Source organism: Hymenobacter sp. DG25A (genome assembly GCF_001280305.1).
GTDB lineage: Bacteria > Bacteroidota > Bacteroidia > Cytophagales > Hymenobacteraceae > Hymenobacter.
Genome location: NZ_CP012623.1, coordinates 3,049,501 through 3,107,171, shown reverse-complemented (window position 1 = coordinate 3,107,171; position 57,671 = coordinate 3,049,501). Strand labels below are relative to the sequence as shown.

Here is a 57,671-nt window from a genome sequence, read left to right as displayed (position 1 = left end):
CCAGCAAGGCCACGGCTTCGTCTACCAAAGCCCGCTTGCGGTTCAGGTTTTCGTCGGCGCTGGAGCCGTTGCCGCCAGCGGCGGCCTCGGGGCGCTTGGTATTGATGTGCTCCTTCAGGCGCTCAAAGAAGTGGTTGTGCGCCGCCCGGAAGCGCGTCCAGAGCTCATTGGCCTGCTTGCGGGGCAGGGAGCCATCCACTTCTTTCCAGTCCAGCTGCAGCTGCTTGAGCTTGCGGGTGGTTTCCTCAAACTCCGTGGAATTCTTGATGGCTTCCGACTTATGAATCAGCTCTTTGTATTTGTCGTAGACGCGGTTGGTCATGGCCTTTTTCTCGGCCTGAAACTGCTTGCGCTTGGCAAAGAAACCCTCTACGGCATCATGAAAGCGGGTATCCAGCTCCTCAATGAGCTGTTTCTCAACGGGCCCGGTCTTAATCCAGGCCTGACGCAGCTCCTTGATGGTGTCGGCGGCGCCCTGCCAGTCTACGGTATCGTGCAGGGCCTCTGCTTCCTTGATCAGGTTAATCTTGGTGGCCAGGTTTTTCTCGCGGTTGCGGGCCACCATAACCTTGATGTTCTCCTCCGCGTCGGTGAGGCGGCGGTGCAGGCTGGCAAAGTCGCCCAGGCCGTCGTAGGCAGCTACCTGCTCTTTCAGGTGTAGGGCTTTCATCAGGAAGGAGCCCTTATTTTCAGCCTCCTCCATCTTCTGGAGCAGGTCGTCTACTTTGGTGCGGAAGGCTTCGAAACGTTGGGCGAAGTACGTCAAAGACGCCTCCTCCGATTCTTTCACCTGTCCCACCTGCCGGGCGGGCAGGTCCATGAACGGGTGCAGCCACACCTGGTCGCCCTGGATGTAGCCATAACGGCGGGCTTCGGCCAGCAGGTGGTCAGTTGGTTCCATACTTAGAATAGCGAGAGCGGCAATAGATGGCCGAACGGGGTAGGTTAAACAAATTATTACAAGTGTACGGCTTGCGGCGCAATTTCGGTATACCCAGGCTCGGTAGTATAGCCATGGGAAAGCCGCCCTGCGCTGCCTACCTTTGGCTGCCCGAAAGCCCGTATGGCCGCAACAACTGCCATACGCAACTTCTTCCGGCTACGGTTCCCCCACCAACTCGGTTATTCTCAGCTTCTCAACTCCTGTGGGTAAGCTGGTGCGGCGGGTGTACCTTCGCCGGGCTTGCGCCGCCAGAGGGCGGTAACCGGGCCTTCTCCACGTCACGATTTTTTAATTCTTTCTCTGCATGAGCGACCAGACCATTATTTTTTCCATGGCCGGCGTGAGTAAAATCTACCCGCCGCAGAAACAGGTTCTTAAAAATATTTACCTCTCGTTTTTCTACGGAGCCAAAATCGGCGTACTCGGTCTGAACGGCTCGGGTAAATCTTCGCTGTTGAAAATTATTGCCGGCGTCGACAAGCAGATTCAGGGCGAAGTAGTCTGGTCGCCGGGCTACTCGGTGGGCTATCTGGAGCAGGAGCCCCAGCTCGATGCCAACAAAACCGTACTGGAAGTAGTGCAGGAAGGCGCCGCCGAAACGGTAGCCCTGCTGAAGGAGTTTGACGAAATCAACGAAGCCTTTGGGGCCGAAGACGCGGACTTTGACAAGCTGCTGGAGCGCCAGGGCGCCGTGCAGGAGCGCCTGGACCACCTGGACGCATGGAACCTGGACAGCCGGCTGGAGCGCGCCATGGATGCCCTGCGCACCCCCGACCCCGAGGCCATGATTGGCAACCTTTCCGGGGGCGAGAAGCGCCGCGTGGCCCTCTGCCGCCTGCTGCTGCAGGAGCCCGACGTGCTGCTGCTGGACGAACCTACCAACCACCTGGACGCCGAGTCGGTGCTGTGGCTGGAGCAGCACCTGCAGCAATACAAAGGCACCGTTATAGCCGTGACCCACGACCGCTACTTCCTGGATAACGTAGCCGGCTGGATTCTGGAGCTGGACCGCGGCGAGGGTATTCCGTGGAAAGGCAACTACTCTTCCTGGCTGGAGCAGAAGTCTAACCGCTTAGCCCAGGAAGAGAAAACCGAGAGCAAGCGCCAGAAAACGCTGCAGCGCGAGCTGGAGTGGGTGCGCATGGCCCCCAAGGCCCGCCAGGCCAAGAGTAAGGCCCGCCTGGCCGGCTACGATAAAATGATAAACGAAGACGCCAAGGAGAAGGAGCAGAAGCTGGAGTTGTTCATCCCGGACGGCCCGCGTCTGGGTTCCCAGGTTATCGAAGCGCACGGCATCACCAAAGCCTTCGGCGACAAGCTCCTGTTTGAAAACCTTTCCTTCAACCTGCCCCAAGGTGGCATTGTGGGCATCATTGGGCCCAACGGCGCGGGTAAAACCACGTTGTTCCGCCTTATCACGCACCAGATAGAGCCCGATGCCGGCACGTTTGTGGTAGGCCCCACGGTGCAAACCGCCTACGTAGACCAGCAGCACGATACCCTGGACCCCAATAAATCGGTGTTCGAAACCATTTCCGGCGGCACCGAAACTATGATGCTGGCCGGGCGCCCCGTGAATGCCCGCGCCTACGTGAGCAACTTCAACTTCCGCGGCGGCGACCAGGAAAAGAAAGTGGGTATGCTTTCCGGGGGCGAGCGGAACCGCGTGCACCTGGCTACTACCCTTAAGCAAGGCGCCAACCTGCTGCTACTCGACGAACCCACCAACGACCTGGACGTGAATGCCATCCGGGCCCTGGAAGATGCCCTGGAGAACTTTGCTGGCTGCGCCGTTATCATCAGTCACGACCGGTGGTTCCTCGACCGTCTGGCCACGCACATTCTGGCTTTTGAAGGCGACTCGCAGGTGGTATGGTTTGAAGGCAACTTCTCCGACTACGAAGAAGCCAAGAAGAAGCGCCTGGGCGACGTGGAGCCGAAGCGCGTGCGCTATAAAAAACTCACGTAAGACAGAATTTTCCTAAAAAACCGGCCCCACCTCCTCAATAGCAGGAGCGTGGGGCCGGTTTTGTGTTTTCCGGCCTTCGGCAGAAAAGCCACTTCCTTTCCAAAGCCGCCGCCCGGACAGGAGGCCAAGCCCTGGGTTAACCTTCCGCAACGAAACCCGGGTGCGGGCGGTATAGCTGGGCAACAACGCTCCTGTATTTCCGCGCATGTCTCCTGCTCCCGACCTGTTTGCCTCCTTAGCCGCGCACGATTCCGTGGTTTATTTCTCCTATCGTCCTGCCGATAAGCAGGTGCTGTATGTAAGTGCTGCCTACGAGCAGGAACTGGGCGGCCATATTGATAAAGTAAACGAGGAACTGCCCGGCTGGCTGGCCGTGCTGCACCCCGATGACCGCCCCTACCTGGCAGAGTGCATAGATTTTGCCGCCACCGGCCGGCTGGTGGAGGACATGAACATACGGCTGATTAACCCCGACGGCACCCTACGCTGGCTGTGTATGTCGGCTATTGGCTATGTGCCCGAGGGCAGTGCCGCCGCCGATGGCCTCCTGATTGGCGGTCACGTGCGCGACACTACCCGCTCGCGCAATGTGCTGGAGGTAGCCCGCCGCTACCAGAGCAAGAAAAACTCCATGCTCGAAATTCTGTCGCATGATCTGGCCAGCCCACTGGTGCTGGCGCAACAGATGGCCGATTATATTGCCGAGAGAGTAGAATCCCTCCACGATGCTCGCCTCAATGCCATGATTAGCGAGATGCGCACGGCCTGCCAGGAAGGCGTAACGCTGATCCGGGACTTTGTAGATCAGGAGTTTCTGGATTCCAGCAACGTGGATGTGCACCTGGAGCGCATGGATTTGGTGGAGCGAATGGGCATCCTGCTGGAAAACTATCAGCATCGGGAGCACGCTGCGGGCCATCATTTCTACTTCGAGACGTCACACCCCAGCATCTACGCTGATATTGATGAAAACAAGTTTATGCAGGTGATGAACAACCTGCTGGGCAATGCGCTGAAGTTTACGCCCGATGGCGGGCACCTGAGCGTGACCGTGATTCAGGAACCAGCCCACGTGCTGATTACGGTAGTCGATACGGGCATTGGCATTCCGGCGGAGCTACAGCCCGGCCTGTTCGAGCGCTTCACCCGGGCCCGCCGCCCAGGGCTGCGGGGAGAAAAAACCACCGGCCTGGGCATGTCCATCATCAAGACCATTGTGGAACTGCACCAGGGAAATATCTGGCTGGAAAGCGCCGAAAATCAGGGAACTACTTTCTTTATTGAGCTGCCCACTCCTAAAATGTATTTTAAAGTGAGCCCGGCTTTTGGGAAGAATGCTTGGCTCTAAGAGGGCTACAAAATTTCCCTACAGCCTAAGCCCATCATTGCCGGGCCTGCGCCAGTGAGGCGTGGGCCTTTTTGGCGCCTACCCGGTGCAGAACCTTGATTTCGCCGCCTTTGGCTTCTTTATACGAGTGGAAGAAATGCTCAATTTTATGCATCATCTCATTGGGTAAGTCGCTGATTCTGTGAATTATTTTGTGCAGGCGGGACGTGGCGGCTACGGCCAGCAGCCGGTCGTTGCGCTGGGTGGTGCCATCTTCTTCCTGCTGCTCAATTTCCAGTGCTCCAATCAGCCGGGCCTCCACTACGCAGCCCGGGAACGTAGGCGCATCCAGCAGCAAAACATCCAGCGGGTCGCCCTCGGCCGCTTTAGTGGAGGGCACAAAACCGAAATCGTAGGGGAAGCTATGGCCTTCCGGCAGCACGCCCTTCAGCTTAAAAGCCCCCAAGTCAGGATCAAAAGCTACTTTATTACGGCTGCCCTTGGGGGTTTCTACCACCACATGAATGCGGGTGCGGGAATTAGCAACGTACGCGGGCAGCTGGTGCAAAGCAGAGAACATAAGCAGAGAATAGCGTGGGCTGCTTCTACGACCTAATACCGGAACAATGTTATGGTTCAGGTGCCAGGAGCCCACACGCGGCCATGTCCGGGGCGGCAGTAAGTGCCTGCTCACCCTTCATTTTTCCAATAATTTTTTGCGGGCCATCAAACCAGTTTAGCCCGGCCGGGTGTATTTTTATCTTGGTCACCCGTGCTTTACTTTTCCTGGGAGGCCTTGCTATGCAGTTAACTCCTATTCTTGATACGCCGGGTATTTCTATTGGGTATGATGCCCAAAATCAGTGGTTGTATGCAGACTGGAAAGGGGAACACACGCAGGATTCCTCGCAGACGGGCTGCATGCTGATGCTGGACAGCCTCCGGGCATTTCCCTGTCACAAAATTCTGAACGATAACTCCAACATCACGCGTACCACAGTGCAGCTCACGTTGTGGGGCGCCTGGTGGCTGGAAGAAATGCAGCGGGCCGGCCTGCAATACGTGGCCTGGGTTTACCCGCGCGACTTTGAGGCTCGCCTGGCTACCGAAGAAACGGTGCAAAGAATAATGCGGCCCGTGGTGGGCACCTTTGATGATGTGGCTACGGCCTACATGTGGCTGCAGCGGCAACCGGTCATCAGCTAGTAGGCTGCCACCACAGCGCCGTACCCGGCAATAGCGCCGTGGTCGTGCTGCTTTCCAGCAGCAGACCCACCACCATAGCCGGTGCCGACTCCGCCTGGTCGCCGGCAAACTGTACTTCCTCAACCGTGGCCGCGATGGGCAACTGGTCCTCCGGCGCATCCCCGATAAATACTTCCAACGCACTGTGCAGGGGCAATTGCTGCAACACGGCGCTGGGTTTTGCAGGCAGGACCAGCAGACCCAGACCGGGTACATGAATACTGCGCGCCACCCGGAATAATATCTCAAATGCCATAAAAAAAGCCGGGTCTGCGTACCGTAGGAAAGTTCCCTTGTACGCAGACTCGGCCTTCCGGATGGTATGCTTTGGGTTGCTGACAAAGCCGATTTTAAGCCCTTGCACCCCGGCTATGAACCGAGTGCCCGGAAAATCTTGTCCGTAACCCAGCCAGCCTTTCCATCAGGCGGGGCCGGCGGCATGATGAGCCTAGTAACGCTGACGGCGCATTTTGCGCAGACGCTTGGCATTGGAGCGCAGGCGTTTCTTCTTCTCTGATTTAGAAACCCAGCTGCTGTTACCGGCAGCTACACTAGTAGTAGAAAGCGACGCAACCGAAACAGTGGCGGCATGGGTGTCGCCTGCCGACAGCAGGACAATCAGGGCACCTCCCAACAACGAGTAGAAAGCAGATTTCATAGTGAAGAAGAATTTATATGAATAAAAACAGATTTTTTTGATGCGTCAAAGTAAAGGCTATTTCTGGTATAATGCAAAAAAATGTTAATTATGATATAATAATTCGATTAAACGGCAAAAACCCACTAAAAAGCCCGCCTGCGCTACCACTTCCCTTTAAGAAAGTAGGAGCGCAGGCGGGCCTGCTTATTCCCTGAAAAAGGGAAGAAATTATTTAGCCAATCTGGCGGGGAGCCTTCTTTTTGGGCTCGTCGTCGGAGCTGTCTTCAATGGCTTCTGCCACGCGCTGCGTCAGCAGCACGGCACCCACCGCTAGCACCGAAATACCGATAATTAGCTGGGTAGTAGTGAACCGGTGGCTGGCTTTGCGCAGCAGCGCGCCACCATGCTTCAATAGGTCTTCGATATGATCATTGTTGCCCGTAAATACATGGTAGGCACTCTCAAAAGTGCGGGCAATGTCTTCGGGCAGAATTTTTTCCAGGTTTTGATCCAGCTCAGTGCTCATGGTGTTTGGAATGAAGAGAGGTAGATAGACGATATGGGGGTTAGGCATGCTGCGGAAAGCCGCGAGGCTGTGTACGCAAAACCCCGCGTAAAGGCTGCCCGGGAATAAAAAAAGGCCTGTCCGCGAGGAACAGGCCTTTTTAGGAAATAGGGAGAGAGAGTCTATTCGTAAACTTTCACTACAAACACGTAGTCCTGCAGCTTGCGCACCTGCTGTGCCCGCGAGGCGCCGGCCAGCTGGTTGGTGCGCGGCATGTTGTAGGTAGGCCCGGAACTGGCCGCCGAAAGTGAGTCGACCAGCCGCATCAGATAAGAGGACTTGGTAGCAAAGGCGGCACTCTGCACATCCATCTGCTTGCCGCTGATGATGCCAATCAGGTTGCCCCGGTCATCCAGCACCGGGCCGCCGCTGTTGCCCGGGTTTACCGGAATAGAAATCTGATAGAAGCCCGTGTCGCCTTCAAAGCCGGAGCGGGCACTCAGCGAGCCTTCGCCAAACACCACATCCTCGCGGGGGTAGCCCAGCGTGTACACCCGCTCGCCCAGGTCAGCAGAGCCGCGCTTGAAGGAGTAGGGCAGGCGCCCGAAGGATTTGAATTTCTTGTCGTTAATGCGCAGAATGGCCAGGTCGTGGGCTGCATCGGAGAATACCGGCTCGGCGCGGTAGCGCTGCCGGTCGCGGCCCTCAATCATCAGCGAGTCAGCACCCTGAATTACGTGGTAGCTGGTTACCAGGTAGCCATCGGCGGTGAGGGCAAAGCCCGTACCGCCAAACTTGCCGGGGTTCAGCTCCTCCGGCGACTTGGTGCCGTCTATCTGCGTAATAGCCCGGTTAATGGCGCGCTGGTTGCGCTTGATGCGGTCCATTTCCCGGCGCAGCACTGTGTAGCCGTAGGTAGAAGGCCGCTGGGCCGCCCGCCACCATTCAATTCCGAGTAAAGTGGCAAACACCGCCAGCACGGCCACCGAGGCTGCCACGGCAATAGTGGCGCGGTGCCCACTCCAGAAATCACGCAGCTTGCGCTCTACCGGCGAGATATACACTTTGGGCATGGCAGGGATGCCGGTTTCCCGTACTTCGGCGGCCGCGGCCTGCTCGGCATCCAGCTCTGCCTGCACGGCCTGCAGCTTGCGGCGGGTAGCCTGGCGGTGGCCATAGGCCCGCATGGTGCCCGTCAGCTCCTCAAAATCGGCGTAGCGGCGCGCAAATACCGGGTCGGCCGCCAGGCGGCTTTCCAGCTCGGCGCGGGTGGGCGCGTCCAGTTCGCCTTGCTGGTAGGCTTCAAATAGCTCGTAATAGTCAGCTTCCGTCTTCATAGCAGTGCGGCAGGTGGGTGAGGCCCGCGGTGAGCTCCGGCAACGGTATCAGTACAGTTCTTCCTCTTGATAGTGAGTGAAAAATAGCTTCTTTAACCGCACCAGGCACTTGTATTTTTGATTTTTGGCGTTATCTGCATTCGTGTAGCCAAATTCAGCGGTTAGTTGCTGCATCGACTTATCCAACAGATAAAAGCCTTCTAAAAGCGAGCGGCAGGGCTCACCGATGCGCTCCAGTGCCTCCGCCATAGTGGTGAGGCGCCGGTCGCGCTCCTCGGCCAGGGCCAAATCGGCCTCGGCTCCGGTTTCGAGATAGGGCTCGTGGTCTTCGAGACGCACGCCGAAGCGGCTTTTCTCGGCCAATCGTTTCAGCCACAACCGGCGGCACACCGCGTAGAGGTAGGTCTTGATCTGGCAGCTGAGCTCCAAAGAGCCTTCGCGTACCTTCTCATAGAATACCATCACGCCTTCCTGATACACATCCTTGGCTTCATCCTCGGTGCCGCTGTTCTGCTGCACAAAGTGAAGGACCATCGGAAGGTGCAGGCGGTAGAGGTGTGCCAGCGCCCGGTCGTCGCCGCGGCGAATAGCTGCCACGAACTCTTCATCGGTATAGGAAGGTTGACCCTTACCCATTCGCTTTGCTTCTTAATACGTTGCGCACCCTGTGGTAACCCATGAAAAAAACTTTTTTACAAAGTGGGTTACCTTTCTTCCCGGCAGGTATGAAGGGCGTTTTTCAGACTTTTAATTTTCAAACCTAACACCAAAATGAAGAATCTGCTCAAAGTTTCTGCTGTTGCCGTTCTGTTCGCTGCTGGCCTGACCTCTTGCGAGTCTAAAACCACTGAGACCACCGAAACCACCAACGTAGAAGCTACTGCTCCTGCTACCACTGACTCTACCGTTACTACGGAGTCGACCACGGTTACTACCGACACGACGGCTGCTGCTGCTCCTGCCGCTACCACCACGACTACCACGACCGAAGAGACCAAGTAATTGCAGCGTTAGAGGCTGGCAGCGTAAGCCGCTAACTTCTGACTCTCCCGGCCCGAATGCCCGCAAGGGTGTTCGGGCCGTTTTTTTTATCCTTTTGGCGAAGATATTCCTGCTGTACCGCAGCCAGGCCTATAAAGTTTTAGGCGAAGCCCGGGCCGGCCGGCCGGTGTGGGTTTATAGTTTCTCTTCCAGCCACATAAAGCCGGCGGCTGCTACAAAAAGAATAAAAAACCACCAGCGGGGCCAAGCCACTTCCCGGGCATAAGCGTCGGGGCTGCTACCCGGCTGCAGGGTAGGCTGCATTGCCAGCCGCTGCTGCCACGCCAGCCGCTGCGGACCTTGCCAAACGGAGTCGTGGTACACATATACCCAGTGCGGCGGTTGCCGGGCCAGCTGCACCTGATGCCACCCCGCCGTGGCGGGCCAATATGTGGCTGTGCTCCATTCGGGCAGGCGTGGGTCCTGCTCCAACGCCAGCGGGGCTGTAGTCCCACTCGGCGCGCGGACCACCGGCGGCGCGGCCGGGAAGCCCGTAGCAGAAAGCTGCAGCGTAAGCGGCTGGTTGGGGCGGGGCCAGTACGGCTGTGATTTCCAGGAGGCTGCTGCGGGCTGCGGGCGGGCTGCCGCCGTTAAGAGCAAGCTCCAGTAAGCATCATAAATGGCGGGGGTGTTTTGCAGCAGCCAGCTGAAGGTTTCCGGCACGGTAGATACCACCACCTGTCCCAGGCCTACCCGGTGGCGCGCCGCTACCGCCCGTTGTTGCTGATCAGAAACCAAAACATAAGAGCTGGCCGGAAGCTGCAGCGTGGCCGTAACCGTTGCCGTGGGCCTGCCAGCCGGCATGGCCGGCCAGCGCAGCCCACGAGGCTCGGTAGCCGCTACCGGCCGCAATGTAAAGCCTGCCCGACCGGGCATGGCAGTCGGTAGCTGCTGACCTTCCGCCAGCACTATCAATCCTAGACCCTGCTGCTGCACAGCCGCCCGCAGGCTGCTCACTTCCGCCGCCGAAAGCGTGGGCAGAATGCCTGCATCGGCCACCACTATATCGTAGCGAGAGAGAAGCGGGTTGTTGAGCGAAGCCAGGGCGTGGGCCGTCTGATTCACCACCTCCGTCTGCACGATATTCCGGCTCACGCCCACCCGCAGGCCCACAGCGTGCCGGCGCGCGGCCAGGTGGTTTTTAAGGAACTTGAATTCGAATGAAGGGGCGCTACTGAGCAGCAGCACCCGTAGCGGCTGCGCGGGAAGCACCTCCACCGGTAGGGGCTCTACGGCTATTATGTTCTGATTTTGCCGCAGCACCAGCTCAAATACGGCCGGCCCGGTGGTGCGGGGAATCGCCTGGAGCCGGAAGGCCGCGTTGCCCGGGCTCAAGCGCACAGAGTCCTGGGGCACCCCCGCCACCCGCAGAATAACCCAAGAGGCGCCCGCCGATTTAGCCAGACGGCCTTCCACCCAAAAAAGCTGGCCCGCGGTCAGCTGATGAGGCCAGCCAGCGTTCTGAATGCCGGGAAGCACAGCTGGCGGATGAATAACCAGCCGGTTGACTGGCAGTGCATCGGCTTCGGCGGGCGGCAGGCCGTTTCCCAGAATATGCAGGCGGTGCAAGGGCGGCTGTCTCTCAAACAGGGCTGCTACCTGCCGCACGGCAGGCGTGTCGCCCGCTACTTTCCCGTACCGATAGACCGGAGTGGCTGGCCCTAGCTTTTGGAGCAGCTGCCGGAGAGAATCGGGCTGGTAGCCGGGGGTGAGCAGGATGGCCGTGCCTGCCGCCTGCCGAATGGTGTGAGTAGGCGGCTGCGCCATAGCCCAGAGGCCCGCACAAGCCAGCCAGCCGGCCACGATGCGCCCCGCCAGCCAGTGCCGGTTAGGGCGGCGGATGGCTGCTACCGTCATGCCAAGGGCCAGGAGCACACAAAAGGCGGGGAGCACAACCGTAGGGAGATAGAAAGTCATACGGCTAGCGAAGCTCCTGGAAATAACGTTGGGAAAGCCGGTCGGGGCCCGGCTGCCGGACGGGCGCCGGAGGGGGAGTGGGCAGCAGGCGGAGCAGGGCGCGCTCTATCACCAGCAGGCAGCTGCGGCAGGGCGGCTGTTTGGCCCGGAGCCGGCCCGTGAGGCTGCGCAGCTCCCGCAAGGCCCCTAGATAAGTGCCGGGCTTATTTAAGGCCTCCTGGGCCAGGGCCTGCCCGGCCTGCTCCAGCACCAGTGCATCGGTAGCGGCAGGAGTGGCGCCCTGCTGCAGGCGCTGCACAACGGACAGGGCCGCCCGCGCGGTTTTCCGGGGCGAGGCCGGGGCCGGAACGGCCCGCCGTATGGCAGTTCCCGAAGCATTGCCCAACTCCCCGGTCAGGCGCAGGGTGGCCTCGGGGAAAACCGGTGGCTCAAAGCCCGATTTTTTCACGTAGGCCCGGGTTTGCTGCTGCACTTGCTTTAGCAGGCGCAGGGCTTTGTATTCGAAGGGCAGAGCGGCGGCAGGCTGGCCTGTGCGCAGCCGCAGTTCGGCCTCCCACATCTGACTGAGTACAATACTTAGCTTGGCTTTCACCGCGGGTTCCAGAAAATCTGCCGTTTCCGCGTCATCGTGGGCATGCACGTAGGGTTCCATCAACCGAGTCGCATCGGCTTCTGACGTCACTGTTGCGGCTTTTTCATCGTGATGCTCGTGCTCATCGGGCCCCTCATGCTTTTCCGCTACGATGGCAGAGTCCGACAGCACCGCAGCGTCGCCAATGCTTTCGGAGAATTCCTCGCCCATAAACTGGCCGTAGCGCAGCCGCAATACTTTCTGGTCGTAGCCGATAGTGTTGGAGCGCTCCAGCAGCGCAGCTTCAGAAAGGCCGCGCTTTTCGGCCAGCAGCTTTTCGGTATCAATAATGATTTGGCGCTGGCTGCGGAAATAAGCTGGTACCACATTTACGCCCAGAGCCATGTCGGTGCCGGAATCGTCCACGGTGGTGTCTTCCCACTGCACCAGGTAGCTGTCGGAGCGGGCAGTGCGCTGGTGGTTGTCCCAGGTCTGCACGTAGAAATATACTTCGTCGCCGTAGGTGAGGCCCAGTTGGGGGAGACGCAGCAGGTGCGCCAGGGTAGCCTGCACCGGCTGGCCACGCAGGCTGCCGCTCAGCTCCGTAGCTACTTCCCTAAACTTCACGGCCTCGCCCTGGCCCTGGGCCACGGTAGCCACCAGGCGGGCCCGGGTCAGGCCGTAATCATCCTGCAGCAGCACGCGCACCGGCACCTGCGGCTTCATGCCAAACTCCACCAGGGTATAGGGCTTCGGCGTCTGAATGCGCACCGTAGGGGCCTGGTCGGGCTGTACGTTGATGGCGTAGTCATCGGAATTCTGCCCCGCAAAGCGCAGATGGTAGAGCACCGATGAGGTAAGCGTAGCCTGCGCGGTGAAGGTATTAGCCTGTCCGGCTACGGGGCGGAACGGGAGGGTTTGCTTGCCCAGAATCAGTTGGGGCGGCTGCTTGGCGGCCCGGCTCACGCGCACGGTCCAGCGTACCACAGACCCTTCCGGGCAGCGGAAGGAAGGCTGCTGAGCGGCAAAAGCAGCTTGCCGGGTGTAGGCCGGCGGGCTGATCAGGACGCGGGTATCCAGCAGGCGCGGGGCAGCGGGCTGGCCTCCGGCAGCGGGGCTTTCAGGAAACCGGATGGCCAGGGCCGGAGTTGCATCAGAACGAAACGATGGGCTTGATTTCCAAATATTTAATCCGGCGGCCAGCAGCAACAAGCCCACGGTCAGAAGTAAGGTGGGGCGCCAATTGATGGGCAGCAATGTCCGCTGGTCAGCAGAAAGCACGGCGAGACGGTTGATGGCGAGACGGTTGATAACGTGCTGCTGCTGCAGGCTCTCCAACAAGCCTAGTTCATCGGGTTGGCGCAGCAGCAGGCCGGCGCTGTCCTCTAACTCAGGATACAGGCGGTTGAGCTGGCGAGCAGTATGGGCTAAATCAGGCTGCCAAAGCCGGAAGACCTGCCACAGGAGCAAGGCAAGCCCCAAAAAGCCCAGAATCAGCGTGGGCGTATGCCAGTCGGTTCCGCGCTGCCAGGCCATTAGCAGCACCAGCAGCCCCGCCAAAGCCGGCAGAAGTGCCCGCACGGTTTGCTGCCGCGCCTGCTGGTAGGCTACCTGCTGCAAGAGCAGATGCGGTGTTGCCAACGTTTGGTTTTCCGTTACCCTCATACGGCAGATGCATTAACAACCGGTACCCGTGCCTGCCGGGACGCTACCAGCCGCTCAATAGCCCATAAAATCCCTGCCGCCAGTATCCACCAAACCCGCAAATCCAGCGCAACCGGGCTTTTCACAACGGGTTGCGTTGCTGGGGGAATATCTTTAAAGCGCTGTAAAAGCGAATGTGGCAGCGTGCGGAAATCGTGCGCGGGATGCAGCGCTGGTTTGGGGTACAGCAGCGGCAAAAGCAGGGCCGGCAGTTCTGCGGTTTCCCCTAACTCACTCCAACCGGCCTGAAAACGGGTGTGCAACTGATACTGTCCGCCTTTTTGGACAGGGGTATAAGTAAGCAGCGGCTGCCCAGTGGCATCAGCCCATAAGGTAAGTGCGCGGTTGGAGGCTACAGCCCCGCCCCGCCGCTGAACACGGACCATCGGACCTTCCGGAACAGGAGCAAAATGCGCTGCGACCGGCTTGCCCGAGCCGCCTGCTACCTGCCAAATGTTCAGACCGGTAGCCATGCGGGCTTTCAGTTGGGCCGGCAGCGGCGCCTCCGTTAGCCAGAAAACCCAGTCCAGCGGCTTGGCGGCGGGGGGCGCATCAGCGGAAACTATTAGCTGTAGGGGCATGGCTACGCCCAAGGATGCGGCCCGCAGGGCGGCGCGCACGTGGCGGGCTTCTTCGGCGTAGGCTGGGGTTGCTTGCACCCACACGCGCCAGGCGTCCGTCCGGACGGGAATGGTATCGGTGGCGGAAACCAGCAGGGCGCGGTCGGCAGAAGCCTGATACTGCCAGTTGCCTAGACCCGGCACGGCGATGGGCTGGGAAGATACCAGCCGCGTGATGATGCGAAAGGTGGTGCGGTTTTCCGCGCTGCGGCCCAACACCAGGGTAAGGGTAGTAGGGGAGGGACGAAAAGCCGCCTGCACCCAGGTGGCAGAGTCATCCAGGGGAACGGCGGTCCAGGCCAGGCGCCGGGACAGCGCAGGGCGGCTGCCCTGAAAATTCCGGAGCCTTGCGGAAGTAAATGCCCACAGGCGGCCCTGGGAAAAGGAATCGGTGGCCTGCTGCAGACGTGCCCACAGGTTCTCTACGGGTTGCGGTTTTGGGCTGGCCGGGTACGCCGAATCTGGCCGCAGCCAGGCGGCAGCGGGCACTACTGGAAAGCCGCGCTGCAGCAGCCGCAACGAATGCCCTTGGCGGCGGAGCGAATCTATCTGCGGGCGCACGGCCTCCACGCCCCGAGAGGTCAGTAGCTCCGGGCTGATGAGTACGGGACCCCGCAACGGCTGGGCCGGGCGTTGCCAAACCGGGCCGGCCAGCGCCAGGGACAGCAGGGCCAGCACCGCTACGCGCAGCAAAAACAACAGCAGCTGTTCCGGACTAAGTCGGCGCAACCGGCGGTTAGCCCCGGCTTCCAGCCACCGCAAACTGCCTACCTGCACCGTGCGGCCGGGCCTCCGGTTCCACAAATAAATGGCCAGAGGTACCGCCAGGGCACCCAAAGCCAGTAATGCGGAAGGAGAAAGCAGCTTAAACAAAGAGGAGAAAGTATGCGGGTGAAAAATAGTTAGCGCAGCAAAAACCGGCGGCGGTGCAGAAACTCGCGCATGGCCCGGGTCAGCGGCTCGTTGGTCGTCAGCAGGTGATAATCGAAGCCCTGGCGGCGGGCATCAGAGGCCGTGTCGCGCAGCCAGGCGGTTAGGTTCTGCTGCCAGGTGGCGCGCTGCTGGTCGGCATCCAGCTGAAGGGTGCGGCCGGTTTCCAGGTCTTCCATGGTCAGGGAGCCGCGGAAAGTAAAGTGCTGCTCGTTGTGGGCCAGCAGGTGCAAAAGCAAAACCTCGCCGGTAGCGGCCCGCAGACGCACCAGCAGGTCCATGATTTCGCCTTCGGCCTCATATAAGTCGCTGACGCAGATGGTCAGGCTGCGCCGGCGCGTGGAGGCCAAAGATGCCAGGGCCGGGGGCTCGGGAAACTGACCCTGGGCGGTGGTTTGCTCCAGAGCGTGAAAAATGCGCGCCAGCTGGCGGGTATCGTTGCGGGCCGGAATGTGCTGCAGCCCGGCCGGGTGCAGAATGGTGAGGGCCACGGCGTCGCCCTGCTGCTGGGCCAGGTAGGCCAGGGCGGCCAGCACCAGCCGGGCGTAGTCCAGCTTGGTCAGGCCGTTGTCGTCGCGGTGGTTCATGCTGGCGGTGGCATCCAGCAGCAGATGCACCGTGAGGCTGGCTTCCACCTCCGATTCGCGGATGTAGTAACGGTCGGAGCGGGCAGCCAGGCGCCAGTCCAGGCGGCGCAGGTCGTCGCCGGGCTGGTAGGGGCGGTACTGGCTGAACTCCAGCCCCGAGCCCCGCTGCCGGCTTTCATGCTGCCCGTGCATAAACTCCTCCGCAGCCTGCCGGGCAGCCAGCGGCAGGTTTTTCAGCGAGTGCAGGAGTTCGGGGGAAAGCATGAGTTAGGAGTTAGTTGAGGATGACTAAAGGTTGAGAGGAAGAGTGTCATGCTGAGCGGAGCCGAAGCATCCCGCTCGTGGTCGTTTGATTACTGTGGCAACATCCGCACGCGAGATGCTTCGGCTCCGCCTCTGCATGACGGACTATTTTAATCAAGCAGCAATTAAAGCTTCACCGCTTTCAACAGCTCCACTACCGCATCATCCGGAGTAATATTCTCGGCTTCGGCGTTGAAGTTCAGCAGCACGCGGTGGCGCAGCACGGCCGGGGCCAGCGTGTGCACATCATCCGGCGTGGCCGCAAACCGACCCTGCAACAGGGCCCGGGCTTTAGCGCATAGAATAAGCGCCTGCCCGGCCCGCGGCCCCGCGCCCCAGCGGCCGTATTGCTGGATGAAAGGCACCGTGGAGGTAGTGGGCCGGGTGGCGCGCACCAGGCGGTTCACAAAATCGAGCAGCTCCGGACTCATGCTCACCTGCCGCACCAGCTCCTGCAGCTGCCGGATATCGGGGCCGCTGAGCACGGAGTTCACCTCGGCCCGGTGGGTGCCGGTGGTGCCGCTGAGGACGGCCAGCTCTTCCTGCTCCGAAGGGTAGCCCATGCGGATGTAGAGTAGAAAACGGTCGAGCTGGGCTTCCGGCAGCGGGTAGGTGCCGCTCTGCTCAATGGGGTTCTGGGTGGCCAGCAGGAAAAACGGCTGGGGCAGCGCGTGTTCCTGCCCGGCGTAGGTGACGTGGCCTTCCTGCATGGCTTCCAGCAGCGCCGCCTGGGTTTTGGGCGGCGTGCGGTTGATTTCATCCGCCAAAACCAGGCTGGCGAAAATGGGGCCTTCGTTGAATTTGAAGGACCGGTGCCCGGTACCGTGGTCCTCTTCCAGCACCTCGGTGCCCAGAATATCGGTGGGCATCAGATCCGGGGTAAACTGTATGCGGCGAAAAGGCAGATCCGTAGCGGCGGCCAGGGTGCGCACCAGCAGCGTTTTGGCCAGACCCGGCACGCCTTCCAGCAGCGCGTGCCCGCCCGCCAGCAGGGCTACCAGGACTTCGTCCAGCACCTGCTGCTGGCCCACGATGACCTTGCCAATTTCCTGACGGAGTGGGGCGAGTTTGGCAAGCAGCAGGCGGAGTTCTTGTTCAGTCATAAAATTCAGTATGTCAGACCGAGGTATCTCGCATGCTGACGTTTTGTTTCTCTTAATTATTGCCCGGCCAAATGCTTCGACCTGGTCCTGGGTTACACAGTTAGAGCATACAGTAAAATATTGACCCCAAACTTGGTGTTGTCTTCGGCCAGGAAGCGCTTGTTGCGGAAGTCGTAGTCCCACTCGCAGCCGTAGTCTTTGTTGGAATAGAGCACGCCCAGGCGGCCGTTTATTTCGATGCCTTTCAGGTAGTCGTGCACCAGGTCGTCGCCCCAGCCGTTGAGCTCGAAAGCGGTAGGCGGCGGACCTTCCTTAAATTTGAAAAACTGGAAGTAGAGCGGGTGCGTGTTCGGGATTTTGCGCAGCGCCCCGGCCCCGAAACACTGGCGCATCTGCTCCTCAAAAGAGCGCGCAAAAAGCCCGTCGATATCGTGGTTGCAGTCATCGACAAACACAAACCCGCCGCCGCGCACATACTGCGTGAAGTTCTTTTTCTCCTGCTCTGAGAACTGCACCAGCCGGTGGCCGGAAAGGTAGCAGAACGGGTAGCGAAACAGCTCCTCAGAGTCCAGGGCCACTACTTTTTCCTTCGCGGCAATGGGCACTTTGGTGTACTCCACCAGGGAGTGCAGCAGGTTGGCGGGCATCCGTTCGTCCACGGCATCCCAGTCGCCGGAGTGGTAGCTGAGGCGTACGAAGGTGAACGGGGCGGGCATAGCGGGGCGAATACGTGCGGCAAAGACAACACCGAGCCCACAAAGGTGGCTTAGAGGCTTGGGCAAAAGGTGAAAAAAAGCGAAATAGCGCCGCAATCTGCTTCCGTGTGGCACGTTTATGCCAGCACACCGTGGTTCTATTCTTCTGCCAAGTTACTTCCGCACCATTTTACCCCTTGCAACTGCTATGAAAAAACTTATCCTGCTGCTGGCCGGCCTGTTGGTGGGCGGCGCGGCTTCCGCTCAAATAGGCCTGAAAGGCGGCCTGAATGCTGCCGTACTCGATGGGGAGCAAATCAGCCAGAAAACGGAGTACAACTATACCTATCACGCCGGCCTGTTCTACACTTACAATCTGGTAGGCGCGCTTTCCATCCGGCCGGAGCTGCTTTACTCCCTGCAGGGGGCTGACTTTAAAGCCGCCCAAGAAGACTACGAAACCAAGCTGCACTATCTGAACCTGCCCATCCTGCTCGACCTCAAAATCAGCCGCCTGCACCTGCAGGCCGGGCCGCAGTTTGGGATGCTGCTCACAGCCAAACAGGCCGGTACCGTGCTGGTGAGCTACGACCCCGCCACCCAGATGGAAACCTACGGCAGCGTAAGCCACCAGGTAAACGACCAGTACAAAAAGCAGGATTTCAGTCTGTGCGTGGGCGCCGAGCTGGAGCTGCTGGCCGGCCTGCGCGCCGGCGGCCGTTTCAACGCGGGCCTCACCGATATTGCTGACTACAAAGACGTGCGCAGCCCCGATGATCCGCACCTCAAAAACCGCGTGGTGCAGGCCTATCTAGCGTTTCAGCTGGGGGGCAAGTAGGAGTAGTTGTCTGCAATAAATAGTTGTCTGTAATAAAATAAAACAGCTGTCATCCTGAGCAAAGCGAAGGACCTTATCACGTCTGAACGATAATCGTAACCACGACTCGTGCTAACATGACAAGGTCCTTCGCTTTGCTCAGGATGACAGCTGTATTTTTAATAGTGTTGTTAGTAGCAGTAGTTTTTAGCTGCTGCTACACCGCGTCCGACAAGCTGGTGAACGTGAAGTCCCGGATTTTCAGGGGCGGTATAACGTTGCCGCCCAAGCGCACGGGTTTGCCCAGGGCTTCCACGTTGTTGAGCATAATCACCGGGCTTTCGTTGAAGCGCATGTTTTTGATGGGGAATTTGATCTTCCCGTTCTCAATGTAGAACGTGCCATCCCGCGTGAGGCCGGTGACCAGCAGGGTTTGTGGGTCCACGTCGCGGATATACCACAGGCGCGTGACCAGAATACCTTTGGCGGTGCCCTTAATCATTTCCTCCAGGCTCTGGGTGCCGCCGCTCATCACAAAGTTGCCGGCGAATGCGCTGGGCTCTACCTTGTTTTTCTGAGCCCAGAAGCGGGTGTAGTACAGGTTTTTCACCACGCCCTTTTCAATCCAGGGCATGCGCTTCACAGGTAGCCCCTCGTTATCAAACACTCCACCCGGCGCCGTGGCGTTCTGCGGGTCAGTGTAGATGCTGATGCGGTCATCGAAGAGCTTCTCGCCGGTTTTGTTGCCGCCGCCTTTTTTGCTCAGAAACGAGCGGCCTTCGTCGGCTTCGCGGGCGTCCAGGGCATACACCAGGCGGTTCAAAAGCCCTTCATCCGATACCAGAGCGGCCGGCTCCAGAATCACGGTGTACTTGCCGGGCTCAATGGCGCGGGCATTCACCGAAGTCGCGGCTTTATCAGCGGCACGCTTGGTGAGGGCCTTGGCATCGAAGCTCTTCACATCGGCAAAGTCGGCCACGGCATAGCCGGAGCCTTTGCCGTCGGCTGTGCGCACTGTTACGCTGTAGTCAATGTTGGTGAACTGCTGGTAGGCTTCCAGTCCTTTGCTGTTGCGCAGGGCCTGAAACGAAGACGCATCTTCCAGAAAACCGGCTGACGTAAGCTTGCGGCTTTCGCAAAGGGCAATACTGTCGCCGGCCGCCTGCGCCCGCATATCCGGCGTAATGGCCGCCGTGGCGGGGACAAACGTGGCCGGCGTGAGGTACTGCTGCGGCCCTAGCATGGGCACGTATTCCGGGTCTTCGGGCGCCAGGCGCGCAATTTCCTCGGCCCGCTTCACGCACTGGCGCAGCGTGGCGTCATCAAACTGGTTGCAGGTAGCCACGCCGGATTTCTTGCCGAAGCGCGCTTCCACAACCAACGACACGTTATCGGACATGCCCGCGGTGCTCACGTTGTTGCGGGCGTAGCGGATGTTGCCGCTGAGGCGGCCCTGCAGCGTGCCCGCGCACTCATCAGCCTGCGAGAAGCTGAGTACTTTTTTCAGGATAGCCTGAGACTCTTCTTGGGAAAGGATAGGCATCGGAGGAAAGCAGAAGGGTGGAGAAGATAAACCAGCGGGTGCTTACCCAATTTTGCGGGCCGTGTTGATGACGTTTACACCATTGAAGCGCGTGGTGCTGGAGCCGTGGCTCACGGCCGAGCTTTGGCTGGGCTGGCCCTTGCCATCGTTGAAGAAGCCCGCAAACCGGTAGTCCGACTGGTCGCAAACGGCCGAGCAGCTGTTCCAGAATTCCTGGGTGTTCGACTGATAGGCCACATCCTCCAGCATGCCCGTGATTTTGCCTTTCTCAATGGCATAAAACACCTGTCCGCCAAACTGGAAGTTGTAGCGCTGCTGGTCAATGGAGAAGGACCCGTTGCCGGCTATGTAAATGCCTTTATCCACGTTCTTCACCATGTCGTCCACACTGAGCTTGGCAGCTCCCGGCTTCAGGCTCACGTTCGGCATGCGCTGGAACTGCACGTCTTTCCAGGACTGCGCATAGCAGCACCCGTCAGACTCGTTCTGGCCAACCATGTGCGCCTGGTCCCGGATTTTTTCATAGTCCACCAGCGTGCCTTCCTTGATCAGGTTCCACTCCTTGGTTTTCACGCCTTCATCATCGTACCCCACCGCGCCCAGCGAGCCGGGCTGCAGCTTATCAGCTACAATGTTCACCTGCTTGGAGCCGTAGGGCTTGCCCAGCTTTTTCCATTCCAGCGTAGCGAAGGAGGTGCCCGCGTAGTTGGCCTCGTAGCCCAGCACGCGGTCCAGCTCCAACGGGTGGCCAACGGATTCGTGAATGGTCAGGCCCAGGTGGTGCGGGTCCAGCACCAGGTCGTACTTGCCAGGTGTTACGGATTTGCAGCTGAGCTTTTCCTTGGCCTGCTTGGCGGCGCGGGCGGCATCTTCCAGCATGTCGTAGCTGTACTTGTAGCCCACTACATCGGAGCCCTGGGGGCCAGCTACTTTATCCTCGGCCTTGGGCGTGAGGTACTCGTAGCCCATGCCCATGGGGGAGCTCAGCGCCTGCCGACTGCGAAACTTACCCGAGGTACGGTCGACCACCGTTACCCCAAACGTGGGGTAAATGCGGTGAATATCCTGGTCGATGTAGGAGCCATCCGTGGAGGCAAAGTACTTCTGCTCGTTCACCTGAAACAGCACCGAATTCACGAAGCTCGCGCCGTTTTCCAGGGCTTTGGCGTTGGCCGCCAGCAGCAGGTCTACTTTATCTTTTACGGGTACTTCAAAAGCGTTTTGCTTGATGGGTGCTTTCCAGCTCACCTCGCCGTAGCCTTTCTGGGGCGCCAGCCGCACCTGCTCCTTCTGTACTTTGGCATTGGCCTTGGCAATCTGCACCGCCAGCTGGGCCGCTTTAGCCAGGCCGGCTTCCGTTACGGTATTGGTAGATGCAAAGCCCCAGGTGCCGTTGGCAATTACGCGCACGCCGGCCCCAAAGCTCTCCGAGCTGAGGATGTTCTGCACCTGCTTTTCGCGGGTGAAAATGCCCTGGTTGAGGTAGCGGCCAATGCGCACATCGGTATAGGTGGCGCCGGCGGCTTTCGCCGCGTTCAGGGCGGCGTCGGCCAGGCGCTTTTTCACGGCTACATCAAGGCCACCCTCCAGCAGTTGCTCGGGGCTGACGAGTGCGCCGGCAAAGCCGGGCAGGCTGGGCAGAAACAAGGCGCCAGTCGCCAGACCGGTTATGCCCACAAAATCACGTCTTTTCAAAGGAGTACAGGTAGGGAGTGAAGTAGGACCCGCCTACCCAACGGCGGCCAGAAAAAGGTTGCCCCTGCTTCTGGCCGCCATTGGGCTGACAGTTATTACACGGCGTCAGAAAGGCTGGTGAAGGTGAAGTCCCGGATTTTCAGCGGGGGCACCAGATTGCCGCCTACCCGCACGGGTTTGCCCAGGGCTTCCAGGTTATTGAGCATGATAATGGGCGACTCATTGAAGCGCATGTTCTTGATGGGGAATTTAATCTTCCCGTTCTCAATGTAGAAGGTTCCGTCGCGGGTGAGGCCGGTGTACAGCAGAGTTTGCGGGTCTACCGGGCGGATGTACCACAGGCGCGTGACCAGAATGCCTTTGGCCGTGCCCTTGATCATGTCTTCCACGCTTTGGGTGCCGCCTTCCATAATCCAGCCACCGGGCGAGGGCAGGTCCGGAATACCCGATTTCTGGGCCCAGAAGCGGGAACTGTACAGGTTCTTCACCACACCCTTCTCCACCCAGGTTACCTTCTTCTGCGGGCGGCCGTCGCCGGCGAAAGTCAGGTCCGGAATTTCGGCGTTGGTGGGGTCGGAGTAGATGGTTACCCGCTCATCGAAGAGCTTCTCGCCCTTCTTATTTCCGCCGCCTTTTTTGCTCAGGAACGAGCGGCCTTCGTCGGCGTTGCGGGCGTCCATGGCACTCATCAGCGCATTCAGCAGCGAGGCGTCGCTGTTGGCTACCAGAGCGGCGGGCTCCAGAATCACGGTGTACTTGCCGGGCTCAATGGCCTTAGCATTGCGCGACATGGAGGCTTTATCGGCCGCAATTTTTGTCAGGCGGGCCGCGTCAAATTTGCTGGAGTCGTTATAGTCCGCAGTGGCGTAGCCGGAGCCGGTGCCATCGGGTGTGCGCACCGTTACGCTGTACTCCAGGCCGGTTTGCTGCTGATAAGCCTCCAGCCCTTTGTTGTTGCGGCGGGCCACAAAGCCGGCCGAGTCAACCAAAAATGCGGCGGAGGAAAGCTTGCGCTCATCGCACAGCGCCATACCGGCCGCTACCTGTTTGGCCCGGAAATCGGGGTTGATGCCGGCCGTGCTGGCCGCATATGACGAAGGCGACGTCAGGTACTGTTGCGGCCCCAACATAGGCATGTACTCGGGGTTTTCCGGGGCCAGGCGCGCAATTTCTTCGGCCCGCTTCACGCATTGGCGCAGCGTGGCATCATCAAACTGATTGCAGGTGGCTGTGCCCGACTTCTTGCCGAAGCGGGATTCTACGGCAAGGGCTACGTTGTCATCGGCGCCGCTGGTGCTGATGGCATTGCGCGCCGAGCGCACGTTGCCGCCAATGTTGCCCGTGAGCGTGGCCTCGCACTCATCGGCGGTGCTGAAGCTCAGTACTTTTTTCAGGATGGCCTGGGATTCTTCTTGAGAAAGGATTGCCATGAAAATGGATGTCTTTTGAAATAAGGGTTCGACTGCGCAAAACAGGACCGGCAGGTTTAGCCGATTTTGCGGGCCGTGTTGATGACGTTCACGCCATTGAAGCGCGTGGTGCTGGAGCCGTGGCTCACGGCCGACACCTGCGGCGGCTGGCCTTTGCCATCGAAGAAGGAGCCGAACAAGCGGTAGTCCGACTCGTCGCAGATGGCCGAGCAGCTGTTCCAGAATTCCTGGGTGTTCGACTGATAGGCCACGTCTTCCAGCATACCGGCAATTTTGCCTTTCTCAATGGCGTAGTAGGCCGTGCCTCCAAACTGGAAATTGTAGCGCTGCTGATCAATGGAGAAAGACCCGCGGCCGGCTATGTAAATGCCCTTGTCCACGTTCTTAATCATGTCGTCCACGCTCATCTTTTCTTTGCCGGGCTTCAAGCTGATGTTGGCCATGCGCTGGAACTGCACATCCTGCCAGGACTGCGCGTAGCAGCACCCATCCGACTCATTCTGACCCACCATGGCCGCCTGGTCGCGAATTTTCTGGTAGTCTACCAGCTTACCTTCCTTGATGATATCCCACTCCTTGGTCTTCACGCCTTCGTCGTCGTACCCCACCGCACCTAGCGAGCCGGGCTGCAGCTTATCGGCCACAATGTTGACGATTTTGGAGCCGTAAGGCTTGCCGGATTTTTTCCACTCCAGCGTAGCGAAGGAAGTGCCGGCGTAGTTGGCTTCGTAGCCCAGCACGCGGTCCAGCTCAGTGGCGTGACCCACAGATTCGTGAATGGTCAAACCCAGGTGATTGGGGTCCAGTACCAGGTCGTATTTGCCCGGCGTAACCGACTTGGCGGTGAGCTTCTCCCTGGCCTGCTTGGCGGCCAGCGTAGCATCTTCCAGCATGTCGTAGCTCTTCTTATAGCCAACCAGACCGGTGCCGGCGGGGCCGGCAATCTTGTCCTGGGCTTTCGGAATCATGTACTCGTAGCCCATACCCATAGGAGAGCTGAGCGCCTCGCGGGAGCGGAACTTGCCCGAGGTACGGTCAATGGCCGTCACGGTGAAGGTGGGCCAGATACGGTGAATGTCCTGGTCGATGTAGGAACCGTCCGTCGAAGCAAAATACTTCTGCTCATTCACCTGAAACAGGGCCGAGTTGACGTAGGTAGCGCCGTTGTCCAGGGCCTTGGCGTTAGCAGCCAGCAACAGGTCTACCTTGTCTTTTACCGGTACCTCAAAGGCATTCTTTTCGATGGGCGCTTTCCAGGTTACTTCGCCGTAGCCTTTCTGGGGAGCAAGCTGCACTTTGGCTTTCTGCACCTTGGCGTTGGCCTTGGCAATTTGTGCAGCCATTTTAGCGGCATTGGCAATTCCGGCTTCGGTTACCGTGTTGGTAGCGGCAAAACCCCAGGTACCATCCACAATTACACGTACACCGGCGCCAAAGCTTTCGGTGCTGGTAATGTTCTGCACCTGTTTTTCGCGGGTGAAAACATATTGGTTCAGGTAGCGGCCAATGCGCACATCGGCGTATGTGGCGCCGGCTGATTTGGCGGCATTCAGGGCGGCATCGGCCAAGCGCTTTTTCAGGGCAGGATCAATGGCTTCCAGCAAACGGTCGGGGTCCACGGCGGTACCGCCAAAACCGGGCAGGCTGGGCAGGAACAGGGCACCGGCTGCCAGACCGGTCACACCTACAAAATCACGTCGTTTCAAAAGCGTAGAAGTGTTAGGAGATAGGGAGAAAAGAGAGGGTGAACCACAACGTAAAACGTGGCGGAAGGACGCCGCCTGGAAATCGAAGGCTGCTTGCCGGTTGGAAAATAGCACACATGAGATGATATATCATCTAGTGCCGAAATTCTAAACCACGGATTCAGGCGGATTTTGTGGAGTCCACGGATTTCAGAGACGATTCTTTCCCGCCAACAGCCTCACCAGCGGCGAAGCTTTTCGGTTGATTTTTAGATGCTAGCTGTTGATAAGTAATAGGTTGCGTCTCCATCCACTTCTACCGACTGGAGCCGTCCCCAAAATCGGCTTGAACCACGGATTCAGGCAATCAGCGCCAGCAGATCAGCGGCAATGCCCGCCCAAGGCTGGGCCAGGTCCAGGGTAGCTACCCGCACTGGAAAACCGCCCAGCGTGTAACGCAGATCTACAGTGCGCGTGGTGGCCGGATACAGCAGAATACCTTCCAGCTGCTGCCCAGGCAGATTAGGCTGATTCTGCAGGTAGGCGTAGAGCTGGTAGAGGTGAGGGGCAATGAGGCGCTGCTGGTTGTAGCGCGTGCGCAGCGCGGCTGCGTAATACTTGGTATCCAGGATGAGCTTCCGGTCGGGCGCTTCCAGGGTGGTATCGGTAATCATGGCGGGCAGCAGGGCCAGGTCTTCGGCCCGCTCGGCGGCGGCCTGCCACTGAATGGTTTCCGATAGTACCCGGTAGCGGCGCTGCTCCAGCCGATAGAAGTTGCGTACAAACTGCTCAAACAGCCGCGCCATCAGCACCTCGTCGCGGCGGAAGTCCCGGAAGCGAAAAGCACCCTCAGTATCCGGCTCGGGCAGGGCGCTGGCGTGCAGCAATTCACAGATATGAAGCAGAAACCGCTCAGGGCCGGTGTGCTGCTGGCGGCGCACCAGATGCAGGGTGTGGCTGCTGAGCGGCAGCGCCGCTACTCCCGCCGGAAAACGGCCCAGCACCAGGCGTACTTCGTGGCGCAGCGCGGCGGGCAACTGGCGGGAGCGGCCCAGCTGTTGCAGCGTACCCAGCAGTAAGCCATTCAGCGGCGTGTTATAGCCCAGCTCATCATAAGCACACACGGCCCGGCCGCGGGGCAACAGATTGCGCAAAAGGGTAGGGGCCAGTAGCACCCGCCCGCGCAGTTCCGGCAGCTCCTCTTCCCGCTCAGTATAAGTCTGGCGCAGACCTTGTTTCAGCTGTCGGCGCAGGGCCGTGAGCAGCAGGCGCGTGAGCAGCTCTACCGGCCGGTGAAATTCGGCTGCCTCCACCGTCTGCAGCTCGCCCGGCTCTGGCAGGCGGTTCCAGGCGTAGCAGAGCAGGTAGTAGAGGTTCTGAATGGGAATCACGGCCGCCGACATAACTGGTTAGCTGCCCAGCAGGCGTTTGATTTGTGCGGTGGCTTTGGCGGGCTGGTCCAGCCAGTATTCCGTGAGCAGCGGCGCTATTTCCTGGGTCAGAATCAGGTGCAGCCAGGCTTCTGCTTCGCTTACTTTCTGGGGCGGGTGGCAGAAGTAGCTGTGGCCAATGCGGAAATCGGGACCCAGGTCGGGGTCGTCGGCAATGGTTTGGTTGAGTTCCGTGAGGCGGGCAGTGAGGCGCTGGATAATGGCGGCCGGCACGCCCTGCCCGGCCAGAAACTCCTGCAGGGGAGGCCCAAACTCCGGCTCCAGATTCACAAAGGCAAACCGCCGCCGCAGGGCATAGTCCAGGGGGGCTAGGCTACGGTCGGCGGTGTTCATGGTGCCGATGACGTAGAGGTTTTCCGGCACGAAGAAGTGCGGGGCATCAACTGGGGTGTAGGGGAGGCGCACGGCGTGGGCGGGACCGCGCTTGTCCGCTTCCAGCAAGAGCAGCAGCTCGCCGAAAATACGGCTTACGTTGCCGCGGTTCAGCTCGTCAATCAGCAGAAAATACGGCCGGGTGGGGTCTGTGGCGGCCTGGCGGCAGACGTCCGGCAATACCCCGTCCGTGAGGCGGAACGTGCCGGCGGCATCGGGGCGGAAACCCTGTACAAAGTCCTCGTAGCTGTAGCTGGGGTGAAACTGCACCAGCTCCGTGCGGGCGGCATCGGTGGCACCCAGCAGGAGCCAGGCCAGCCGCTGAGCCAGGAAGGTTTTGCCGGTACCAGGCGGGCCCTGCAGCAGCAGGTTCTTGCGGCGCTGCAGGCCGGCTAGGGCAGCATCCAGCTCCTCTTCGCTGATAAAAAGCTCGGCCAGGGCCTGGGCCCGGGTGTAGGTGGCCGGGGTTTCGTAGGGCGCGGTGGGCTCGGCTGCTATGGCAGCAGTGGAAGGATGCGGCGGGGCTTTGCGGGTGGGGCGGCCGGTGTACAAATCTTCCAGCCGCTCCTGTTCGGCCACGTCGCTGTCTAGTGGGGAGTTGGCCAGGGTGGGGCGCTTGGCGGCAATGGTGAAATCGAGTTGCTCCAGCAGGCGGTTGGTAGCCGCGCCGCTGGGAAGGGGCCACGCCGCCTGCGGCTGCTGGGTCGCTAGGCGGTAGGCCAGCTGTGCCACGGCGCGGGGTGGATAGCGCCGGCCGCGGTACACCAGGTCGTACACGGTGCTGGGCGGCAGGCGCTGGCCTTCGCGCTCAATCTGGCGGAGGGCGCGCAGTACGTGTTGGCGGGTGAGAGGAAACAGTTCGGGCATTCGGCTAAATGTACGCGCAAAACCGATTTGGCGGTACATCGGGGCGGTAGAACTGCTTTCCCTTTACGGGAGGTAACTCGTTATTTCTCTTCGCCGAGGTAGATTATTTTTTTGCATAGTACCTTGTTTAACATATTACTGATGAATACATTTGGCTTTCTGCAATCGCGTTAGGCTGGCCGCTGCTATGGCAGCCTGATGCTGCCCGGCTGGAAACGCCTGGGAACATCGTTTGTAGTTAAGCATCACTAATTAGAATATACCACTACTTTTATGCAGTTTTTAAGGCTCGATGTGCTTGCGGATACCTGGAGCTCTATTCCATAAACTGCTCTGCGCGCCGGAGTAAACCATTTGACTTCCCCGACTATTCTCCCTTCCCTTTCCATTTTTTTCACATGAGAACAATCTTTACTGCTGCGGCCTGTCTGCTGAGTGCCGTTGCCATGGCGCAAACTCCGGCCGCGCCGGCTGCTGCGCCGCAGCTGCCCTACCGGGCCTCGGCTACCAAAACCAACGACCTGGTGCATACCAAGCTCGATGTGCGTTTTGACTATGCCAAGCGCTACCTCTACGGCAAGGAATGGATTACCCTGAAGCCCCACGCCTACACCACCGACTCGCTGCGCCTCGATGCCAAAGGCATGGATATCAAAACCGTATCCCTGGTGAATGGCGAGCAGCTGCAGCCGCTGAAATACAGCTACGCCGATAGCAGCAACCTGCATATCAGCCTGGGTAAAGCCATGGCGCCCGGCACCAGCTACACGGTATATATTGAGTACACCGCCAAGCCCGACGAGCTGAAAGCCAAGGGCAGCGAGGCTATTTCGGATGCCAAAGGCCTGTACTTCATTAACCCCGACAGCGCCGTGAAGGGCAAACCCGTGCAGATCTGGACGCAGGGTGAGACGGAAGCTTCTTCGGCCTGGTTTCCTACCATCGACCGGCCCAACCAGAAAACCACCTCGGAAATCAGCATGACGGTGCCCAGCAAGTACGTCACGCTGAGCAACGGCGCGCTGGTGAGCCAGAAACCTGCCGGCGCCGGCCTGCGCACCGATACTTGGAAAATGGACATGCCCCACGCCCCATATCTGTTTATGATGGCCGTGGGCGACTTCAAAATCTACAAAGACACCTGGCGCGGCAAAGAGGTGAGCTACTACCTGGAACCCAAGTATGCACCCTTCGCCAAGCAGATTTTCGGCAACACGCCCGATATGCTGGAGTTCTTCTCCACCCGCCTGGGCGTAGAGTATCCCTGGAATAAATACGCCCAGATTGTGGTGCGCGACTACGTGAGCGGCGCCATGGAAAACACCTCGGCCACCCTGCACGGCGAGTTTGTGCAGATGACCGACAAGGAGCTGCTGGACCGCGAATACCAGAACGAATCGGTAATTGCCCACGAGCTGTTTCACCAGTGGTTCGGCGACTACGTGACGGCCGAAAGCTGGAGCAACCTGACGGTAAACGAGTCGATGGCCGACTTCTCCGAAGGCCTCTACGCCGAGCATAAGTACGGCGCCGATGCCGGTGACTCCCATAACCACCGCAACCTGCGCAACTATCTGCGCAGCCCCCAGGATGCCATGAAGCCCTTAGTGCGCTTCCACTATGCCGATAAGGAAGACATGTTTGACCTGGTGAGCTACCAGAAAGGCGGTGCTATTCTGGACATGCTGCGCACCTACCTCGGCGACGACGTGTTTTTTGCCGGCCTGCAGAAATACCTGAAGGATAATGCCCTGGGCAACGGTGAGGCCCACCAGATGCGCCTGGCCATGGAAGCCGTTTCGGGCAAAGACCTGAACTGGTTCTACAACCAGTGGTACTACGGCACCGGCCACCCTGTGGTAACTATTGATTATGCCTGGGATGCTGCCAAAAAAGTGCAGTCCGTAACCGTGAAGCAGAACCAGCCCGGTCAGATCTTCCAGCTGCCCTTCGCCATTGATTATTGGGTGAATGGCAAGCCCCAGCGCCAGCGCGTAATGATGACCGAGGCTACCCAGACCTTCTCGATGCCCCTGGCTGCCAAGCCTATGCTGGTGGATGTAGACGCCGAAAAGACCCTGGTATGGCAGCAGACGGATAACAAGCCCCTCACGGAGTATGTGTACCAGTACGCCCACGCCCCGCTATATGTAGCCCGCCGCGAAGCCCTGCTGGCCGCCGACGCCAAGCAAACTACCGATGCCGCCGCTCGCACCCTGTTGCTGGCCGGCCTGAACGACAAGTTCAACAACCTGCGCATGGTAGTGGCCGAGCGCCTGAAGATGGAAGACAAAGCCGTAGCTAAAGCAGCTGCCCCGGCTCTGCGCAAGCGCGCTGCAATGGAGAAAGATCCGCACACCCTGGCTCTCATGCTCTCCGCCCTGGCCAAGATGAAGGATAAGAAGGATGAGAAGCTCTTCACCAAGCAGCTGAATACCAGCGAGTCGTACGTGGTGCAGGCAGCGGCGCTGCAGGCCCTGGCTACCGTAAACCCCAAAGCAGCCCTTAGCAAGGCCCAGACGCTGGAAAGCACCGATCAGAGCGCACTGAGCCAGGCCGTGGTAGGCGTATATGGCAAAGCAGGCGGAGCAAGCCAGTGGAACTACGTGCGCGATAAGTTCGACGCTGCCAACACCAATGGTAAGTTCTCTTACTTCGAAGGCATGGGCTCTATGCTGGCGCGCCTCGATGACCCGAAGGCTTTTGCCGAAGACGTAGACCGTCTGAAAGAGCTGGCCGTGAAGTACAAGAAGTACGGAGTAGATCAGCCCGTTATGGGTATGATCCAGGCCGCTGTAAAGGAGCAGGCCGGCAAGCCCAACGCAGCTGCTAACCAGGCAGTGGCTGAAAAGGCAATTGCTGAGATTCAGGCCGCTAAGTAAGGCACTGATTCTTCAAGCTAAGTAAAACAGAAGGCCGTTCTGACGTTAGTCGGAGCGGCCTTCTGTTTTTGTTGTCAGCCGTCATGCTGAGTGCCGCCGAAGCCTCTCGCGTGCTGACTCTGTTGGGAAAAAGAATGTAATGTCGAGCATGTGGCGCATCAAGCCAGGATCGAGACATCTCGCGTGATGAGGTTGTGGTAGTATACCACACTAGCGAGATGCTTCGGCGGCACTCAGCATGACGGCTGAAGGAAGTATGAATCAGTAATCAGTAGCCACGGGTTCTTTCTATTCTCCTGCCACCACCGTGCGCCGGATGCCCAGCTTTTTCATGCGGGCTTCCAGGGTTTTGGGGTTGATATCGAGCAACACGGCCGCGCCGTTGGGCCCGCTTACGCGGCCACCGGTAAGCTGCAGCGCCGCCAGAATATGCTGCCGCTCCTGCTCCTTCAACGTAAGCAGGGGTGAAGAAAAATCGGGCAGAGCAGGACTGGCCTGGGCGGCCGTGGCAGAGAAGCCGGCAAACTCCAGAAATGGTCCCTGGCTTACAATCACGGCCTGCTCCAGTACGTGCTCCAGCTCCCGGATATTGCCGGGCCAGGAGTATGCCCGCAGCGCCTGCAAATCCCGCTCGCGCAGGCCCCGTACCGGGCGGCCCATCTGCTTGGTGAAGCGTTCCAGAAAGTAGCGGGCGAGGGGCTCAATATCCTCGGGCCGCTCGCGCAGGGCGGGCAGACGTACCGGAAACACGTTCAGGCGGTAGTACAAATCGGCGCGGAAGCGGCCGGCGGCTACCTCGTCTTCCAGCACGCGGTTGGTGGCGGCAATTACGCGGGCATTGCTGTGAATTACCCGTTGCCCGCCAATGCGCTCAAACTCCTTTTCCTGCAGCACCCGCAGCAGCTTGGCCTGCAAATCCAGGGGCAGCTCGCCTACCTCATCCAGGAAAATAGTGCCGCCATCGGCCAGCTCAAACTTGCCCATGCGCCGGTCGGTAGCGCCGGTAAAGGAGCCTTTTTCGTGCCCGAAAAGCTCGCTTTCGATAAGCTGGGCCGGCAGGGCGGCGCAGTTCAGCTTAATAAGCGCCCGCTCGTGGCGGGGGGAAAGGTGGTGCAGGGCCCGGGCAATCAGCTCTTTGCCCGTGCCCGTTTCGCCGGTAATGAGCACGGTGGTATCGGTGGGGGCCACCTGGGCCACGCGCCTGAGCACGGCCTGCATCACGGGGCTGTTGCCGATGACTTCCTCAAAGTTGGTGGTGGTGTTGATTTCGTCGATCAGGTAGGTGCGCTCCTGCTCCACCTGGGTGCGCAGCGCCTCAATCTGCTCAAAGGCAAACAAGTTTTCCAGGGCCAGCGCAATCTGAGGTACCAGACTCAGCACCACGTCCAGGTCCTCCTGCCGGAAGGCGTCGGGGCGGGAGTCGGCCAGGGAGAGCACGGCCGCGCCGTCGGGGCGGTTCCAGATGGGAGCTATCAGCAGGGCACGGGTATTGTGCTGCTCCCGCACCTGCCGCATAAGCGGGTAGCGGCGGGCCAGCGCATCAAACTCTTGGTTGGTATAGATGGCGGGCTTAAGCCACAGGTGGGCCACCTGCTGGTGCATTCGCTCCCGCTCTTCCAGGTTGGGGCCACGGTCTGGGTCCAGCGCCTGAAACGGCGCCTTTTCCGCCGGGCGGGAAAACTCCGCAAACGCCTTCAGCGGCTCGCCATTGCGCTGCACCCGAATGCCAAAATACTGGAACGGCACCACCTGGCTCAGCTCCTGTACTACTGCTTTAAACAGCGGTTCCCGTTCCTTGATGCTGAGCAGCACGTTATTCACGGCCAGCTGCAGCGACTTTTCCCGCTCGCGCTGGGCTACTTCTTCAAATGCCAGCGTGTTGGAAATAGCGCTGGCCACCAGGCTGCCGATTTTTTCCATCAGGTCCCGATCAGCGGGCGGCAGTTCCGGGTGGCGGCGAGCCGCCAGGGCCATAAAGCCTATCAGGGTACCCGCGGTGCGCAGGGGAACCACCGTGAGGTAGTGCATGCCATTGGTGAGCATGCGCTGAAAAGCAGTGGAGTCAGGGTAAGTTCTGCTGGCCTGGGCTATGTCCATCACCTGCACCACGGGGTTTTGCAGCATTAATTCAACCGGCGAGCCCGCCACGGGGGTGCGCTGGGGCCGGTCGCGGGGCAGCAGGTCCGCCTCCTCCCCGGAAGATTCATTGAAATACTGCCGCAGGAAAATCCGCTTGTGCTGCAGGCCGGGGTCCAGGGTGACTACGGCAATCATATCAAAAGGGAAAATAAGGCGCAGCTTTTCGGTTACAATCTGAAAAAGTGAGTCCTTATCCCGGGTGGTGGCAATGGCTTCGTTGAGGTAAAGCAGCAGGGATTCGTCTTCGGCAATCATGAGTTCGGGTCTTTAATCCTCATATATCAGGAATGTATTTATAGGAAATCCTGATATATGAGAAAAACGTGCCTGGGATAATTAGGTTCGAAATCAGCTTTGAAAAAAATAAAAGCCTCTTCTACGTCTATAAAAGGCGTTTTTGGAGCAAAAAATCTGGTTGGGCTGGCTCTGGCACATAGTTAGGTAAGCAGTCGGCACACACAAGCTGATTGACCATGCTTTCCCGACCTTCACTCGCTGTTCCGCTATTAGCTTTTGGGCTGATGCTGGCCGGCAGCGCGAATGCCCAACAAGGACCTGTTTTGTCCGATTCTCTGACCCTAGACGGCACCATCCGCTCGGTGCTGGATGCTAACCCGTCTATTACCTCCCTAGAAGAAGAAGTAAACGCCGCTACCAGCCGCGTGCAGCAAACCCGCGGCGGCTTCCTACCCCAGGTAACCGGTACGGCTACGTACACCCGCATCGACCCGGTAGTAAAGCTGCAACTGGCGCCCGATGCGCCGGAATTCCAGCTGGCGCCCAACAATAACTACGATGCCCACATCACCCTGCAATATGGGCTGCTGGACTTCGGTAAAAAGGAAGCCTCCTATAACCTGGCCGAAAGCCGCCGGCTAACGGCCCAGGACCAGATTGCCGTAACGCGCCGCGACCTGGCTTATGCGGCCGCCCAGGCTTACTATAATATCCTGTTTGTGCGTGAAAGCATTAAGGTGCAGGACCAGCAGATTGCCTCCCTGCGCCAGCATGAGCGCGAGATGGAAAAGCGCGTGGAAGGAGGTGTCAGCACCAAGTTTGATGTGACCACCACCCAGGTACGCATCACGCAGGCCGAAAACGTGAAGATTGACCTCCAGAACCAGCTGCGCAACCAGCAGGTACAGCTGGCCCGCCTGCTGCATAAGCCGGAGTATGTGGAAGTGCCCGTGCGTGGCACGCTGGCCTTCCAGCCGCAGGCCGTAGACGTGGAGGCGGCCCTGGCCAGAGCCACCGAGACCCGCCCAGAAATTAAAATGGCCCGCGACGCGGAAAACACCGCGGCCATGAACCTGAAGTTTGTGGAGCGCAGCAACAAGCCCGTGCTGGGCGTGGGTGCGCAGCTGGGCGGCAAAAACGGCTACCTGCCTAACCTGGAGAAGTTTCGCCCCAACTCCGTGGGCGTGGTGCAACTCTCGGTGCCCATTTATGATGGCAACAAAAACAAAAACCAGCGGGTAGAGGCGCAGGCCAACATCCGGGGGGCGCAGGCCCGCATTCAGGATGCCCAGGAGCAGGTGCGCGCCGATGTGCGCCAGGCGGCCAACAACCTGCAGTCCAGCACCGCGCGCTACAACAATGCCGTGGTGCAGATTAACCAGGCCAGTGATGCCCTGACCCGTGCCAAAGCCCGCTACCGCTACGATGTAGGTACTAACCTGGACGTGCTGGACGCGGAAACCTCGCTGGCGCAGGCCCGCCTGGCCCGCCTGCAGGCTATTTACAACTACACCCAGGGTCAGTACCAGCTGAAGCGCGCCACCGGCGAGCAAATCTGGTAATTACTTCTCCCCGGTTACACCCCACGCCCATGAACCTGTCGCTGATTCTTTGCCCGCTTGATTTCTCGGCTGTATCTACGCCGCTGGTCGCCTATGCGGCAGCGTTGGCGGCCGGCACCGGGGCTGAGCTGTACCTGCTGCATGTGCTGGAGCCTCAGCCTACACTAACGGTACCGGCTACCGGCACCGACGAAGCAAACGGGCAGCTGGCCCTCTACCGCACCCAGGCCGAAGAGGCCGGCGCGCGGGTGAGCACCGGCCTGCTGCAGGGCGAGGCACCCGTAGAAATTGTGGCCGAAGCCCAAACCCGCCACGCCGACCTGATTGTTATCGGAACACACGGACAGACCGGCCTCACCCGCTTTCTGGTGGGTAGCACGGCCGAGGCCGTGGTCCGTAAGGCCGCCTGCGCCACCTTGCTGGTGAAGGCCTGCCCCGCCAAGGAATACCGCCAGTCGGCGTAGCTTTTGAAGGAAGCGTAGGGCGTTAAGTCCCGGGCTTCCTGCATCTTCTTTTTGTCAACACATCCTCTCCAATATTTTTTGCCATGGCAACCCCCGTTCATCAAGAGCCAGCTGTAGCCGCCGCTTCGCAACCCGTTGGCCCGCCGCCTTATGATACTGCCGTAGAAGAGCAGCCGGCCGGCCGCTCCAAGCGCCCTTTTATTATGGCCATTCTGGCCCTAGTGCTGCTGGTTGGTGCCTATTATGGCTGGCAGCGCTACCAGTTTGGTCAGCATCATGAAGAAACCGACGACGCCCAAGTAGAAGGCGACGTGTACCCCATTCTGCCCCGCGTGGGCGGCCCGGTGCTGGAAGTAAAAGTGCAGGATAACCAGGTGGTAAAAGCCGGCGACATGCTTATCACACTGGACCCTGCTGATTATCAGCAGCGAGTAAACTCCGCCCAGGCGGCTTTGGCCGCGGCGCAGGCAAACGTAACGGCGGCCCGGGCGGCCGTGGGTACGGCCCAGGCCAATGTCAGCTCCGCGCAGTCGGCTATTGGCGTGAGTGATGCCACCCGCTCCAAGCTGCAAAAAGACCTCAAGCGCAGTCAGTTCCTGCGGAAGGAAGACATCATTCCGCAGAGCGAGTTGGATGCCGTGCAGGCCAACCTGAAATCGAGTAGCGCCCAGCGGGCCACGGCCACTAACCAGGTGAGCGTAGCCCGCCAGCAGGTAGAAGCCGCCCAGCAGCAGGTAGCCGTGGCCCAGGCCATTGTAAAGCAGCGCCAGGCCGACCTCGACAATGCTATGCTGCAGCTTAGCTACACCACTATTAAGGCGCCCGGCAACGGCATTGTAAGCAAGAAAAGTGTGCAGCCCGGCCAGGTAGTACAGCCCGGCCAGCAGTTGATGGGTCTGGTAGCCAGCGAGAAAACCTGGGTGGTTGCCAACTTCAAAGAAACCCAGCTGACCCACATGAAAGTAGGCCAGCCCGTGGAAGTAGAAGTAGATGCTTACCCCGATCAAAAGTTCGAAGGCCACATCGAGTCGCTCTCAGCCGCTACCGGGGCGCGTTTTGCCCTGCTGCCTCCGGATAATGCTTCCGGCAACTTCGTGAAAGTAACCCAGCGCGTGCCTGTGAAAATTGTGCTGGATAAAGCAGACCCCGAGCACCCGCTGCGCGCCGGCATGAGCGTGACGGCTACGGTGGAGGTCAAATAGCCCATCAGCGGCCTGGTGCCGGCAACCCGGAATTGGTTCTTGACAGAACCGGCTTTCCTCTTGCTGCCGACGCCAGGCCGCTGCCAATTGAAATTACATGGAAACTGGATTTACCAAGTGGATCATCGTTATTACGGTAGTCATGTGCTGCTTGCTGGAGCTGATTGATACCAGCATTGTGAACGTGGCGCTTACCCAGATGATGGGTAACCTCTCGGCCACGCAGCAGGAGGTAAGCTGGGTGGTGGCGTCCTACGCCATTGCCAACGTTATTGTAATTCCAATGACGGGCTTTCTGGCCGAGCAGTTCGGCCGCAAGAATTACTATCTGTTCTCGGTGATACTCTTCACCCTGGCCTCGGTAGCGTGCGGCCAGAGCACCAACATCTGGGAGCTGGTGGCTTTCCGCTTTGTGCAGGGCATTGGCGGCGGCGCCCTGATGGCTACCTCGCAGGCTATTCTGATTGATACTTTCCCGCCTAGTCAGCTGGCCCTGGGCCAGGCGCTGTTTGGCATGGGCGTTATTATTGGCCCCACCATTGGCCCTACGCTGGGCGGCTGGATTGTAGATAACTATGACTGGCCCTGGATTTTCTACGTGAACGTGCCGGTCGGCATTATGGCCTCCATCTTCACGGTGCTGTTTATCCGGGACCCGGAGCGCATCAAGAATGCCATACCCAGGCCCCTGCGCGAAATTGACTGGGCGGGTGTCTTTCTGCTGATCATGGGCGTAGGCTCATTGCAGTACGTGCTGGAACAGGGCGAAAGCAAAGACTGGTTTGAGGACCCCATCATCCTGCTCTTTACCCTGCTCACGGTGATTGGCCTGGTGGGCTTTATCTGGCGCGAGCTGACGGCCGAGCACCCCATTGTAGACCTGCGGGTGCTGGGCAAAAGCCGCAACCTGGCCGTGGGGGCATTCCTGTCCTTTATTCTGGGATTCGGGCTGTTTGCCTCGGTGTTTGTATTCCCCATTTTCTGTCAGCGCATTCTAGGCTTTTCGGCCGCGCAGACCGGGGAAATTCTGCTGCCGGGCGCGCTGCTCTCGGGCTTTATGATGCCGGTGGTGGGAAAGGCCATTCAGAAGGGTGTGTCACAGAAGTTTATGCTGCCCCTGGGCTTCGTTATCTTCTTCTTTTTCTCTTACTGGATGAGCACGCAGATTTCGCCCACGGCCGGCGAAAGTGACTTCTTCTGGCCGCTGCTGCTGCGCGGCCTGGGGCTGAGCCTGCTGTTTCTGCCCATCACCACCATGTCGTTGGCGGGTATCAGCGGGAAAGATGCCGGCCAGGCCGCTGGTCTTACCGGTATGATTCGTCAGCTGGGCGGCTCGTTTGGCGTGGCGCTGGTGGGTACCTACCTGGAGCGCACCACCATGCAGAACCGGGTGAGCCTGCTGCCCAATATCTCCCTCTACGACCCCGAAACCCAGCAGCGGCTGCAGGGCCTCACCGCCAGCTTTATGGCCAAAGGCGCCAGCCTAATGCAGGCCCAGCAGCAGGCCTACGCCGCTCTGGAAGGCATGCTGATGAAGCAAACCGCCCTCATCACCTACTCCCAAACGTTCCTGATGATTGGCACTTTCTTCCTGATCTGCATTCCGCTCATCTTCCTAGTGAAGCGGGCCAAGCCGGGCGAGAAAGTAGACCTGAACGCAGCGCACTAAGCATTAGAACAGTGAGTTGGTGAAATGGTGAGTTCTCCATTCCGGTTTACCGGGGTAGAAGCTCGTTTTAAGTCAGCTGATAAACCAAGAGGCCCGTTAGCTAAGCTAATGGGCCTCTTGGTTTATGGAGTAGTCAATCGTGGGAGAAGATGATTGAGCAGTGAGCACATCAACTCACCATTTCACCAACTCCCAAGCTCATGGCTACTGGTACTGAATGTACAGCGGCTTAGGCGTCAGTTCCGACAGAACCTCTTTGGGCGTCATGATGTGGTGGGGCTTGGGCCGGGCATCATACTCGTAGAATAGCTTGAAGCCGGTGTACTGCACGGGCTCGGTCTGGATGTAGTCGTGGTAGGAGTCCTTCTTCAGCGTCGGCTCGCCGTGGCCGTCCATGTGCATCACAATCTGCACGCGTGGGTCAAGCTTGATGTTTTTGTAGTTGGTAATCATCTTCCGGGTGAAGCGGTGCACCGTCAGCACTTTGGGCGGCAGGTTATTTTCGCTCACGATGCGGGCCAGGAAGCTCACGGCGTAGTTCACGTCCTTGGCATCAAGCGTGCCTATTTTCTGGTTGGGGCGCACGCCGGGCATGGTGGACAGTGAAAACTCGGGGTCGATGCCGAGGTGCACGATTGGGTCCTTCAGGTATTGCTCCAGCTTGGGCAGCTCGGCCTGCAGCGTGCTGTGACCGGGCTGCACGTCCAGAAACAGAATGCAGTTGTGCTCCTTGGCCCACTTCATTACTTCCGCAATGGTGGCTTTGGAGTTCATCAGGCGCCACTTGCCATCCTTGCCGGGCGTGCCCTGGGCCGTGATGGTTACGTTGTGCAGGGCCGCCTGTACGGGAATGGAAGGGTCGGCCGCCTGCCACTCAGCCAGCACTTTCTCAAACTTGCGGAACATCTGGTCCTTTGGCTCGCGACCCAGAATGCCCATACCCTTCGAGCGGATATTGCCATAGAAGGCAATGATGCGCTTGCCCGGCAGAATGGCGCCCGGCAGCTGGCCGTTGGCCTTCACAATAGAATCCGCCTTCACGGAGTCGCGCAGCATAGCTTGCTTTTTCAGGGCCAGCGTATCTACCACCACGGGCTTGGCAGCCTCCAGCGTTGCTTTGGTATCTGGGGTTTCACCATCGGTGCGGGTGCCGCAGCCAGAAAGGGAAGTAAGCGAAAAAGCGAGGCCCAAGGAAGCCAGCGCGGGAGCCGTCAAGCGGGTTAAGGTCCTGAAATACAACACTGAAAAGAAGAAGAATTGAAATCAAATTGTATTGCGAAGGTACTGCATTTAGCTTGAAGGTACCGGATAAATATTTGAGACTTCTCCGTTTTTGGACTCTTTTTCTAGGTTACGGTCAGCTAACTTGCCGCCGCATTTATAAAAATAGTTATGCGTTATTTGCTTCGTCTCATTTTAGTGATGAGTGTTGGTTTAGGTCTGCAGCAGCAGGCAAAAGCTCAAAAAGTGACGGTCGATAGTATTCGGCTGGCCCGCCTGGGTGGGCTGTATCTGCCCAGTGTCCAGCGCGCCCTCATGTTCTCTTTAGAGCCGCAGAGCTCCAAAACCACCCGCCTCCGCCACTACGTCTTCGACCCCGCTCTGCAGCGCCGTCACCGTCGCGACCTGTACCTGCCCGGCTCCCTGCAAATGGTGAATGCCGCCAGCAGCCGCTACCATTCCCTGTACCAGCTCCGGCGCCGGGGCACCGATTCTATTCTGACGGTGGTAGTAGATACCACCGGGCAGCTGGTGGCCCGCCAGAGCGTGCGGCAGCGCATGCTGCCCTGGCGGGAATTGCACGGTGCTATGGCACCGCTTTCTGAAGGTTTTCTGCTGGAAGAGCCCAGCCGCAAGCACGAGCAGGTACTGGTGCGCTACCTTGCCCCGGACCTGCAAAGCCGCTGGACGCACCGCTTTACCGCCGCTACGGGCCGGGTGGCCATTGAACAGGTAGTAATGGACAGCACCCACGTATGGTTAGTAGTGACCACCAACGTGCAAAGCCGCTTAGCGGAGTCTAAGGCGTATTGCCTGGAGCTAGCCACCGGGCACGTGCTCTGCCGCCAGGCCGTAGATTACCAGCAGGAGCGACGGGTGCCCAGCGTGGCTAGTATGGGCCCGGGCCACAGCCTGTTGCTGGCCGGCTATTCCTACGATAACAACCGGCCCAGCCGCACCAAGACCGGCCAGCTGTTTTACACCCGGTTTAACCCCGATAGCACCCGACAGGCAGATCAGCGCGTGCTCCTCTCGCAGGACGCTCGCCTCTTCACGGCGCAGGGCCGGAAAGTGCTTTGGCAGGGCCTCATGCCGGATGCCGCCGGCAACGTGCGGCTGGTGGGCGAAACTTACACAAGTACTTCCCTGGGCGGGCACATTGCCATTGGGGTAGCTACTGGTATTCTGACGCTGGGTACGCTTCAGGTCAGCACCACTACGCTGCGTCCGCGGGATATCGTCTCCCTGAAAATGACGGCGGCCGGTAAGGTAGAAGAAGTTCGGGTGCTGCCGCTGCCCGATGGCGGCAGCTACACGGTAGGCGGCTACGTGCCGGCCCGCCGCATGGCCATTCTGGCCGCGCAGGCCGGCACCTTCCGGCTGCGCGGTTTCGCCCCCGACAGCAACCGGGTAATTCTTCGCTCAGAACGGCGCATCCTCACCTTCAATACGCAGTCCGGGCAGTCCGTTACCGTACAGGAAACGCCCGCTTCAGGGTACTTCGATGTGTGGCATACCGAGCCCTCCCAACTGTTGCTGTATCATGAGCAGCGCATGCCCCAGCGAGTAACCCTGCAACAGATAGCCTACTAAAACTCTTCTCCGATTTGGTAGATAAATTCTGCTAGCTAAGCAAAAAGCGCCACCCAGAACTCTGGGTGGCGCTTTTTGCTTAGCTATAAAGTGTTAGCGTAGCGCAAAGGTGATGGGAACGGCAAACTGCACCGCTACCCGCTTGCCTTTGTTAAGGCCCGGTGTCCATTTGCCCGGCAGCTCGCGCACTACCCGCAAGGCTTCTTCATTCAGGGTGGTGGCTGCTGCCTGCTGCCCCGCTGCGGCCGTTACGCCTCGTTCCAATTTCACGGCGCTTATACTGCCATCGGTATTTACTATAAAGCTTACCAGGGCCTTGCCCTGAAGCTTTTGTTGCACTGCCACGGCGGGGTACCGCGTATTTTTTAGAAGAGCAGAGAAAAGCGCCGTTTGCCCACCAGGGTATTCCGGCATCACCTCAACATTTGAAAGAGCCGGGGGTGGGGGCGGTGGTGGGGTGTCAGCGGCATTGGTGGTGTAAGGTGGCGGTGGCGGCGGTGGGGGCGTCCCGTATTGGGAATCTTTACTGGTAGCCGTGGTGGCCGGCTTATCTAGGTCCGGGGCATTTTCGCAGGCAACAGCCACGAATAAGATGGCACCAATGGGGAGCAGCAGCCACTGCTTCCAGCGCCGTGCAGGCGTTTGGGAGGTAAGCATACGAATACGGGTTAAGGTGAAGGATTGGGTAAAAGAATGGGTAAGTGGTAAGTCCGGGTGCAGCTGGCGCAGCGCCAGGCGGGCCAACAGGGCCGTGTAGGATTCTGCCACGGGAGCAGCCGGGGAAGAAGCCGTAGCACGCAGCGCCTGCTCATCGGCCAGAAACTCATGCACCAGCGCTAAAGCCGGGGGATAGAAATGAATAAAAGGGCAGAACCATAGCAGGGCCTGGGTCGCCTCCAGACTCAGCCGCTCCCAGGAGTGACCCTGCTGCACGTGGGCCAGCTCATGGGCCAGCACCACCCGGGCCTCATCGGAGGAAAGAGTAGTAGAATCATCCCAGAAAACCCAGCGGCCAAAGGAGCTGGTAGGGCGCCGCCCACCGGTGTGCACCAGTACATAGCCGGGCCGGGCCTCCCGGGGAAAGCGGCGGGCGGCCAGCCACAGATGCAGCAGGTGTGTGCCTAGCCGCATAAGCACAACAAGTACCCCGGTCAGATAAAGGAGAAGGAGCGAGGAGGGCAGCCACTCCGGCAGCTGAGTTGCAAGATTGGCCCCCGCTGCGCCGGATGATATAGTCAGCTCGGGCAGCAGGCCGCCATTCAGCAGCCCGTTGGCGGGATTTTGAATAGCCGGGAGCCACGGCTTCAGCAGTGCCAGTAAGCCCGGTAGCCCCAGCGCCAGCCAGGGGGTGAAGAGCAGGAAGCGGCGGTTAAAAGTAAAGAAGCGCTCCTGCCGCAGCGCATAGCGGTATAGCAGCCAGCAGGCCCCCAGACACAGGGTGCTTTGCAGCATCCAGCTAAGCAGCGGGAGCATTGTCGTCGGCGCGAGGGGCAGAACCTGGTTCATCGGCGGGCGGGGTTGAGGGTGGCGAAGACTGGGCATGCCGCAGCAACTCGTCGAGCTGGGCAGCATCGAGGTTTTCTTCCTGGGCGAAAAAGGAAACCAGCCGGGAGAAGGAGCCCCCGAAGTAGCCGCCCAGCAGCTTGCCCAGGGAAAACCGCCGATAAGCATCCTGCGCTACAATAGGGAAGTAGCGGTGCGTGCGGCCAAAGGCTTCGTGGTCTACAAAGCCTTTCTGCTCCAGAATGCGGATAATGGTGGATACCGTATTGTAGGCCGGCGTAGGGGCCGGTAGCTCGGGCACCACGTCCTTCACGTAGGAAGGGCCACGGCGCCAGAGCACCTGCATTACTTGCTCCTCGGCACGGGTTAGCTCAGGAAAGGAAGGTTGCATAGCAGAGGTTGATGAGAAGTGATATCAATGTATAACTAATATTTTAGTTATACAACTAAGTTTTTAATTAAAGTTTTAAATCTCGCTTTTCGTAGGGCGTGGAGCAGGGGAGGGCGCACGAGGGCAGGATGAATTATTTGCCTCTGCCGGTGTTATACCCAAAGTCTATTCACCTTTGACGCTTTCTGCCGTGACCCTTTTTAACTCGCGCCACCGCTCTATGCGCCCCGTTGCCACCGGGCTGCTTTGGCTTTCCCTGTTTTTCTCGGTTGCGGCCGGGTGTAAGAGCGAGGCCCAGCCCGCGCCGGCCGCCACGCCAGCCACGCCGGTGGCTACTCACCTCATCAGTAGCACGCTTATTGGGGAATACAGCCCGGCGGTGCTGGCCCAGCGGGTAAGTAGCGTACCACTGGCGGGCGCGCTGGCCCGGTTTCCTATCCGGGTGTATAAGCTCACTTACTCTACCCAAACTCCGGCCGGGCAAACCATTACGGCCTCCGGGGCTTTGCTGGTACCGGTGGCCAGTCAGCCGCTGTCTTTGCTGAGCTATCAGCACGGTACTATTCAGCCCGATGAGGAGCGGCGCGCGCCTTCCTATTACAGCTCCAGCAGTGAGGTGTGGTCGGCGGTATCGTTGCTGGCTTCCACGGGCTATGTGGTTTCGGCCCCCGATTATATTGGCTACGGCGCTTCCAAAGCGCAGGCGCACCCATATGAGCACGGCCCTTCGCTGGCTTCGGCTTCTTTGGACATGATGCGCGCGGCCCGGGAGTTTTGTAAGCGCGAGAAGCTGCCCCTCAACCAGAAAAACTTTCTACTGGGCTACTCCGAAGGCGGCTACGCCACCATGTCGCTGCACAAGCTGATGGAGGAAAAGTACGCCCGGGAATTCACGGTAACGGCCAGCGCCCCCGGTGCCGGGGCTTACCACAAAACGGCCTTCGCCAACTATATTCTAAGCTCTGATAAGCCGCTGAATTTCCTGAGCTCCTACGTGTGGGTACTGGATACTTATAATAAGGTATATGGCATCAACCGGCCGTTTCCCTATTATTTCAATCAGCCCTGGGCCGGCCAGCTGCAGCTTAATCCCTTTAGCTCGGTGCCTTCTAAACCCGCCGAGCTGTTCACCGCCACCTTCCGCCAGGGCATCCTCAGCAACACCGACCAGCCCATGAGTACCGCCTTCCGCGACAACGACGTGTACGACTGGAAGCCCACGGCCCCGCTGGCCCTCTTCCACGGCACCGCCGACGACTACGTGCCCTACTTCAACTCAGAAGATGCCTACAAGGCCATGCGCAGCCGCGGCGCCACGCAGGTAGAGCTGCACCCCATTGAGGGCGGCAACCACTTTACTTCCGCCGCCCGCTATACGCTGGAAGCCTTCGCCTTTATTTCCCGCTATTAGATTAATTCCTGCGTTTGTGTCATGCAGAGGCGGAGCCTCTCGCGTGCTGACTCTGTTGGGAAAAAGAATGTCATGTCGAGTGAAGTCGAGACATCTCGCGTGCTGATGTTGCCAAGGTATACCACACTAGCGAGATGCTTCGACAAGCTCAGCATGACAATTCTCTTATACACTCTTAAAGGGTCAGTTTTCTGGCTGCCGGCTGCATTGGCTCCACCGGTACTTGTCGCTGACTCAACACCGCCTGCCGTACCCACGCGCCGGCCAGCGCCGCAAAGCCGCCCACCAGCCCGCCCAGTATTGCCGTTACCAGCACCAAGGCCCAACCGTGGCCACCCAGCGGCAGCAGCTGCGCCACCCGGTGACTCAGAATGCCCTCCGTGCGCACGTGCAGCCAACTGGCCAGAACCAGCCAGCCCAGCCCCACCCCGGCAAACCCGGCCAGCCACGCCTGACCGCCCTTGCGGCCGCGCCAGGTAGCCAGCATAAAGCAGAGTGGCGTAATAATCCACCACGGCAGGAAAAGCTGCGCAATGGCCGCCAGCACCAGAATCAAGAGAAAAAGCACCATAATAAGGCAGAGAAGTTATTGGGAAGTAAGCGACCAGGCGGTGGAAACCCGCGGGTTAGCTTCGGTAGCAGAGCGCAGGAAAATCAGCTCGTTCAGCTGGCCGAGGCGCCAGGTTTCAATCAGGTCATCGTAGTGGGCCGAGCCGGGGTTGCCACTTTGGCCCCCGGGAAACACCCCGAAGGCGTGCACCTGCGGCCCCAGCGCCACCACCATGCGCCAGGAAGGCCCGTTGCGCTCGGAAGTAGCATTCACAATACCAGCCCCGCCCCCGCACACAATATCCATGCGGCCAAAGCCGGGCAGTTGGGCCAGGTGCAGAATATCGGTGCTCTTCTGATTAGCCCAGTTCCATTGCGGGCTCAGCGGTCCGAATTTGCGCTGTAGGGAATCTACCGCAAATTGAAAGGACTGCCGCGCCAGTTGGGGGAGGGTTTCTACGGCCGGGGTGCGACGGTCATCAACCCAGGGGCTGTGGTCTTCTTTCAGTACTAATGTATTGGTCCGGTCGCGGGAGGGGTAGCGCATTTCTGCCCCGGCCTGGGCTCCGAAGTCATCCTCCCAGAGTTGCTTTAGCAGCGTTTTGTACCATAGCTCAAACACCGTAGGTCCAATGGCAGCGGCATCATAGAAGTAGTTCCAGCGGCTGAGGGCCTGGGTTACTTGTTGCTGGGCCGGGCTGAGCGACTGGCCGCGCAGGAGCGCCAGCATGCGGGGCAGCATGAGCTGCGCATTAATGCCCAGGTTATCATTCTGCAGCAGCCGCAGACTATCCACAGTGGCGCTGGTCATGCGGGCCAGGCGCTGGTTGATGCGGTGGCCCCGGTCCCAGGGGGCAAATTCCCAGCCCAGGTAATAAGGATAATCGGGGCCGGCGGAAAACTGGTTGGCCGACGATACGAAGCCGCGCCCCGGGTTTTTCACGTGCGGGTTTTGCGGCTGCGGAATCCAGCCCTGCCAGTCGTGGGCGGGGTTGGTGCCATCCAGAATAAACTTGCCCTGGTCGCGCCATTTCAGCGGGAAGCGTCCGTTGGGCCAGATGGCAATATCATTTCCGGCATCGGCAAAGATGAAGTTCTGGGCCGGAGAACCGTAGGTGCTCAGCGCAGCCGTGTAGTCGGGGTAGGAGTGGGCGCGGTTGAGGCGGTAGAAGGCCAATACCTCGTTGGCGCCGTCGTGGGCCGTCCAGCGCATGGCGTGCCGGATGGGCGTTTGCGAGAGGAAAGGCTTTTCGTCGTGGTCGTACACGATGGGGCCGTGGTGGGTGTACAGCACCGTATCGAGGCGGTCGACCTGGCCGCGCACTTTGATGCGCTCCACCACGCGCCGGATGGGTTTCCAGCGGCCATCGTGCCAGTACTCCCGCTGCGTGGCATCCTTAAATTTCAGCTGATACCAGTCCAGCACATCGGCCCCCACGTTGGTCACGCCCCAAGCCACATCAGAGTTAAACCCGATAATAACCGTGGGCGCGCCCGGAATGGTCACGCCATACACATTCACCCCCGGCGCTGAGAGCTGAATCTGGTACCAGATGCTGGGCAGGTTCAACTGCAGATGCGGGTCGTTGGCCAGCAGGGGAAAGCCCGTGGCCGACTTGCTGCCGCTGACGGCAAAGTTGTTGGAGCCCAGCTCCGCATCCGGCTCGTTGCGCGGGGTGTTATTGGATAACTCAGCCGAAAACTCTTTCGGCGTGGGCGGTACCGGCACGGGTTTAAAATCCAGCGGCGCGCCCACGGGCACAATGGGGTCTTCGCGTAGGGGGTAGTCCGGAAACAGGTCCTTCACCACGCCCGGGCCGTATTTGTTCAGGATATTGGAGAGGCGCAGGTCATCGGTGCGGCCGCTCAGGTCCCAGGCCATAAATTTCAGGAGCAGGGCGCATTTCAGCGGCTGCCAGGGTTCCGGGGCGTAATTCAGCAGCTTATACTCAAAGGGCAGTGTGGCCGGCGTGAGGGAATGGATGTAGGCATTCACGCCCGCCGAGTACGATTCCAGCACGGTGCGGGTGGTGGGGTCGGCCATCATCACGGCCAGGGAACGTTTAGCGCCGTAGGGCAGGCCCATGCGCCGGAAAAACCGGTCGGTTTCCAGTCGTTTCTCGCCTACTATCTCCGAGAGGCGCCCGGCGGCTACGTGGGTCTGGAATTCCATCTGCCAGAGCCGGTCGCGGGCGGTGAGGTAGCCCTGAGCAAAGTACAGGTCGTGGTCGTTCTGGGCAAACACGTGGGGCACGCGCTTATCATCAAAGCGCACCTGCACGGGCTGCTGCAGGCCCGGCAGCGTGAGGGTTTGCCGGGCGGGGAAATCCTGCTCCCGCTCGGCGTTCTGCCAGAACCCGCGGAATGGGCTCAGGAACTTGCCCATGGGCGGCACATCACCCTGCTTGGCGTTGAGCACCCACGTCAGCAGCAGGCTGAGGAGCACGGCAGTAAAGGCTTTCATCCACTGGAACATAGCGGGCAGTTGGTTGGGGCGCTTAAGGTAGAAGCCTTGCCGCAAAATGCAACGGCGGAGCGGCAGAAAACAGCCCGCACGAAAAAGGGCGACCTTCATGGGCCGCCCTTTTAAAGTAGTAGTTATGCTATTGTTATGGCTGCGGGGCGGCTGCTTGGCGCTTTTGCAGGAAGATACTGAGACCCAGCTGGCCCCGTAGGTTGCCGCTTGAATAGGCTTGGCTCAAATCAGTGTGATGATAGCCAATCGTGGCCTCTAAAGCTATGTTTGGGGTGAAGAAGTAATTATAGCCCAAAGCCCCATGGAAGCCCGAGTGCGTGTTCTTCATCTTATTAACTTCTTCGGTGCCATTATACTCAACCCGGGTACTGGAACGAGTCTTGTAAAACTCTACTCCGGCCTCAGCAAAAAACCGGTGCCGGCTAGCGCTGGGAACATAGTAGCGGGCAAAAGGGCCCAAGCCATAGCCTAACCCTTCATTTGTATAGTGGTAAGGGTTTACTGGAGTAATAGTATAGGGGTTCTGACTGAAGTAATAGTAATTGACATTCACTCTGGCCCCTACCAAAAAATTATTCATCAGAAAAACACCAGCGCTGGGAGACAGGCTCGCTGAAATGTTGGAACCATTACTATTCTTGTCATGGGAGTACCCAAAGTTGCCACCAGACAAGCCCAGCATTACGGTGCCTTTTTCAGTTTGAGCCGAAGCAGAAATGGTGAGCAGCATGGCGCCGCCCAGCAGCATAATCAGCTTTTTCATAAAGTAAAGTAGGGGAAGGAATAAGAAAAGAGAATGAATACCCCAAGAGGAGACCAGACACCCCAGTAGCGTTGCATCGCACAAAAAAGCCCGCCGGACGCTCAGGTCCGACGGGCTTTTAAGTAACAGGCCACTAAGGCTGTGTTAGAAGTTCTCTTTCTGGCGCACCAGGCCACTGATACCCCACTCCTGCAGCTTGCGGCGGGTAGCTTCAGCATCAGCCGGCGAGGCATACTGGCCTACAATTACGCGGTTCAGGGAGCGGCCATCTACCGTGGTGGCAGCAATGCTCACGGGCAGGGTATTATCGAGGGCCTGAATTTTAGCCTGCACGGCCTGCGCGTTGCGCGCATCGCCATAGGTGCCGGCCTGAATAACGAAGGTGGGGGCGGGCTCGGGAATTACAACCGCATCGGCGGCTTCGGTAGCGCCGGGCTCAATAACGGTGGCCAGCGTGGTGGCTTCGGGGTCGGTGGTCAGTTCGGCCAGGTTCCCGGGGGCGTCCGTGGGGCCGAGGGGGGTATCCGAAGGGACTATTTCCGCTACCACGGATACGGCACCCATGCGGACAATATCCAGCGGGCGGGCTGCTACTTCGGCCAGATCCAGAATGCGCTGGTGGCGGAACGGGCCCCGGTCGGAAACCCGGACCACTACGGACTTGCCGTTTTTTGGATTGGTGACGCGCAAACGGGTGCCGAAGGGCAGCGTTTTGTGGGCGCAGGTATATTTAAAACGGTCAAACCGCTCGCCGCTGCTGGTGCGCAGGCCCTGATGCTCGCGGCCATACCAGGAGGCCCGGCCCCGCAACACGGTTTTTTTAGCGGCGGTTTTGCCGGTTGGGGTTTCTTCTATCGTTTCTGTGTGGGCCCAGGCAGTGCTGAGCGGGGCAGACAGCAGCAAACAAAGCAGTGCCATCATCAAGCCCGAGACATCCATGCGGTAGAGTAACTTCATAGTGTTCGTTGCGTTGGTGAAGGGTGGCAAAACTATTAGCACAATCCCAAATCGATGGGAAACTTCCAAAGAAGGTCTTTATATGTCAGCTCTGTTATTGTCTTTTTCCGCTAAAACTTGTACAAAATATATGCAATAATTTTTCACAAAAAATTGCGCTTACTCTTGGTTGATGCACTTTTTTGAATTATTAAGGGACGATTGACTGGAATCCAAGAAAATTAGATAATAAGGGAGATAAAAAATTTTGGCCATCAACCCATCAACTAGGTAAAAACCTGGTTGCATAGGTGCTAATTATTTGTTATGAACATAGACGTCCGCTGAGGTGGGCGGCCTCGTATCTTGCGGTATGGATTTTGGTCGCCTTTCTGATCTGCGCTACGTTGATTTTCGTCTGCCCCCGGACCACCCGGGTACCGCCGCGGTGCTGGCCCGCCCGGCCCCGCTTGTAGCCCCGCCCCAGGTGTTTGTGGGCTGCCCCATCTGGACCAATAAAGCCTGGCTGGGTTCTTACTTTCCGGCCGGCGCCAAAGAGGCAGATTTCCTGAGCCACTATGCCCGGCAGTTTAACAGCATTGAGCTGAATACCACCCACTACCGCATTCCCGACGCGCCCACCGTGCGCAAATGGCGGGCGGCCGTGCCCGAAGGCTTCCGCTTCTGCCCCAAAATGCCGCAAAGCATCAGCCACGAGCGGGAGCTGTATAACGCCGATGACCTCACCCTCACCTTTTGTCGGGCTATTCAGGAGCTGGGCCCGGCCCTGGGCATGACCTTTCTGCAACTGCCCCCGCACTTCGGCCCCGAGCGGCTGCCCCGCCTGGAGCGCTACCTGCTCGATTTCCCCGCCGACGTGCCCCTGGCCGTAGAGCTGCGCCACCCCGCCTGGTTTGCCGATACCGCCCTGCGCGAATCGGTATTTGAAATGCTGGAAGCTCTGGGGAAAACGCTGGTCATTACCGATGTGGCCGGCCGCCGCGACGTGCTGCACCAGCGCCTGACCACGCCCGTGGCCTTCATCCGCTTTAACGGCCACGGCCTGGTACCCACGGACTACCAGCGCGCCGACGCCTGGGCCGAGCGCCTGGCCGCGTGGCTGGCCGCCGGGCTGCAAACCGTCTACTTCTTCATTCATCAGAAAGACATCATGCACGCCCCCGTCTGGACGCAGTACTTCCTGGCGCGGCTTCATAGCTTAACGGGCCTGGAGGTAGCGCCGCCCCGCATTATTCCCCAACCAGTGCAAGGGAGCCTGTTTTAACGCCAAGCTGCCTGGCTTTTTCTGATAATTTGAAGGTAGCGAAGCGCCCCAACCCGCCTAAACTCCGTACTTCTGCAAAACGACTTTTAGCTCGGCTGTTTCATGAAATTATCTACCCTTTTGCGGCCGCTGCTGGTGGCCGGGCTCCTTTCCACCGGCTTACTAAATGCGCGGGCACAGGCCCCCGGGCCGGAGATGCGCTGCCTCATGCAGCTCCTGCCGGAAGCCGAGCGGGTGCAGCAGTCCCGGCTGATTGTGGAAGGTGAAGTGCTGCGCTCAGAAAGCTTCTGGGATGCGGCCCACCAGCGCATTTACACCGCCCACCGCCTTCGTATATATAAGGTGTTTCAGGGGCAGAATACCGGCCCGGAGCTTACCCTACTCACGGAAGGCGGCACCGTTGGCCTGAATCAGCAGCGCCTGACCAACACCCTCACCCTGGCTCCCGGCGAGCAAGGGGTTTTCTACCTCGCCCCGGCCACCTTTGCCGGCACTACCCCCACGGGCAGCTGGATGGCCTATGGCAGTGAGCAGGGCTTCATTCGCTATGATCTGGCCAGCGGTACGGCCGCCGAGCCGTTCCGGCAGTACGCCGCCATCGACCAGACATTTTACGCCCGCCTGGAAGCGGCCACGGGCAAGGCCCTGCGTCCGGTGCAGCCCAATCAGCGCCTGCAGGAAGCGGCGGTGCGTCGCCAAACGGCGGTAGGCCGGCCCCAGGCCGTGCTGATCAGCACGCTCACGCCCTTGCGCATTACCGCGGGCACCGGCCAGGTGCTTACCATTCGGGGTACCGGTTTTGGGGCTACGCGGGGTAATGGCTTTGTGGAGTTCCGCAATGCTGATGATGGCGGCGAGACGCTGGTAAAGCCCCAGCCAACGGATTACGTCAGCTGGACTAACTCGGAAATAAAAGTGCTGGTGCCCACCTACGGTGAGGGCGGCAAGGCGGCCGGTAGTGGTACCGTGCGCGTTACTACCAATGGGCAGGACGCCGGTACCAGTGTAGCCACGCTTACCGTGGTATACGCCGTGAGCACCGTGCAGGAGCAGAACAGCAAAGACATTGTGCGTCCCAACCATGCCAACCGCAATGGGCGCGGTGGCTACACCATTCAGCCCACCCCCGGCTTTATAAGCCGGGGCGCCTTGCCGGCTTTTGCGCGGGCCCTGGCCACGTGGCGCTGCAACACCGGCGTAAACTGGGAAGTAGGCGACTCCCGCACCGGCAAGATAGAAGCCGAAGACAACGTAAATGCCCTGGGCTTTGATGCCAGTGACAGCCAGCTGCCCGCGCGCGTGTTGGGCCGCACCACCAGCTACTACACCGGCTGCCGCCGCCCCGATGGCCAGATTGTATTTGCCGTGAAGGAGTTTGATATGGTGTTTGATGATGCGCAATCCTGGCAGTATGGCCCGGGGCTGCCCTCCGCCACCCAGTACGACTTTGAATCGGTAGTGCTGCACGAGCTGGGGCATGCCCAGCAGCTTTCCCACCTGATTTTGCCCGGCGCCGTGATGCACTACGCCTATGGGCGGCAGCAATCCAGCCGGGAGCTAAACCCCGAGAGCGACATTGCCGGGGGCCGGTTTGTGCTCACTACCCGCAGCTTCCGCAACCTGGGCTGCGGCCCCGCAGCCATGCTGCCCGCCCCGCTGGTGCGCGTAGACCCGCAAACCGTGCTGGCCGGCCAGAACCAGGTGTTCTGGACCACCACCGCCGAGTGCTTTGTAACCGAGTTCGTGATAGAGCGCAGCCTTGATACCCTCACCTGGGAGCCCATTGGCCGGGTAGCCGCTACCGATGCCGGCTCCTATAGCATCACCGATGCTACCCCGCCCGCTGGCAGGCCTTACTACCGGGTGGGCGTAGTGCGCCCCGATGGCATTATTGATTACGCCGCTCCGGCTCGGGTGCGGGACAGTGCCCTGGCGGCTAATAACCTGGAGCTCTTCCCAAACCCCGTAACCGATGAAACGCCCAATATTCAGTTCTTAATTGAGACGGAAGGCCAGCTGCTGCTGCGGGTGTATGATGCCGTGGGCCGCCTGCTGCAAACACAGGTGCTCACGCTGCAGCCCGGCCTCAATATTGTGCCCCTGCGCCTGCCCCCGCTGCGCGCGGGCTGGCACGTGCTGCGCTGGTCCGACTATAAAGGCCACGAAGGGCAGATTCCGTTTATCCGGGGAATGAACTAGCCGGTAGGCTAGCGCTCCAGCAGCATGGCGCCGTAGGAGTAGCCGCCGCCAAAAACGGTCAGCACTACGCGGTTGCCGGGCTGCAGCTGCCCCATGGTATCGGCCAGGCCAATGGCAGCGCCGGCACAGCCGGTGTTGCCCAGGTACTCAATGTTGGATACGGCGCGCTCCTCCGGCAAAGCCAGCGTCTGGAGCACGTTGTTGGTAATGCGCCGGTTGGCCTGGTGCGGAATCAGGTAAGTGATGTCGTCCAGGTGCAGGTCGTTGCGCTCCATTATCTGGCTGGTCACGCGGGCCATGTACTGGCAGGCCCAGATAAACACGTCCTTGCCAAAGGGCATCACAATGCCGCGCTCCACGGGCTTCAGTGTTACGCTGATGGTAGCTTTGCCCACGGTGGCGGCACCGCCCGTCATCAAATCCACCATGCGCAGGTCGGTGGGGGCCAGGCGCTCTTTGGTTACCAGCAGGGTAGCGGCGCCGTCGCCCCAGAGGTGGCCGGCCACGGTATCGTCTTCGTTGTAATAGGCGGTGTTGTGCTCAGAAACCACTACCAGGGCCCGGGTGGCCTTGTTCATGGCAAAGTAGCCTTCCACCACTTCCAGGGCATTCAGCAGGGAAGAGCAGGCGGAGGAAACGCTCACCACCGGGATATCGGGCACGTTAATGGCGTGCTGCACCACGTGGGCCAGGGTTACAATGGTATCGTGGGGGGTGTAGGTGGCGCCTACAATCAGGTCTACTTTTTCCACTTCAAAAGCCGGGGCAGCGGCCAGGGCGCGCTGGGTGGCTTCAATAGCCATGGTGTTGGTATTCTCACCAGGGCCGGCTTTGCGCCGCTCCCGTATGCCGGTTCGCTCAACAATCCATTCGTGGGAGAGGCCGTTCAGGCGGGAAAAATGCTCATTCGTGACTACCTGCTCAGGCAGATAGTAGGCAACGTGGTGAATATACACTGGCAAAAACCGGAAAAGCGGAATAGAAATCAGGTAGCAAGGTACGGGACCGGGGCCAAAACTGGCAAACCTGCGAAAGCGGCGCGTACTTTGCACCGCCGTTGTGCGTTCAACGGACATTGCCCGTAGTCGGGTTCCTTTCGAAGTATACCTTTCTTTTAATTTATGGTGTTTGCGCGTTTTTCCGGTCGGGGTTTCCTGGTATTGCTGCTCGTTATATTGTCGTTTTCCGGTGCGCAGGCGCAGAAATACCGCACGGCGGCGGGCTTCCGGTACAGTCCCAATGGCTACGGCTTAACGGTGCAGCAAAAAGTATGGGAGAAGTCTACGCTGGAGGGCCTGGCGCTGGCCGATACCCGGGAGGTAAGTGCTACGGTGCTGGCCGAGCGGCACTTTCCCGTTCTGGGCCCCAGCCTCAACTATTATTTTGGTGCCGGCGGCCATGTGGGCAATAACAAAGACACCGGCACCTTCGGCGGCTTCGATGCCATTGCCGGCATTGAGTATAAAATTGCCTTTACGCCCCTGGTGATTTCCGCCGACTTTAAGCCCAGTGTGGAGTTCAACTCCGCCGACTGGGCGCGCTTCCCCACGGGTTTATCGATGCGCTACATCATTGTGAAAGAAAAGAAGCGTGGCTTGTTTGAAGGCATTCTGGGCGGGGATGATGACAAGAAGAAATCGAAGCCGAAAAAGCAGCAGAACAACGGCTTTCTGAAAGGGGTTTTTAACCAGTAGTAAAGCCGCCCGGCCTATACCATCATCAGACTGGCCACCAGCGCACCCATCAGCACCAGCGCAATAACCAACCCATAGCTTACCATCATCAGCAGCACTTTGGCCACCGTTTTGCGCCCCGACTGCTGATAGATGAGGCGGAGTGCCTTGTAGAGGTACCAGGCCGGCAGCAGCAGCATTATCACTACTCCCCACTCGCCGTTGTACACGTAACCCAGCAGCAGGTTGGCGGTAAACAGTAGAAAGACAAAGCAGTGGAAGTGGATGGAAAGAATCAGATGACTTAAGTAATACTGGCGGTGCCGGATGTAAAGCGCCTTCAGGAGCAGGGCAAACAGAGGCATTAGCAGAAACATAGCTATGGAAATGCTCTTCTGCAGCTTGTACTCAATCTCCTCTTTGGTGGCATTCTGAATGCGGGGCAGGCGGTTCAGGGCCAGCCGGCGGTACCAGGTGGGTTCCTTGCCGTTAGCCCGAATCATGGAATCGGTGCGGGCGGCGGTGGCGTGTTCCGAGAACCATTGCACGTCCCGCTGGCTTAATTTCAGATCGAAGATATTGGTGGTGTCCTTGCTGTAGGGCTTGCCCACGGTGACACCAAAAGGCTTTTCTCCCACTGTATTCTGCAGCAGCGAATCGGCAGTGGCCAGGTCTCGTTTATCGGCCTCTGTGGTTACTTTAATATCAGAAAATACCTTCTCCTTCTTGCCCGAATCACTGTGTTGCATCGAAAGCAGCAGGAAGAACACAAAGCTGATAAACACATACAGCCGGATGGGCGGGACAAAATCTACCCGGTGCCCATCGTTGAACAGCTGGGTGAGGCGGCCGGGTTTGAACAGCAGCAGCCGAAGCGTGCGGAAGACTTTGGAGTCGAAATGAAACACGCCCTCCAGCGTTTCTTCCAGCACGTGGCCAAAGGAGAGGTTTATTTCATGATTCTGCTGGCCGCAGCGCGGGCAAAACTCATTGGGCTGTCCTTCGGGAAACGGATAGGCGCAGTTAGCGCAGGCAGGCAGCTTAACTCGGGAATGCGACATGAACGGGGAAAAGAGCCGCGCAAAGGAAGGTAGCGCGACGGCAAATAAGCAATTCGGGAGCAGGTTCTAAAACAGGCAGGCAAAGTGCGGTGTCCATAAATGCGTCCAACAGATCGGGTAGCGGCTCCTGAATCAGTAAGTATAAGATTTGGGCTTTATTCTGCGAAGATAGCAGTAGTTCGATATTCGCCATGAACAGTTTGCTGCAAGATATATGCTTTCCATAGTTATATATCAAGCAGAAATACTTATAATATTCATATAATAATTCTAATAAAGTATTTTTATATTTCACGAAAGAAAGATATTTTTAACCTCTAAGGCAAGGTGGTTCACTTTAAATTCTGAGGTTATGAAGCATCTTTTTTCACCGATTTTACAGCGTGGTTCATTTTTCTTAGGTCTGGTTATTTTAAGCCTGCAGGGTCTGGTAGCTCAGGCGCAAGGGCCAGCCGTAGCCTGCACCGGGCAGGATGCCGGCGGCCAGGCCGCTACTAATGGTCTTTACGCCGAATATTACGCCGGCTATTTCAACGATGACCAGAGCTTCTTTGCGGCCCATACGCCGGGCCTGACGCGGGTAGATCCTCTCCTGAACTTTACGAGCACTGCTAGCTGGGGAAGCATTTCGCCTCCCGCTACCAGCGCCCCCGGGGCTAGCCCCGGCGCCAAGGATAACTTCAGCGTGCGGATACGGGGCAGTCTGATGGTGCAGAAAGCGGGTACCTACACGCTGTACCTGACTTCGGATGATGCCTCTTTTCTGTGGTTGGATAATGCCGTGCTGGCTACGCCCACGGAGGCAGCTGCCGCCATAAAAAATGGTGGCAGCCACGGGCCCACCGAAAAAACCGCCACCATATACCTCACCAAAGGGCTGCACAATATTCTGGTGCATTACGGCGACATAGCCGGGAGCAACATCCTCAAACTGGAATGGTACAGCACCGATGCGGGCATCAGCCGGGAGATTATCCCCACGGCGTCGCTCTGCACCAGCCTTCAGCCGCTGCGCTCTTATCCGCAGAGCTTGGTTTACACTCCCAACTATACCGCCACGGCCACCGGTACCAAAGTCACCTCGGAGCCTCCCACGGTTACCAGTAGTTCGCGCATCAGCGAATACATCCTGATTAATGCCTCCTCGTTGCCGGCGGGCATTACCATCAACAAGACCACGGGCGTGCTCACCGCGGATAAGGACGTGCCCGTGGGCACCTACGTGGCCGATGTAGCAGCGACCAATGACGACGGATCTACCACTTTCACCCAGGTCTTCACCTTTATTATCACGCCGCCCCCGCCCGCCGGCGTTACTGGCACCGACCCCGGCGGCCACCCGGCAGCCCAGGGCCTGTACATTGAGTACTACCCCGGCAACTTCAACACCACTACCGACTTTAATGCATTCTTTGCGCAGGCGCCTGCCCGCTCCTGGGTGATTCCTCAGGTGGATCTGACCAATAACTGGGGAATTATTAACCCGCCCGCCACCGGCTCCCTCCGCAACCCCAATAACTTCAGCGCCCGACTCCGGGGCACCCTCAGCGTACCGGTTACCGGCAATTATGTCTTCTACCTGACCTCCGATGACGGTGCCATTCTCTGGCTGGATAATGACGCCATCAGCTCCCCTTTGCTGCTGAATAAAGCCGCTATTAACGACGGCGGCAGCCACGCGCCGGTCACGAAACAAGTGCGGCGCTTTCTCACGGCGGGCCTGCACAACGTGCTGGTACTGTACGGCGAAGGCGAGGGCAGTAACATTCTGCAGCTGGAATGGTCCAGTACTGCGGCCGGCATTACGCGCCAGATCATTCCCAGTACGGCCTTTGGCACGCCCCTGCAGCGGTTCTGGCAGCTACCCGAGGCGCTGACGTATGCGCCTATTACCACCACGGTGGGCGTCAGCGGCAGCGGCTCCTCGGCAGTGCCCACAGTAAGCAGCCCGCGCCCGGTATCCGGTTTTGCCCTGACCAATGCCGAGGATCTGCCTGCCGGTATTACCATTGATGCCGCCACCGGCCGCCTGCTGACTGATGGCACCGTGCCGGAAGGTCGTTACCAGGTCGATGTGGCCGTTATCAACACTGAAGGCTCCACCACTTTTCCGCGCACGTTTGCCTTCGTTATTGCGCCGCCACCACCCCCTGGCTGCACCGGCACCGACCCCGGCAACAAACCTGTTACGGCCGGCCTCTACGGGGAGTATTATGCGGGCTATTTTGATGATTTAGACAATAATCAGAACTTCTTCACCGCCCAAACGCCCAGCATGCTGCGCACAGAGCTGGGTCTGAACTTTGATCAGGATGACTGGGGCACGCTGGTGGGGCCGGAGCTCGATTCCAAAGGACTGCCCAATATGTTCAGTGCCCGCTTCCGCGGCCGCCTGTACGTGCCCGTAGCCGGCCAGTATACCTTCGCGCTGACCTCCGATGATGCCTCGTATCTGTGGCTGGATGGCGCTGCGCTGGCTACGCCGCCTACCACAGAAAGTGCCCTCATCAACAATGGCACCGGCCACCCACCCATCACCATCACGGGCACCGTAACTCTGTCGGCCGGGCTGCACCCCATTCTGGTGCATTATGGGGAGTTTACAGCCAGTAACCGCTTAATATTAAGCTGGAAGAGTACGGCGGCCGGCATTCCGGATCTGGTGCCTATTCCCGCTACGCTGCTTTGCACGGGTATTGGCGCCGCGCCGCTGCCAGTAGAGCTGGTGCGCTTCCAGGCCCGGGCGGCCAGTGGTGGGACCGTGCAACTGGACTGGGAAACGGCCCTGGAGAAAAACAGCGCCTACTTTGCCGTGGAGCGCTCCACCGATGGGCAGCACTTTACGGAAATCGGGCGGCAGGCCGGCGCCGGCAACAGCTCGCATGCCCAGCGCTACCAGTTCGTGGACCGGCGCCCCGGTGCCGGCCTCAACTACTACCGCCTGCGCCAGACCGATTGGGATGGTGCCGTGCAGTACTCGCCGGTGCAAACCGTGCAGCTGGCCAGCCGGCAGGAGCTGCTGCTGAACGTATTCCCTAACCCCTCGACGGGCAAATTTGTGGTGCGCGTGAGTCAGCCGGCAGCGGCGGAGGCCTCCCTGGAAATTCTGGACCTGCAGGGGCGGCGGCTGTATACCCAGGCGCTACCTGCGCAAAGCA

Annotated in this window: 45 protein-coding genes (2 of these 45 only partly in view); 16 read left to right on the top strand and 29 right to left on the bottom strand. The window is 59.2% G+C overall.

Annotation, left to right across the window (positions count from 1 at the left end):
* Window positions 1–901 carry the 5' portion of a DUF349 domain-containing protein gene (locus AM218_RS13290; RefSeq protein ID WP_054414338.1) on the bottom strand. Its footprint begins 419 nt before the window's first position, so the window shows 901 of its 1,320 coding nt (coding positions 1–901); its start codon is at window positions 899–901; its stop codon lies beyond the left edge, outside the window.
* Window positions 902–1,247: 346 nt separating this feature from the next.
* Between AM218_RS13290 and ettA the strand changes: the two genes are divergently transcribed.
* Complete coding sequence (ettA, locus tag AM218_RS13285) at window positions 1,248–2,912, top strand: energy-dependent translational throttle protein EttA (RefSeq protein ID WP_054414337.1); 1,665 nt, start codon at window positions 1,248–1,250, stop codon at window positions 2,910–2,912.
* Window positions 2,913–3,117: 205 nt separating this feature from the next.
* A complete protein-coding gene (locus AM218_RS13280) occupies window positions 3,118–4,260 on the top strand; it encodes a PAS domain-containing sensor histidine kinase (protein WP_054414336.1) in 1,143 nt (380 codons plus the stop codon).
* Between the two features lie 34 nt (window positions 4,261–4,294).
* Here the strand turns inward: AM218_RS13280 and AM218_RS13275 are convergent, their stop codons facing one another.
* Window positions 4,295–4,819, bottom strand: a complete 525-nt coding sequence (locus AM218_RS13275; RefSeq protein ID WP_054414335.1) for an inorganic diphosphatase — start codon at window positions 4,817–4,819, stop codon at window positions 4,295–4,297.
* A gap of 221 nt (window positions 4,820–5,040) precedes the next feature.
* Here AM218_RS13275 and AM218_RS13270 point away from each other — a divergent pair, with 221 nt between their 5' ends.
* Window positions 5,041–5,445: a hypothetical protein gene (locus tag AM218_RS13270; RefSeq protein ID WP_054414334.1), complete on the top strand. Its 405-nt coding sequence runs from the start codon at window positions 5,041–5,043 to the stop codon at window positions 5,443–5,445.
* Here AM218_RS13270 and AM218_RS13265 read toward each other — a convergent pair.
* The 5 genes from AM218_RS13265 to AM218_RS13245 form a co-directional block, all read right to left on the bottom strand.
* Window positions 5,438–5,740, bottom strand: a complete 303-nt coding sequence (locus AM218_RS13265; RefSeq protein ID WP_054414333.1) for a hypothetical protein — start codon at window positions 5,738–5,740, stop codon at window positions 5,438–5,440. The two genes, AM218_RS13270 and AM218_RS13265, sit on opposite strands and share 8 nt — an antisense overlap.
* A 192-nt stretch (window positions 5,741–5,932) precedes the next feature.
* Window positions 5,933–6,142 (bottom strand): hypothetical protein, encoded by a 210-nt coding sequence (locus AM218_RS16850; protein ID WP_157547663.1) that lies wholly within the window; start codon window positions 6,140–6,142, stop codon window positions 5,933–5,935.
* A gap of 214 nt (window positions 6,143–6,356) precedes the next feature.
* Window positions 6,357–6,698: a hypothetical protein gene (locus tag AM218_RS13255; protein ID WP_157547662.1), complete on the bottom strand. Its 342-nt coding sequence runs from the start codon at window positions 6,696–6,698 to the stop codon at window positions 6,357–6,359.
* Between the two features lie 113 nt (window positions 6,699–6,811).
* A complete protein-coding gene (locus AM218_RS13250; RefSeq protein WP_054414330.1) occupies window positions 6,812–7,966 on the bottom strand; it encodes a trypsin-like peptidase domain-containing protein in 1,155 nt (384 codons plus the stop codon).
* A gap of 48 nt (window positions 7,967–8,014) precedes the next feature.
* Entirely contained in the window at window positions 8,015–8,602 is a 588-nt protein-coding gene (locus AM218_RS13245) for an RNA polymerase sigma factor (RefSeq protein WP_054414329.1), read from the bottom strand.
* Window positions 8,603–8,737: 135 nt separating this feature from the next.
* Here AM218_RS13245 and AM218_RS13240 point away from each other — a divergent pair, with 135 nt between their 5' ends.
* Window positions 8,738–8,968 (top strand): hypothetical protein, encoded by a 231-nt coding sequence (locus AM218_RS13240; RefSeq protein WP_054414328.1) that lies wholly within the window; start codon window positions 8,738–8,740, stop codon window positions 8,966–8,968.
* Window positions 8,969–9,142: 174 nt separating this feature from the next.
* On the opposite strand, the gene AM218_RS13235 is transcribed toward AM218_RS13240, so the two are convergent.
* The 6 genes from AM218_RS13235 to AM218_RS13210 all read right to left on the bottom strand — a co-directional run bounded on the left by AM218_RS13235 (window position 9,143) and on the right by AM218_RS13210 (window position 17,458).
* A complete protein-coding gene (locus tag AM218_RS13235) occupies window positions 9,143–10,924 on the bottom strand; it encodes a hypothetical protein (protein WP_054414327.1) in 1,782 nt (593 codons plus the stop codon).
* A gap of 4 nt (window positions 10,925–10,928) precedes the next feature.
* Entirely contained in the window at window positions 10,929–13,136 is a 2,208-nt protein-coding gene (locus tag AM218_RS13230; protein ID WP_197273972.1) for a DUF4175 family protein, read from the bottom strand.
* A 20-nt stretch (window positions 13,137–13,156) separates the two neighbouring features.
* Window positions 13,157–14,692, bottom strand: coding sequence for a BatA domain-containing protein (locus tag AM218_RS13225; RefSeq protein WP_054414325.1), 1,536 nt, complete (start codon window positions 14,690–14,692; stop codon window positions 13,157–13,159).
* A gap of 29 nt (window positions 14,693–14,721) precedes the next feature.
* A complete protein-coding gene (locus AM218_RS13220; protein WP_054414324.1) occupies window positions 14,722–15,600 on the bottom strand; it encodes a DUF58 domain-containing protein in 879 nt (292 codons plus the stop codon).
* Between the two features lie 164 nt (window positions 15,601–15,764).
* Window positions 15,765–16,742, bottom strand: a complete 978-nt coding sequence (locus AM218_RS13215; RefSeq protein WP_054414323.1) for an AAA family ATPase — start codon at window positions 16,740–16,742, stop codon at window positions 15,765–15,767.
* Between the two features lie 92 nt (window positions 16,743–16,834).
* Window positions 16,835–17,458, bottom strand: a complete 624-nt coding sequence (locus AM218_RS13210; protein WP_044511213.1) for a DUF4159 domain-containing protein — start codon at window positions 17,456–17,458, stop codon at window positions 16,835–16,837.
* Window positions 17,459–17,645: 187 nt separating this feature from the next.
* Here AM218_RS13210 and AM218_RS13205 point away from each other — a divergent pair, with 187 nt between their 5' ends.
* Window positions 17,646–18,275, top strand: coding sequence for a porin family protein (locus tag AM218_RS13205; protein ID WP_054414322.1), 630 nt, complete (start codon window positions 17,646–17,648; stop codon window positions 18,273–18,275).
* Between the two features lie 196 nt (window positions 18,276–18,471).
* On the opposite strand, the gene AM218_RS13200 is transcribed toward AM218_RS13205, so the two are convergent.
* From AM218_RS13200 to AM218_RS16845, 6 genes are all read right to left on the bottom strand, one after another.
* Window positions 18,472–19,797 carry a TldD/PmbA family protein gene (locus tag AM218_RS13200; RefSeq protein WP_054414321.1) on the bottom strand — a complete coding sequence of 442 codons (1,326 nt, stop codon included), beginning with the start codon at window positions 19,795–19,797 and terminating at the stop codon, window positions 18,472–18,474.
* A 42-nt stretch (window positions 19,798–19,839) separates the two neighbouring features.
* Window positions 19,840–21,492, bottom strand: coding sequence for a TldD/PmbA family protein (locus AM218_RS13195; protein WP_054414320.1), 1,653 nt, complete (start codon window positions 21,490–21,492; stop codon window positions 19,840–19,842).
* A 95-nt stretch (window positions 21,493–21,587) separates the two neighbouring features.
* A complete protein-coding gene (locus tag AM218_RS13190) occupies window positions 21,588–22,922 on the bottom strand; it encodes a TldD/PmbA family protein (RefSeq protein ID WP_054414319.1) in 1,335 nt (444 codons plus the stop codon).
* Window positions 22,923–22,978: 56 nt separating this feature from the next.
* Window positions 22,979–24,628 (bottom strand): TldD/PmbA family protein, encoded by a 1,650-nt coding sequence (locus tag AM218_RS13185; RefSeq protein ID WP_054414318.1) that lies wholly within the window; start codon window positions 24,626–24,628, stop codon window positions 22,979–22,981.
* Window positions 24,629–24,966: 338 nt separating this feature from the next.
* On the bottom strand, window positions 24,967–26,010 hold the full coding sequence (locus AM218_RS13180; protein ID WP_054414317.1) for a 5-methylcytosine restriction system specificity protein McrC: 1,044 nt from the start codon (window positions 26,008–26,010) through the stop codon (window positions 24,967–24,969).
* Window positions 26,011–26,016: 6 nt separating this feature from the next.
* A complete protein-coding gene (locus AM218_RS16845; RefSeq protein ID WP_054414316.1) occupies window positions 26,017–27,297 on the bottom strand; it encodes an AAA family ATPase in 1,281 nt (426 codons plus the stop codon).
* 398 nt (window positions 27,298–27,695) lie between these two features.
* On the opposite strand from AM218_RS16845, the gene AM218_RS13170 reads away from it, so the two are divergent.
* On the top strand, window positions 27,696–30,179 hold the full coding sequence (locus AM218_RS13170; protein ID WP_054414315.1) for a M1 family metallopeptidase: 2,484 nt from the start codon (window positions 27,696–27,698) through the stop codon (window positions 30,177–30,179).
* A gap of 288 nt (window positions 30,180–30,467) precedes the next feature.
* On the opposite strand, the gene AM218_RS13165 is transcribed toward AM218_RS13170, so the two are convergent.
* The gene (locus tag AM218_RS13165; RefSeq protein ID WP_054414314.1) at window positions 30,468–32,573 is read right to left on the bottom strand and encodes a sigma-54-dependent Fis family transcriptional regulator; all 2,106 of its coding nucleotides are present in this window, start codon (window positions 32,571–32,573) and stop codon (window positions 30,468–30,470) included.
* 305 nt (window positions 32,574–32,878) lie between these two features.
* Between AM218_RS13165 and AM218_RS13160 the strand changes: the two genes are divergently transcribed.
* The 4 genes from AM218_RS13160 (at window position 32,879) to AM218_RS13145 (ending at window position 37,452) form a co-directional block, all read left to right on the top strand.
* Complete coding sequence (locus AM218_RS13160) at window positions 32,879–34,117, top strand: TolC family protein (protein WP_054414313.1); 1,239 nt, start codon at window positions 32,879–32,881, stop codon at window positions 34,115–34,117.
* A gap of 29 nt (window positions 34,118–34,146) precedes the next feature.
* Complete coding sequence (locus AM218_RS13155) at window positions 34,147–34,581, top strand: universal stress protein (RefSeq protein ID WP_054414312.1); 435 nt, start codon at window positions 34,147–34,149, stop codon at window positions 34,579–34,581.
* A gap of 83 nt (window positions 34,582–34,664) precedes the next feature.
* Window positions 34,665–35,783: an HlyD family secretion protein gene (locus AM218_RS13150; RefSeq protein ID WP_054414311.1), complete on the top strand. Its 1,119-nt coding sequence runs from the start codon at window positions 34,665–34,667 to the stop codon at window positions 35,781–35,783.
* Between the two features lie 97 nt (window positions 35,784–35,880).
* Window positions 35,881–37,452, top strand: a complete 1,572-nt coding sequence (locus AM218_RS13145) for a DHA2 family efflux MFS transporter permease subunit (RefSeq protein ID WP_054414310.1) — start codon at window positions 35,881–35,883, stop codon at window positions 37,450–37,452.
* A gap of 204 nt (window positions 37,453–37,656) precedes the next feature.
* Here the strand turns inward: AM218_RS13145 and AM218_RS13140 are convergent, their stop codons facing one another.
* Window positions 37,657–38,667: a hypothetical protein gene (locus AM218_RS13140; RefSeq protein WP_231717493.1), complete on the bottom strand. Its 1,011-nt coding sequence runs from the start codon at window positions 38,665–38,667 to the stop codon at window positions 37,657–37,659.
* Between the two features lie 177 nt (window positions 38,668–38,844).
* Here AM218_RS13140 and AM218_RS13135 point away from each other — a divergent pair, with 177 nt between their 5' ends.
* A complete protein-coding gene (locus tag AM218_RS13135) occupies window positions 38,845–40,266 on the top strand; it encodes a hypothetical protein (protein WP_157547659.1) in 1,422 nt (473 codons plus the stop codon).
* A 93-nt stretch (window positions 40,267–40,359) separates the two neighbouring features.
* On the opposite strand, the gene AM218_RS13130 is transcribed toward AM218_RS13135, so the two are convergent.
* Together AM218_RS13130 and AM218_RS13125 are read right to left on the bottom strand one after the other, a co-directional pair.
* The gene (locus tag AM218_RS13130; RefSeq protein ID WP_197273970.1) at window positions 40,360–41,772 is read right to left on the bottom strand and encodes a TonB family protein; all 1,413 of its coding nucleotides are present in this window, start codon (window positions 41,770–41,772) and stop codon (window positions 40,360–40,362) included.
* On the bottom strand, window positions 41,723–42,160 hold the full coding sequence (locus tag AM218_RS13125; RefSeq protein ID WP_054414307.1) for a BlaI/MecI/CopY family transcriptional regulator: 438 nt from the start codon (window positions 42,158–42,160) through the stop codon (window positions 41,723–41,725). The genes AM218_RS13130 and AM218_RS13125 overlap by 50 nt, the downstream gene beginning before the upstream one ends.
* Window positions 42,161–42,335: 175 nt before the next feature.
* Between AM218_RS13125 and AM218_RS13120 the strand changes: the two genes are divergently transcribed.
* Entirely contained in the window at window positions 42,336–43,571 is a 1,236-nt protein-coding gene (locus tag AM218_RS13120; protein WP_231717492.1) for an alpha/beta hydrolase family protein, read from the top strand.
* A 175-nt stretch (window positions 43,572–43,746) separates the two neighbouring features.
* Here the strand turns inward: AM218_RS13120 and AM218_RS13115 are convergent, their stop codons facing one another.
* The 4 genes from AM218_RS13115 to AM218_RS13100 all read right to left on the bottom strand — a co-directional run bounded on the left by AM218_RS13115 (window position 43,747) and on the right by AM218_RS13100 (window position 48,316).
* Window positions 43,747–44,142 (bottom strand): hypothetical protein, encoded by a 396-nt coding sequence (locus tag AM218_RS13115; protein WP_054414305.1) that lies wholly within the window; start codon window positions 44,140–44,142, stop codon window positions 43,747–43,749.
* 15 nt (window positions 44,143–44,157) lie between these two features.
* On the bottom strand, window positions 44,158–46,584 hold the full coding sequence (locus AM218_RS13110; RefSeq protein ID WP_231717491.1) for a penicillin acylase family protein: 2,427 nt from the start codon (window positions 46,582–46,584) through the stop codon (window positions 44,158–44,160).
* Window positions 46,585–46,729: 145 nt separating this feature from the next.
* The gene (locus AM218_RS13105; protein ID WP_054414304.1) at window positions 46,730–47,359 is read right to left on the bottom strand and encodes an outer membrane beta-barrel protein; all 630 of its coding nucleotides are present in this window, start codon (window positions 47,357–47,359) and stop codon (window positions 46,730–46,732) included.
* 144 nt (window positions 47,360–47,503) lie between these two features.
* Complete coding sequence (locus tag AM218_RS13100; RefSeq protein ID WP_054414303.1) at window positions 47,504–48,316, bottom strand: septal ring lytic transglycosylase RlpA family protein; 813 nt, start codon at window positions 48,314–48,316, stop codon at window positions 47,504–47,506.
* Window positions 48,317–48,668: 352 nt separating this feature from the next.
* Here AM218_RS13100 and AM218_RS13095 point away from each other — a divergent pair, with 352 nt between their 5' ends.
* A complete protein-coding gene (locus tag AM218_RS13095; RefSeq protein ID WP_054414302.1) occupies window positions 48,669–49,580 on the top strand; it encodes a DUF72 domain-containing protein in 912 nt (303 codons plus the stop codon).
* Window positions 49,581–49,682: 102 nt separating this feature from the next.
* Complete coding sequence (locus AM218_RS13090) at window positions 49,683–51,779, top strand: matrixin family metalloprotease (protein WP_054414301.1); 2,097 nt, start codon at window positions 49,683–49,685, stop codon at window positions 51,777–51,779.
* 8 nt (window positions 51,780–51,787) lie between these two features.
* Here AM218_RS13090 and AM218_RS13085 read toward each other — a convergent pair whose 3' ends face one another.
* A complete protein-coding gene (locus tag AM218_RS13085; RefSeq protein WP_054415606.1) occupies window positions 51,788–52,735 on the bottom strand; it encodes a 3-oxoacyl-ACP synthase III family protein in 948 nt (315 codons plus the stop codon).
* A 165-nt stretch (window positions 52,736–52,900) separates the two neighbouring features.
* On the opposite strand from AM218_RS13085, the gene AM218_RS13080 reads away from it, so the two are divergent.
* Window positions 52,901–53,473, top strand: a complete 573-nt coding sequence (locus AM218_RS13080) for a hypothetical protein (protein ID WP_082318229.1) — start codon at window positions 52,901–52,903, stop codon at window positions 53,471–53,473.
* A 14-nt stretch (window positions 53,474–53,487) separates the two neighbouring features.
* On the opposite strand, the gene AM218_RS13075 is transcribed toward AM218_RS13080, so the two are convergent.
* Entirely contained in the window at window positions 53,488–54,513 is a 1,026-nt protein-coding gene (locus tag AM218_RS13075) for a DUF3667 domain-containing protein (RefSeq protein WP_054414299.1), read from the bottom strand.
* Between the two features lie 352 nt (window positions 54,514–54,865).
* Here AM218_RS13075 and AM218_RS13070 point away from each other — a divergent pair, with 352 nt between their 5' ends.
* A protein-coding gene (locus tag AM218_RS13070; RefSeq protein WP_054414298.1) for a PA14 domain-containing protein crosses the window boundary here: on the top strand, window positions 54,866–57,671 show its 5' portion. 104 nt of this gene lie beyond the right edge of the window; the window shows 2,806 of its 2,910 coding nt (coding positions 1–2,806); the start codon lies at window positions 54,866–54,868; its stop codon lies beyond the right edge, outside the window.

Coding starts and splice junctions, on each gene's coding strand:
- AM218_RS13200 (WP_054414321.1), bottom strand. CDS start 19,797: ATGCCTATCCTTTCCCAAGAAGAGTCTCAGGCTATCCTGAAAAAAGTA.
- AM218_RS13145 (WP_054414310.1), top strand. CDS start 35,881: ATGGAAACTGGATTTACCAAGTGGATCATCGTTATTACGGTAGTCATG.
- AM218_RS13075 (WP_054414299.1), bottom strand. CDS start 54,513: ATGTCGCATTCCCGAGTTAAGCTGCCTGCCTGCGCTAACTGCGCCTAT.
- AM218_RS13235 (WP_054414327.1), bottom strand. CDS start 10,924: ATGACTTTCTATCTCCCTACGGTTGTGCTCCCCGCCTTTTGTGTGCTC.
- AM218_RS13210 (WP_044511213.1), bottom strand. CDS start 17,458: ATGCCCGCCCCGTTCACCTTCGTACGCCTCAGCTACCACTCCGGCGAC.
- AM218_RS13095 (WP_054414302.1), top strand. CDS start 48,669: ATGGATTTTGGTCGCCTTTCTGATCTGCGCTACGTTGATTTTCGTCTG.
- ettA (WP_054414337.1), top strand. CDS start 1,248: ATGAGCGACCAGACCATTATTTTTTCCATGGCCGGCGTGAGTAAAATC.
- AM218_RS13100 (WP_054414303.1), bottom strand. CDS start 48,316: ATGAAGTTACTCTACCGCATGGATGTCTCGGGCTTGATGATGGCACTG.
- AM218_RS13190 (WP_054414319.1), bottom strand. CDS start 22,922: ATGGCAATCCTTTCTCAAGAAGAATCCCAGGCCATCCTGAAAAAAGTA.
- AM218_RS16850 (WP_157547663.1), bottom strand. CDS start 6,142: ATGAAATCTGCTTTCTACTCGTTGTTGGGAGGTGCCCTGATTGTCCTG.
- AM218_RS13110 (WP_231717491.1), bottom strand. CDS start 46,584: ATGAAAGCCTTTACTGCCGTGCTCCTCAGCCTGCTGCTGACGTGGGTG.
- AM218_RS13245 (WP_054414329.1), bottom strand. CDS start 8,602: ATGGGTAAGGGTCAACCTTCCTATACCGATGAAGAGTTCGTGGCAGCT.
- AM218_RS13130 (WP_197273970.1), bottom strand. CDS start 41,772: ATGAACCAGGTTCTGCCCCTCGCGCCGACGACAATGCTCCCGCTGCTT.
- AM218_RS13150 (WP_054414311.1), top strand. CDS start 34,665: ATGGCAACCCCCGTTCATCAAGAGCCAGCTGTAGCCGCCGCTTCGCAA.
- AM218_RS13080 (WP_082318229.1), top strand. CDS start 52,901: ATGGTGTTTGCGCGTTTTTCCGGTCGGGGTTTCCTGGTATTGCTGCTC.
- AM218_RS13255 (WP_157547662.1), bottom strand. CDS start 6,698: ATGCCTAACCCCCATATCGTCTATCTACCTCTCTTCATTCCAAACACC.
- AM218_RS13270 (WP_054414334.1), top strand. CDS start 5,041: ATGCAGTTAACTCCTATTCTTGATACGCCGGGTATTTCTATTGGGTAT.
- AM218_RS13135 (WP_157547659.1), top strand. CDS start 38,845: ATGCGTTATTTGCTTCGTCTCATTTTAGTGATGAGTGTTGGTTTAGGT.
- AM218_RS13170 (WP_054414315.1), top strand. CDS start 27,696: ATGAGAACAATCTTTACTGCTGCGGCCTGTCTGCTGAGTGCCGTTGCC.
- AM218_RS13205 (WP_054414322.1), top strand. CDS start 17,646: ATGAAAAAACTTATCCTGCTGCTGGCCGGCCTGTTGGTGGGCGGCGCG.
- AM218_RS13215 (WP_054414323.1), bottom strand. CDS start 16,742: ATGACTGAACAAGAACTCCGCCTGCTGCTTGCCAAACTCGCCCCACTC.
- AM218_RS13115 (WP_054414305.1), bottom strand. CDS start 44,142: ATGGTGCTTTTTCTCTTGATTCTGGTGCTGGCGGCCATTGCGCAGCTT.
- AM218_RS13265 (WP_054414333.1), bottom strand. CDS start 5,740: ATGGCATTTGAGATATTATTCCGGGTGGCGCGCAGTATTCATGTACCC.
- AM218_RS13165 (WP_054414314.1), bottom strand. CDS start 32,573: ATGATTGCCGAAGACGAATCCCTGCTGCTTTACCTCAACGAAGCCATT.
- AM218_RS13250 (WP_054414330.1), bottom strand. CDS start 7,966: ATGAAGACGGAAGCTGACTATTACGAGCTATTTGAAGCCTACCAGCAA.
- AM218_RS13220 (WP_054414324.1), bottom strand. CDS start 15,600: ATGCTTTCCCCCGAACTCCTGCACTCGCTGAAAAACCTGCCGCTGGCT.
- AM218_RS16845 (WP_054414316.1), bottom strand. CDS start 27,297: ATGCCCGAACTGTTTCCTCTCACCCGCCAACACGTACTGCGCGCCCTC.
- AM218_RS13180 (WP_054414317.1), bottom strand. CDS start 26,010: ATGTCGGCGGCCGTGATTCCCATTCAGAACCTCTACTACCTGCTCTGC.
- AM218_RS13275 (WP_054414335.1), bottom strand. CDS start 4,819: ATGTTCTCTGCTTTGCACCAGCTGCCCGCGTACGTTGCTAATTCCCGC.
- AM218_RS13090 (WP_054414301.1), top strand. CDS start 49,683: ATGAAATTATCTACCCTTTTGCGGCCGCTGCTGGTGGCCGGGCTCCTT.
- AM218_RS13240 (WP_054414328.1), top strand. CDS start 8,738: ATGAAGAATCTGCTCAAAGTTTCTGCTGTTGCCGTTCTGTTCGCTGCT.
- AM218_RS13105 (WP_054414304.1), bottom strand. CDS start 47,359: ATGAAAAAGCTGATTATGCTGCTGGGCGGCGCCATGCTGCTCACCATT.
- AM218_RS13125 (WP_054414307.1), bottom strand. CDS start 42,160: ATGCAACCTTCCTTTCCTGAGCTAACCCGTGCCGAGGAGCAAGTAATG.
- AM218_RS13280 (WP_054414336.1), top strand. CDS start 3,118: ATGTCTCCTGCTCCCGACCTGTTTGCCTCCTTAGCCGCGCACGATTCC.
- AM218_RS13155 (WP_054414312.1), top strand. CDS start 34,147: ATGAACCTGTCGCTGATTCTTTGCCCGCTTGATTTCTCGGCTGTATCT.